Here is a 56531-nt window from a genome sequence, read left to right on the forward strand (position 1 = left end):
ACCCGCTCGGGAATGTCGTACTCCGCAAGCGCCGCGAAGTTCGCACCGAACGTGTTGGTCTCCACACAGTCCACACCGACCGCGAAGTACTCCTCATGCACCGACCGCACAATGTCCGGCCGCGTGACATTGAGGATCTCGTTACAGCCCTCCAGCTGCTGAAAGTCCTCCATGGACGGATCCTGCGCCTGCAGCATGGTGCCCATCGCCCCATCGGCGACCACCACCCGCGAGGCCAACGCCTCACGCAGCGATGCGACGCGAGACGTGTTGATGGATGTTGGCGTGTTCGAGGCCATGGAGATGCTCCCGTGGTTGCGACGGCTGTCGGCTTTGCACCCTCCTGGAGAGGGCGCACCCGGCCAGCGTAGCTGCCGGTCCGGTACAGGTGTTCCCCATTCCACGCCGTGGACAGCACTACTCCACCCCCCTGCCTGCACTCACCGTGATCGTTGGCACACTCCGTTCACTCAGCAAAAGGCTCCAGATCGCTGACTGCAGTCGACATGGACCGATATCGTTCAGCATTGTCGAACCGCTCACTTCGGAGGTTGCCCGATGGCACGCACCATCCAGTCGCTGGAGCGCGCCGCAGCGATGCTGCGGCTGCTCGCAGGAGGGGAACGGCGGCTGGGACTCTCCGACATCTCCTCCTCACTGGGACTGGCGAAGGGCACCGCCCACGGGATCCTGCGCACGCTGCAGCAGGAGGGCTTCGTCGAGCAGGACGTCGCCTCCGGCCGCTATCAGCTGGGCGCGGAACTGCTGCGGCTGGGCAACAGCTACCTGGACGTGCACGAGCTGCGCGCCCGCGCCCTCGTATGGACCGACGATCTGGCCCGCTCCAGCGGTGAGGCCGTCTACCTCGGCGTGCTGCACCTGCAGGGCGTGCTGATCGTCCACCACGTCTTCCGGCCGGACGACAGCCGGCAGGTGCTGGAGGTCGGCGCGATGCAGCCGCTGCACAGCACGGCGCTGGGCAAGGTGCTGTCGGCGTACGACCCGGTGGCACACAGCGAGATCGTCGAGTTGGACCGGAAGGCCTTCACCCCACGCACGGTGACCGGGCTGGGGGACTTCGAGGGGCTGCTGGACCTGACCCGGGCGCGGGGCTGGGCCGCCGACGTGGAGGAGACCTGGGAAGGCGTGGCGTCGGTGGCCGCGCCGATCCACGACCGGCGGCGGATGCCGGTGGGTGCGGTGGGTGTCACCGGAGCGGTGGAGCGGGTCTGCCAGGAGGGCGAACTGCGGCCGGAAATCATCGCCGCTGTGAGGGATTGCGCACGCGCTGTGTCCCGTGATCTTGGCGCAGGGCGATTCTGACCGTATTCACCCCATAAGTTCACCTAAGTTTTTGGCCACGGAGCCCTTGACGGGGTTCTACGGGTGAACAAAACTGCCGTTCGTCGGTCGGCATTGTCGAACACCTAACGGCAATATTCGCTATGGTGAGGCATTGCCGCGGGCCGACTACCGCCCTCTAGGAGGGCGCGGACCACCGGACGGGACCCGGGGTTCGTCTTCCCCTGGACCAAGGACAAAGGAGTCGCGGGTGTCCAGCTCCGACATCTTCATCAGCGAGACCATCGGTACCGCTGTGCTGATCCTGCTCGGCGGTGGCGTCTGCGCCGCCGTCACATTCAAGCGCTCCAAGGCGTTCAACGCCGGATGGGTCGCCATCGCCTTCGGGTGGGGCTTCGCCGTCCTCACGGGTGCCTACATCGCCGCGAAGTCCGGCGCCAACCTCAACCCTGCGGTCACCATCGGCCTCGCCATCAAGGGCGGGATCGAGTGGAGCCAGGTGCCGGTCTACTTCGCCGGCGAACTGCTCGGCGCCATGATCGGCGCGGTACTGGTGTGGATCACGTACTACGGACAGTTCCAGGCCCATCTGAGTGACCCCGAGGTGCTGGCCGACCACACCGGCGAGGAGGGACTGGTCGACCAGTCCGCCGCGCCGGCCGCCGGACCGGTCCTCGGCATCTTCTCCACCGGCCCGGAGATCCGGAACGCGGTGCAGAACCTGGCCACCGAGATCATCGCCACCGTCGTGCTCGTGCTGTCGATCCTCACGCTCGGTCTGAGCGACAACGGGAAGGGCGTCGGCACCATCGGCACCCTGCTGGTCGCGCTGGTCGTCACCGGAATCGGTCTGTCGCTGGGCGGTCCGACCGGGTACGCCATCAACCCGGTCCGCGACCTCGGCCCGCGCATCGTGCATGCGCTTCTGCCGCTGCGGAACAAGGGCGGTTCAGACTGGGGCTACGCCTGGATCCCGGTCGTCGGCCCGCTCATCGGCGGAGCCATCGCCGGGGGCATCTACCAGGTGGCGTTCGCCTGAGCCGCCTGACCGCCCCGACTCCGCCCGCACAGACTTCTTGGAGCACACCATGAGCGACACCCCGAGCACCTCCTCGCACGGGCACGGCCCGTTCATTGCGGCCATCGATCAGGGCACCACGTCCAGCCGCTGCATCGTCTTCGACAAGGACGGCCGGATCGTCTCGGTCGACCAGAAGGAGCACGAGCAGATCTTCCCGAAGCCGGGCTGGGTCGAGCACGATGCCACCGAGATCTGGACCAACGTCAAGCAGGTCGTCGACAGCGCCGTCCACAAGGCCGGGCTCACCGCCGCCGACGTCAAGGCGATCGGCATCACCAACCAGCGCGAGACCACCCTCCTGTGGGACCGCACCACCGGTGAGCCGGTCCACAACGCCATCGTCTGGCAGGACACCCGCACCGACGCGCTCTGCAAGGAGCTCGGCCGCAACGTCGGCCAGGACCGCTTCCGCCGCGAGACCGGCCTGCCGCTGGCCTCGTACTTCGCGGGCCCGAAGATCCGCTGGCTGCTGGACAACGTCGAGGGCCTGCGCGAGCGCGCCGAGCGCGGCGACATCCTCTTCGGCACCATGGATTCCTGGGTCATCTGGAACCTGACCGGCGGCGTCGACGGCGGAGTGCACGTCACCGACGTCACCAACGCCTCGCGCACCATGCTGATGAACCTCCACCGTCTCGAGTGGGACCCGAAGATCCTCACCTCGATGGAGATCCCGGCGGCCGTGCTGCCGGAGATCAAGTCCTCCGCCGAGGTCTACGGCCGCGCCGTCGGCGGTGTACTGGCCGGTGTCCCGGTCGCCTCGGCACTCGGTGACCAGCAGGCCGCGCTGTTCGGCCAGACCTGCTTCGAGCAGGGCGAGGCCAAGTCCACGTACGGCACCGGCACCTTCATGCTGATGAACACCGGCCACGAGCCGGTGAACTCCTACAACGGGCTGCTGACCACCGTCGGCTACCGCATCGGCGACCAGGAGCCGGTCTACGCCCTCGAAGGCTCCATCGCCGTCACCGGCTCGCTCGTCCAGTGGATGCGCGACCAGATGGGGCTCATCAACAGCGCGGCCGAAATCGAGACCCTGGCCAGCACGGTCGAGGACAACGGCGGCGCGTACTTCGTGCCGGCCTTCTCCGGCCTGTTCGCCCCCTACTGGCGCTCGGACGCGCGCGGTGTCATCGCGGGCCTGACCCGCTACGTCACCAAGGCGCACATCGCGCGCGCCGTGCTCGAGGCCACCGCCTGGCAGACCCGCGAGATCACCGACGCCATGACCAAGGACTCCGGCGTCGAGCTGACCGCGCTCAAGGTCGACGGCGGTATGACCTCCAACAACCTGCTGATGCAGACCATCTCGGACTTCCTGGACGCCCCCGTGGTGCGCCCGATGGTCGCCGAGACGACCTGCCTCGGCGCTGCCTACGCGGCCGGACTGGCCGTCGGCTTCTGGTCCAGCACCGACGAACTGCGCGCCAACTGGCGCCGGGCCGCCGAGTGGACCCCCCGGATGGAAGCGGCCACCCGTGACCGCGAGTACAAGAGCTGGCTCAAGGCTGTGGAACGTTCCATGGGCTGGCTCGATGACAGCACTGTCGAGGAGTAAACATGAGCACCCTGCAGAGCGTCCCGGCACTCGGGACGCACCCGGCCAGTGGTTCGCACGCGAGCCGCGCCGAGACTCGGGAGCAGCTTTCCAAGGCGACGTACGACCTCCTGGTGATCGGCGGCGGCATCCTGGGCATCTCCACCGCCTGGCACGCCGCACAGGCTGGACTGCGGGTGGCCCTGGTGGACGCCGGTGACTTCGCCGGCGCCACCTCCTCCGCCTCCTCCAAGCTGCTGCACGGTGGTCTGCGTTACCTGCAGACCGGTGCGGTCAAGCTGGTGGCGGAGAACCACTTCGAGCGGCGTGCGGTGTCCCGTCAGGTGGCACCGCACCTCGCCAACCCCCTGACCTTCTACCTGCCGGTCTACAAGGGCGGCCCGCACGGCGCGGCCAAGCTCGGCGCGGGCGTCTTCGCCTACTCCGCGCTGTCCGCGTTCGGCGACGGCGTCGGCCATGTCATATCCCCGGCCAAGGCACAGCGCGACGTGCCGGAGCTGCGGACGGACAACCTCAAGGCCGTGGCCGTGTACGGCGACGACCAGATGAACGACTCGCGGATGGCCCTGATGACCGTCCGTGCGGCGGTCGAGGCCGGCGCCACGGTCCTCAACCACGCCGAGGTCACCGGCCTGCGCTTCACCCAGGGCCGGGTCACCGGTGCGGAGCTCAAGGACCGGACGGAGGGCCGGGAATTCGGCGTCAACGCCCGCCTGGTGCTCAACGCCACCGGCCCATGGGTGGACCACCTGCGCAAGATGGAGGACTCGAACGCGGCCCCTTCCATCCGGCTGTCGAAGGGTGCGCACCTGGTCCTCAAGCGGACCGCGCCCTGGAAGGCGGCGCTGGCCACCCCGATCGACAAGTACCGCATCACCTTCGCCCTCCCCTGGGAGGACATGCTGCTGCTGGGCACCACGGACGAGGAGTTCGAGGGCGACCCGGCGGATGTCGCGGTCACCGAGAAGGACACCGCCCAGATCCTCGACGAGGCCGCCTTCTCCGTCCGCGACCAGCAGCTGTCGCGTGACCTGATCACGTACTCCTTCGCGGGCCTGCGGGTGCTGCCCGGCGGCCCCGGCAACACCTCCAAGGCCAAGCGCGAGACGGTCGTCACCGAGGGCAGCGGCGGCATGCTGTCGGTGGCCGGCGGCAAGTGGACGACCTTCCGGCACATCGGCCGTACGGTCATGAACAAGCTCGCCGCGCTGCCCGGCCACCCGCTGGCCGAGGACATGGAGCCGATCGCGCATCTGCCGAAGAAGCTCCCGCTGCCCGGCATCGCCAACCCGAACGCGGTCGCGCACCGGCTGCTCGTCGACGGCGGCACGCCCGGTCCGCGGATGGCCCCGGAGACCGCGCGGCACCTCGCCACCCACTACGGCTCGCTGTCCTTCGACATCGCCCGGCTGGCGAACGACAACCCGGCGCTGGCCGAGCGCATCCACCCGGATGCGCCGGAGATCTGGGCACAGGTCGCCTACGCCCGTGACAACGAGTGGGCCGAGACGGTCGACGATGTGCTGCGTCGCCGCACCACGTTGATGATCCGTGGCCTGGACACGGAGGACGTGCGGACCAAGGTCAAGGACATGCTGGCCGGCTGACGGCGGCGGACGGCCGCCGCGGACGGCGGCCGAGGGAGCTGACGGCACCTCACGGTGACGTGCAGTGCATGACGATGGGGCGGTCCACGGGGCCGCCCCATCGCCGGACCCGGGTGCGGGGCCCGGGGGGGGCGGCGGGCCGGGTCGACGAGATAACCGCGTACGGGAGCGGATCGGGACGGCGAGCCGGGTCATAATGAGCTCAGACATCGGATGTCTGTGAGATATCCGGGTGGCAGTATCCGGGTGGGTCCGAGCGGGGAGGTCGGCATGGCGGTCACCGACGAGGCCATCGAGAAGATCAAGGGAATGATCGTCTCCGGCGCGCTGCGGCCGGGCGACCGGCTGCCGAAGGAGAGCGAGCTGGCGTCGGAGCTGGGCCTGTCCCGCAACTCACTGCGCGAGGCGGTGCGCGCGCTCTCCCTCATCCGCATCCTGGACGTGCGCCAGGGTGACGGCACCTACGTCACCAGTCTCGATCCGCAACTCCTGCTGGAGGCCATGAGCTTCGTGGTGGACTTCCACCGCGATGACACCGTGCTGGAGTTCCTTGCCGTCCGCCGGATCCTGGAGCCGGCCGCCACGGCGATGGCGGCCGGCCGGATCGGCCTGGAGGAACTGGACGTCCTGGAGCTCCAGTTGAACGCGCTGGGGCCGAGCCCCTCGGTCGAGGATCTGGTCGCCTGCGATCTGGAGTTCCACCGCGGGATCGTCGCGGCGTCCGGCAACTCCGTACTCTGCTCGCTGCTGGACGGGCTGTCCGGGCCGACCACCCGGGCCAGGATCTGGCGGGGGCTGACGCAGAAGGACGCGGTGACCCGCACTCTCACCGAGCACCGCGCGATCCTCGGCGCGCTGCGCGACCGGGACGCGGAGGCGGCGCGGGCCTGGGCGACGGTGCATATCGCCAGCGTGGAGCAGTGGTTGCGCGCATCGCTGTGAGGCCCGCCGTCGCCCGCCGCGCTCCCGGTCAGGCCGCGAAGCCGCCGTCCACCGCGATCGAGGCGCCCGTGATGTACCGTCCGCCCTCGCCCGCCAGATGCGCCACGGTCGCCGCGACATCGGCGGCCCGGCCGTACGTCCCCAGGGCGGTGAGCCCGGCCTGCATCGCTGCGCTCTCGCCGTCGGCCGGGTTCATATCGGTGTCGATGGGGCCCGGGGTGATGAGGTTGGCGGTGATGCCGCGCGGTCCCAGTTCCTTGGCCAGGGTCCGGGTCAGGCCGCTGAGGGCGGCCTTGCTGGTGGCGTAGAGGGTGCCGCCGGGGAAGGCGACCCGCTCGGCCATGCAGCTGCCGATCGAGATGATCCGGCCGCCCTCGGCCAGATGCGCGGACGCGGCCTGCGCCGCCAGGAACGGGGCCCGGACGTTGGTCCGCAGCACCCGGTCGACATCGTCGAGGGAGATCCCCTCGAAGGGGCCGAGCACGCCGGTGCCCGCGTTGTTCACCAGGATGTCCAGCCGCCCGAACCGTTCGACGGTGCCGGCGACGGAGGCCCACACGGCCTCCGCGTCACCGCTGTCGGCCCGCACCGCCCAGGCCTGCCCGCCGGCCCGCTCGATCTCCTTGACGACCTGGTCAGCTTTGTCCTGTCGGCTCAGATAGGTCAGCGCCACCGCCGCACCGTCGGCGGCCAGCCGCAGCGCCGTCGCCTCGCCGATGCCCCGGCTGCCGCCGGTCACCAGGGCCACCTTGCCGGTGAGCGGCCGGGTGCCGTTCGCCGCCGTCGTCGCCGTCATCACGGTCTCCGTCATGTCATCACTTTCGCGTCGAGTCGTCCGTAGCCGTATGCAGACGTACGCAGCCCTGCCCAGACGCAGGCGGTCATACGCAGACGGACGGATCCGGCCGAATTACGTACGGGATACACCGCTTTGCCGGTGTATCTCCGCGGTACGACTCGATCCTCCGGTGTGGCGGGTTCCGGAGCTGGCGGAATCCGGACGCCGCATCGGACGCCACCTCAGCGGCCCGGAGACCCCTGCGTCGACGACGTCCCGACGCCGTACACCCGCCCGGCCGTTCCCCCGAAGACGTCCGATCGTTCCGCCGCCCCAAGGTGTCCGGTGGCCGACTCCGCGAGTGCCACGATGTCCTCGTAGCCGGCGGCCAGTGTGCACACCGGCCAGTCGGAGCCGAACATCACCCGGCCGGGGCCGAAGGCCTCCAGGACGTGCCGGGCGTAGGGCAGGATCTGCTGCGGCCGCCAGGCGTCCCAGTCGGCCTCGGTGACCAGCCCGGACAGCTTGCAGCTGACGTTCGGCAGCCCGGCGAGGGCGCTGAGGGCGTCCGCCCAGGGCTGCCAGTCCCCCGTCGCGACCGCCGGTTTCGCGGCGTGGTCCAGCACGAAGTCCAGCTGCGGCACAGCGCGTACAGCGGCGTGTGCGGCGGGCAGTTCGCGCGGGGTGACCAGCAGGTCGTAGGCCAGGCCGGAGTCGGCCAGGATGCCCAGCCCCCGGAGCACGTCCGGGCGGATGAGCCAGTCGGGGTCCGGTTCGTCCTGCACCTGGTGCCGGATGCCGACCAGTCCGGCGGGCAGCGACGCGAGGACCTCGGCGAGCGCCGGGTCGAGGAGGTCGGCCCAGCCGACGACACCGGCGACCGGCCCCTCCCCCGCCACGAGGGTCAGCAGCTCGGCGGTCTCCTCGTACGAGGACGACGACTGGACGACGAGCGTGCGGTCGACGCCGTGCTCGGTCAGATGCGGGGCGAGGTCGGTCAGCGCATAGCTGCGGCGGATCGGGTCGGCCCACGGCCCGTCCATCCACGGCTGCTCGCGCCGGCTCAGGTCCCATAGATGGTGATGGGCGTCGATACGCATCAGGGGCGCGCTCCGGGGTCGGGCTCAGTCGTGCAGGGGCAGCGGCAGATCGGGGTCGAGCAGGCCGCGGGCGACGAGCGTATGCCACAGCCCGTCCGGGATGTGACGGGTGAACAGCGCGGCGTTCTCGGCCATCTCCTCGGGGGTGGCGGCGCCGACCACGGCGGAGGCGACGGCGCGGTGCCCGAAGGGGAAGCGGAGCGCGGCGGCCTTGAGGGGGACGTCGAACTCCGCACAGACGGCGGCAAGTTGACGCGCCCGGTCGACGAGGGCGGCGGGCGCGGGTGCGTAGTTGTAGGGCGCGCCGGGTGACGGGTCGGCCAGCAGACCGGAGTTGTAGACGCCGCCGACGACCACGGAGGTGCCGCGGCGCGCGCACTCCGGCAGCAGATCGTCGAAGGCGGTGCGCTCCAGCAGGGTCCAGCGGCCGGCGCAGAGCACCACGTCCACGTCCAGGTCGGCGACCAGGCGGGCCAGCAGGTCGCTGTGGTTCATGCCGAAGCCGATGGCGCGCACCAGGTGCTGGGCGCGCAGCTCGGCGAGGGCCGGGAAGCCGGTCTCGTACACCTCGCGCAACTGGTCCTCGACGTCGTGGAGGTAGACGATGTCGACGGCGTCCACACCGAGCCGCTCCAGGGACGCGTCCAGCGTGGCGCGGATACCGTCGCGGGAGAGGTCCCGTACCCGGGCGCGGGCGGGGGTGTCCACGAAGCCCTCGCCGGCCGCCCGCTCCCCCGGCGCGAGCGGCCGCAGCCGGCGGCCGACCTTGGTGGAGAGGGTGTAGCCGGCCCGGTCGCGGCCGCGCAGCGCCCGGCCGAGGCGTTCCTCGGACAGGCCCACGCCGTAGTGCGGGGCGGTGTCGAAGTAGCCGGCGCCGGTGGCGAGGGCGGTGTGGACGACGCGTTGCGCCTGCTCCTCGGGGACGGCGCGGTAGAGGTTGCCGAGCGGTGCGCAGCCCAGGCCCAGGGGCGGGACGGTGACACCGGTCCGTCCCAGCTCCCTCGGCCCGTGCGGGGGAAGGTGCACGGCGGCCTCAGTCCTGCTTCTCGCCGCTGGTGAAGCGGGAGATGACCAGCGCGATGATGATGATCATGCCGTTGAGGAACTGGGTCCACAGCGGTGGCACGCCGCCCAGGGTCATCACGTTGATGACCAGCTGGAGCGTGAGGACGCCGGTGAGCGCGCCGAAGAGGGTGCCCCGGCCGCCCTTGAGGCTAATGCCGCCGATCACCGCGGCGGCGAAGACCTGGAAGATCCAGCCGTTGCCCTGGCTCGCGGAGACCGCGCCGTAGTGGCCGGTGTAGAGGATCCCCGCGAAAGCTGCCAGCAGTCCACCGACGGCCAGCACAATCCAGGTGATGCGGTCCACCCGTACGCCGGCCGCGCGGGCCGCCTCCGGGTTGCCGCCGATGGCGTACAGCGCCCGCCCGTGCCGGAGGTAGCCGAGGGCCGCGCCGCCGAGCGCGAACAGGGCGAGGCAGATCCAGACCGCGGCCGGGATGCCCAGCCAGTCGGCCTTGCCCAGGTAGGCGAAGGACTCCGGGACATTGCCGATGGACTGGCCCTCGGAGATGCCCACTTGCAGTCCGCGGAGCATGGTGAGCATGCCGAGGGTGGCGATGAAGCCGTTGACCCGCAGGGTGAGGATGAGGAAGCCGTTGGCGGCGCCGATCGCCGCGCCCACGGCCAGGCAGAGCGGGATCGCCGTCCAGGCGGGGAAGAGTTCCAGCCCGGCGAAGCGGGCGCCGTGTGCGGGCATCACCAGCCACAGGGCGACCACCGGGGCCAGGCCGATGGTGGACTCCAGCGACAGGTCCATCCGCCCGCTGATGAGGATGAGCGCCTCGCCGAGCACCAGCAGGCCCAGCTCCGTGGACTGCTGGATGACGCCGACGAGGTTGTCCTGGGTGAGGAAGGCGGGCGACACGATGAAGCCGATGACGCCCAGCACGAAGATCACCGGCACCAGGGAGAAGTCCCGCCAGCGGGCCGGATCGATCCGGGGCCGACGCGGCGGGCCGTCCACCGCGTCGGTGGCCGGCGGCGAAACGGTCTCGGTCATGGCGCGGTCCCTTCCGTTCCTTGCGTGTTCCGGGTGTCGGGTGCGGTGTCCCGGCGGATGCCGGGCGGGGCGTCCTCGCCGGCGGCGGCTGCCATGCCCTCCATCGCGGCGACCAGTTCGTGGTCGCGCCAGCCGGCCGCGAATTCGGCGGTCACCCGGCCGTGGAAGACCGCCAGCACCCGGTCGCAGACCCGCAGATCGTCCAGCTCGTCGGAGACGATCAGCGCGCCGCTGCCGCCGTCAGCGACCTCCCGTACGACGCCCAGCAGCGCGTCCTTGGACTTGACGTCGACGCCGTTGGTGGGCCGGACGGCGACCAGCACGGCGGGCTCGCGGGCCAGCGCACGGGCGATCACGACCTTCTGCTGATTGCCGCCGGAGAGCCCGGACACCGGCTGGCCCGGCCCGGTGGTCCGGATGTCCAGTGCCTCGATCATCCGCCGGGCGAACGCGCGGGTCCGGGAGGGCAGTACGGTGCCCATCGGCCCGAGCTGGTCGGCGACGGTGAGAGTGGCGTTCTCGGCGACGCTGCGGCCCAGGATGAGCCCTTCGCGGTGCCGGTCCTCGGGGACGTAGCCGATGCCCGCGGCGAGGGCGTGCGGCACGCTGCCCGTACGGACCGGCCGCCCCCGTACCGTGATCCGGCCGCCGTCGGGGGCGCGCAGTCCCACCAGCGTCTCGCCGACCGCGGTGTTGCCGCTGGCCGTGGCGCCGGCGAGCCCCACCACCTCACCGGCCCGCACGGTCAGGTCGAGCGGTGCGAAGTGCCCGTCGGCGGACAGCCCTTGGGTGCGCAGCACCGGCTCCCCCGCCGTGCGCGCGCCCGTGCGCGGCTGCCGCGCGGGGCCCGCCTCCTCGCCCGTCATCGCCGCCACCAGCGCGTCCTTCGCCAGCCCCGGGACGGGTGCGGTCAGCACATGCCGGGCGTCACGGAAGACGGTGACGGTGTCGCACAGCTCGTGGACCTCCTGGAGGTGGTGCGAGATGAACAGGAAGGCCACGCCCTGGGCGCGCAGCTCACGCAGCTTGCCGAAGAGCCGGTCGATGCCGCCGGCGTCCAGCCGGGCGGTGGGCTCGTCCAGGATGATCAGCCGGGCGCCGAACGACAGCGCGCGGGCGATCTCCACGAACTGCCGCTGTTCGACGCCGAGTTCCCTGATCCGGGCGGCCGGGTCGACCTCGACGCCGTATCCGGCGAGCAGCTCGCGGGCCCGTTCGCGCAGCGCCCGCCAGCGGATGGTGTGCCCGCCCTGGAAGCGGCCCAGGTAGAGGTTCTCCGCGACGGTCAGCTCCGGCACGGTCATCGACTTCTGGTAGACGCAGGCGACCTTGCGCTGCCAGGCGGCGGTGTCGCCCCAGCCGGGCGCGGGCGCGCCGCCGAAGGTGACCCGGCCGGCGTCCGGGCGCTCCATACCGGTCAGCACGGACACCAGGGTGGACTTGCCGGCGCCGTTGCGGCCGACGAGGGCGTGCGCCTCCCCGGGCCGTACGGTCAGCCGGGCGCCGTCGAGAGCGACGGTGGGGCCGTAGCGCTTGACGATGCCCTCGGCGTGCACCGCCGCCGTGCGGTCGTCCGTGCCCACCGCTACTTCTTCTTCTCTAGCTGGTTGGCCCACAGTTTCTTGTCGTCGACGGTGTCCTTGGTGACCAGGGGCGCCGGCAGCTGGTCCTCCAGACCGTTCTTGATCTTCACGATGGTCGAGCCGTGGTCGGTGGGTCCGGGCGCGAACTTTTTCCCCTTCAGGCCGGCCTCGGCGTAGTACAGCGCGTACTTGGCGTAGAGGTCGGCGGGCTGGGAGAGAGTGGCGTCGATCCTCCCGGCGCGTATCGCGTCCAGTTCGTCCGGGATGCCGTCGTTGGAGATGATGGTGATGTGCCCGTCGGAGCCGGCCGGCCGCAGGAGCTTCTTCTGCTCCAGGAGGGCGAGCGTCGGCTGCAGGAAGGCGCCGCCGGCCTGCAGGTAGATGCCGTTGACGTCCGGGTGCTGGGCGAGCAGGCTCTGCAGCTTGCCGGAGGCGACCTCGCCCTTCCAGTCGGTGGCCAGCTCATGCACGGTGATCTTCGGGAACTTCTTCTTCATGCACGCCGCGAACGCCTCGGAGCGGTCCCGCCCGTTGATCGAGCTGAGGTCGCCCTGGAGTTCGGCGACCCGGCCCTTGCCGCCCAGTTTCCTGCCGAGGTAGTCGCAGGACTTCTCGCCGTAGGCACGGTTGTCGGCGCGTACGACCATGTAGACCTTGCCCTCGTCGGGGCGGGTGTCGACGCTCACCACCGGGATCTTCTTCTCCGCCAGGCGCTGCAGCTCGGAGGCGATGGCGCCGGTGTCCTGCGGGGCCATCACGATCGCCTTGGCGCCCTGGTCGGTCAGCGCCTGCACATTGGAGACGACCTTGCCGATGTCGTTCTGCGAGTTGGACAGCGGCAGCGCGGCCGGTCCGCCGTGGTCCAGGTCCTTTTCGAGGTATTGCTGGTAGGAGTTCCAGAAGTCGGTGTCCGTACGGGGCATATCGATGCCGATCTTGCCGCCCGCGGTGTCGCTGCCGCGGTTGCAGCCGGCGAGCGCGGCGGTGGCGAGCACCGCGGCACAGGCCGCCGCGCCGGTCGTACGCAGTCTCATGGGTGATCCCTCGGTGGTGGTGTGCGGCTGGGTGCGGGGCGCGGTACGGGCGGGGCGGGTCAGGTGGCGGGCCGCAGGCGCAGCCCCTGCATCCCCCCGTCCACGGCGAGCGCCGTCCCGGTGATGCCGGAGGCGGCCGGGGACGCCAGGGAGGCGATGGCGGCGGCCACCTCGTCGGCGGTGACCATCCGGCCCATCGGCTGGCGGGCGTTGAGGGCGGCGCGTTCGGCGGCCGGGTCGTCGGCCCCGTCCAGCAGCCGGCCGACCCACGGGGTGTCGGCGGTGCCCGGATTGACGCAGTTGACGCGGATGCCCTCACGGAGGTGATCGGCGGCCATCGCGAGGGTCAGCGAGAGGACCGCGCCCTTGCTGGCGCTGTAGAGCGCGCGCTGCGGCAGGCCGGCGGTGGCGGCGATGGAGCAGGTGTGGGTGATGGAGACCCGGCCCGGGGCGTCGGCAGCGGCGCGGCGCAGCGCCGGGAGCGCGGCGCGGGCGGTGCGCACCAGGCCCAGCACATTCACGTCCAGGACCCGGCCCCACTCCGCGTCGTCGTTGTCCTCGACCGTGCCGACGGCGCCGATGCCGGCGTTGCCGACGAGGGTGTGCAGGGCGCCGCCCAGCTCCGCCACCGCTTCGCCGACGGCGGCGTGCACCGCGGCGTCGGTGGTGACATCGGCCTTGACCGGGATCGTCCCCGGGGGCGCGCCGGAGGGGTCCCGGTCCAGTACGGCGACCTTGGCGCCGCGCGCCAGCAGCAGGGCGGCGGTGGCCGCCCCGATGCCGGAGCCGCCGCCGGTGACGAGCGCGGCCATCCCCTCGAAGTCGGCCGGCGGCCGGCCGTGGTGCGGTGCGGAACTCATGCGGAGACCTCCTGTTCGCCGGGCCGGCGGTGTGCGGGCCGACGGGCGCGCCACACCGGCCCGTCGGGGAAGCGGTGGGCGGCGATCGATGCGGGCTTCATCCGGGCCGAGAAGCCGGGCGCGGTCGGGGCGCGGTAGCGGCCGCGCTCGACGACGACGGGGTCGCTGAAGTGGTCGTGCAGATGGTCGACGTACTCGATCACCCGGTCCTCCCAAGTCCCGGACACCGCCACGTAGTCGAACATCGCCAGATGCTGCACCAGCTCGCACAGCCCGACCCCGCCCGCGTGCGGGCACACCGGGACGCCGTACTTCGCGGCCAGCAGGAGGATCGCGAGGTTCTCGTTGACCCCGGCCACCCGCGCGGCGTCGATCTGGACGAAGTCCACGGCGCCGGCCTGCAGCAGCTGTTTGAAGACCACCCGGTTGGCGACATGCTCGCCGGTGGCAACCTTCACGGGCTGGCCGGAGCGCACCGCGGCATGCCCCAGGACGTCGTCCGGGCTGGTCGGTTCCTCGATCCAGTGGGGGGTGTACGGCGCGAGCGCGGTCATCCAGCGGACCGCCTCGGCCACGTCCCAGCGCTGGTTGGCGTCGACGGCGATCCGTACGCCGGGGCCGACCGCGTCCCTCGCCAGCCGCATCCGCCGCTTGTCGTCGTCGAGGTCGGCCCCCACCTTCAGCTTGATCTGGCCGAATCCGTCGGCCACCGCTTCCCTCGCCAGCCGCACCAGCTTGCTGTCGTCGTAGCCGAGCCAGCCGGGCGAGGTGGTGTACGCGGGGTAGCCCTCGGCCTTGAGGCGGGCGGCGCGCTCGGCCCGGCCGGGCGCCGCGGCACGCAGGATCGCCAGCGCCTCGTCCGGCGTCAGGGCGTCGGTCAGATAGCGGAAGTCGACGAGGGAGACCAGTTCCTCGGGCGTCAGCGCGGCGAGGAACTCCCACACCGGCAGGCCGGCCCGGGCGGCGGCCAGGTCCCAGGCGGCGTTGACCACGGCGCCGGCCGCCATCTGCATCACGCCTTTTTCGGGGCCGAGCCAGCGCAGCTGGGAGTCGTGGGTGAGGTCGTGGTGCACTGCGGCGAGGTCGGCGGCGGTGGCGGGCGCGGGGCGGCCGACGACGTACGGAGCGAGGGACCGGATCGCGGCGGCCATGACATCGTTGCCGCGCCCTATCGTGAAGCAGAGGCCGTGACCGCGCGGTCCGCCGTCGGTGTGCAGCACGACATAGGCGGCGGAGTAGTCGGGGTCCGGGTTCATGGCGTCCGAGCCGTCGAGCTGCTCCGAGGTGGGGAAGCGGACGTCGTGGACCTCGAGCTCGGTGACGGTGTCGGCCGCGGCCATGGGCATGCCCCCTGAGATGTTGCGGAAGAACATCGGACCTTTCCCGGTCATCCGATGTATAGACCCGCGCGTCAGGCAGCGTCCAGACCCTGTACGGAAGTTGACCGAACAGCGCTCGATACAGATCGGATGAATCGAGACCCCTTCGTGCAAAGGGGCTGCGGACCGGCACCTCGGACGCCGTAGTCTTGGGAACGCACGCAATGGAACTGCTGCCGGCGACCGCCCCAGGCGGCCGGACCGGTCGGAAGGAGGCGCTGGGTGATCGAGCTCGAGGGGGTGCCCGAGCTGATCGACCCGGTCATGGTGGCCGCGTTCGAAGGCTGGAACGACGCCGGCGACGCCGCCTCCGCCGCGGTCGCACATCTGGACCGGGAATGGAAGGGCGAGGTCTTCGCCGCGCTGGACGCGGAGGACTACTACGACTTCCAGGTGAACCGTCCCACCGTCTTCCTGGACGGCGGCGTACGCAAGATCACCTGGCCGACGACCCGGCTCTCCGTGGTCCGCGTCGGCGATACGAACGGCAAGGGACGGACCCGCGATCTCGTCCTGGTCCGCGGTATCGAGCCCAGCATGCGCTGGCGCTCGTTCTGCAACGAAATCCTCGGCTTCGCCCATGAGTTGGGCGTGGAGATGCTGGTGGTGCTGGGCTCGCTGCTCGGCGACACCCCGCACACCCGCCCGGTGCCGGTCAGCGGGGTCACCTCCGACGCGGATCTCGCCGGCCGGCTCGATCTGGAGGAATCGCGCTACGAAGGCCCGACGGGCATCGTCGGCATCCTCCAGGAAGCCTGCACCCACGCGGGTGTCCCCGCGGTGAGCCTGTGGGCGGCGGTTCCGCACTATGTCTCTCAGCCGCCCAACCCGAAGGCCAGCCTCGCGCTGCTCAACCGCCTGGAGGACCTCCTCGACGTCCGTATCCCGCTCGGTGAGCTGAGCGAGGACGCCCGCGCCTGGCAGCTGGGCGTGGACCAGCTGGCGGCGGAGGACAGCGAGGTCGCCGAGTACGTCCAGTCGCTGGAGGAAGCGCGGGACACCGCGGACCTGCCGGAGGCGTCCGGCGAGGCCATCGCCCGCGAGTTCGAGCGCTATCTGCGTCGCCGTGACCCGCAGTCCGGCCCCGGCGTGGCGACCGAGGGCGGGCTCACCGACGGCCGCGACAGCTCCTACCTCCGCGACACCACCAGCGGCCGCACCCGCCCGCCCCGCCCGGTGTCCAAGGAGCCGCGGGAGCCCAAGCCCGGCGACGACACGGGAACGGGGCCGAAGGACGCGGGCAAGGGCAAGGGCTCCGCGGACACTCCCGATCCGCCGGGAGGCGCGGACTCCGACTCCCCGCAGCCGGAGGACGGCCCGGAGGACGCCGGAAACTGAGCGCGAAGACCGCGCCGCAGCACGCCAGGGGCGCCGGACCGGCCGTCGAGCCGGTCCGGCGCCCGTGCGTTGCTCCCGCCGGGGCGGGGCCGCGTTCACCCCGAGCAGTGGAAGCGTGCCCCCGCCCAGTCGCCGTGATCGCCGGACTTCTTGCCGTCCGTATCGGTCACCTTGAGGCGTACGTGCCGGGCGCCGCCGAGCGGTACGTCCACCGCCACCGGCGCCGACTTTCCGGTCAGTTTCGGTGAGGTCCACAGCACCTTGCCGTCCGCCTCCACGGAGAAGGCGACCTCCCCGTAGTCGGCGATCTCGTCGTCGATCCCGGCGTCCGCCGTGAAGGACGTACAGCGCCCGCCGGCGAAGAACTCCAGGTCCGAGTCGGCGTGCGTCCCGATGCCCTTGTCGTAGGTCTTCCCGGCGAGGGCGAGCGGACGGCCGTCCGCCGCCCCCGATTCGCCGTTGCTGCGGTCCCGTTCGGCCGGCCCGTAGCCATTGGCCGCGCTCAGCCACTCCAGATCGCTCGCCCAGGTGTCCCCGGCGGGCGCCGGGGGTACGGCCCGTACCTCGAAGCGGTGCACCGCCGTCCGCGGCACCCCGGCCGAGCGGTAGCGGACGGTCGCGGTGACCGTGACCGGGTCCGCGCTCCGGGCGTCCTTGGGCGCGGTGAGCGTCAGCGCCTCGCGCCGGGTGGTTCCGGCCGCGATCCGCGCATGGCGCACCGGCGCCGAGACGGCCCAGCCCTTGGGCGCGGACAGCGACACCGACACGTCATGTGCGGTACGGGTGCCCGCGGTGACGGCCGTCCGTACGGTCGTCGGCGCGCCCTTGGTCACCTCCTGTCCGCCCGGTGTGGTCACCGCGGCCGCCGCGCCCGGGGTCCTGCCGCCGACCGCGCTCGCGCCCCTCAGCAGCAGGGTGAAGGCCCGGTCGGTGGGGCGGGAGGCGGTCTTGATCCGGACGACACCCGCGCGGTCGGCGGGGTCGTGGAACCAGCCCTCGTCCGCCGCCTCGAACGCGCCCGCCGACGGCAGCCGCTTCAGCGGCCGGCCGGCCAGTGTGACGCCGCGCGGGGCGTCCCCGGTGTGCACGGTGAAGCGGTACGGCCGGGCCGTCTGCTTGCCCCGGAACGAGCCCCGGGAGGCGCCGACGTCGATCCGTACGTCGCCGCCACCGGAGCGCGGCGCCGCCACCCGCACCCGCTGGGTGGCGCTGCTGCCGTCCCGGTGCGCACGGGTCACCCCGTCGTCCTCGTAGAGGGTGAACGAGGAGCGGCCCTGCGGATAGATGTCCCAGGCGAGCGGCGAGTGTGCCGTCCGGTCCTGGTACGACCTGATGCCCGGCCACATGGGAACGGCGGCACCGGCCTTGACGAAGAGCGGAAGGGTGTCCAGCGGGGCGCTGTAGCCGTTGACCGTCGTCGGGCCCTGGTAGGTGCGCCCGGACCAGTAGTCGACCCAGGTGCCCTTGGGCAGGTAGATGCCGTCGCGGGTGTCACTGTCCCGGTAGACGGGCGCGACGAGGAAGTCCTGGCCGGTCAGGAACTCGTACTTGGCGGCGTCGGTGCCGGCCTTCGGGTCGTCGGGGTATTCGAGCGACAGCGGGCGCACCGGGCCGACGCCGGTCCGGGTCGCCTGCGCCGCGTAGGAGTACATGTACGGCAGCAGCGACTCCTTGAGCTTCAGATACTTCCGGCTGATGGAGGTGTAGGGCTCACCGCGGCGGTAGGGCTGCTTGTCGCTGTCGGCCCAGCCGTCCATCGTCATCATCGCCGGGAGAAAGGACTTCCACTCCAGGTCGCGGACGTAGGTCTTGGGGCTGCCGCCGAAGATGCCGTCCACATCGCCGGTCGTGTAGGCGAGTCCGGACAGCGTCGCGCCCGCGTAGGTCGGTATCTGCCAGCGGATGTAGTCCCAGGTGCCGCTCTGGTCACCGGACCACTGGACGCCGCAGCGCTGCGCCCCCGACCAGCTCTCCGGGGCCCAGGTGAAGCCCCGGGCGTCGCTGTTGTCCTCGATGCCCCGGTAGGCGTCCTTGCAGCCGTCCAGCGCGAATTTGTAGCCGTCGCCGACCCAGGCGACATCCAGTTTGGCGATCCGCTGGCCCGCCTTGACCTGGTCGGCGAGCTTGCCGATGCCGTCCTCGGTCCACAGTCCGAGCTTCATCTTCCGCTCGCCCAGGCCCTTCGAGGTCTCGGCGAGGTTTTCGTAGCCGCATCCGTAGCCGTCGTTGACCAGCATCCAGCCGTTGGGCAGGTCGTGCTCGGCGTAGCCGTCGGCGACCTTCAAGGCGTCCAGGGTGTGCCGCTCTCCGCGGTTCGCGTTGTGCAGGTAGCAGTCCGAATCGCCGATCTCCAGGCCGTACAGCGGCGGCAGGAAGGGCTTTCCGGTCAGCGAGGTGTACTGGCCGATGACGTCCTTGGCGCTCGGCCCGGCGAAGTAGTAGGCGTCGAACCGCCGTTCCTTCGCACGCGTCGTCACCGGCTCGTCGAAGGCGTAGGTGTTGGGCGCATACGTGTTGCGGAAGACGCCGTACCCCGCGGAGGAAAGGTAGAACGGGACGGAGTTGGGGTGTCCGCCGTCGTCCCAGTGATAGTCGACGCCGACCTCGACGGTGTGCCCGCGGTGGGAGGTGTTGCCGCGCCCGTTCTGCATGCCGGCGCCGTAGAACTGCTCGTCGGCGCCGCGCGCCAGGGTCTGGGTGGTGGTCTTGTCGTCCCAGCTCAGCCCCTTCGCCTCGGACCACACCAACGAGCCGTCGGCCCGCCGCAGTTCGAACCGCAGCGGCGCCTTGAAGGCCTTCAGGGTGACCTGCGAGGTGCTGAGTTCGTAGGCGTCGCCGGCGTCCCGCCAGTGGGTGGCGGGCGGCGCGCCCTGGGGCAGCACGATGTCCTTGCCGGTGGGGTCGGAGAAGGCGCCGTCCGGGGCGAGTTCGACGCGGAAGGTACGGTCCGTCACGAAGCTCACCCGCGCCTCGGCCCGGCCGGCGTGCAGGTGGTAGACGGGCCCGTCCGCCGCGAAGCCGGTGATGTCGCCGACGGTCTGTGCGGGTGCGGGGCCGTCGGCCCGTACGCTGCCCACCGGTCCAGCGACGGCCGCCGCGAGACCGAGCAGCGCGGCAATGACCGCCGCCCGCAGTCCTGTTGGTTTCCTCATGCCCGCAGCTCTAGTCCGCTGCCGTGGCGCGCCACCATGGACTCTCGGTCCGGGTTGCTGGATTTCCGCACACCGGCCGGCCGTCGCGTCGCGGCGAGCGGCAAAAGGAGGGGCGCCTCCGCCGGTCGGCGGAAGCGCCCCTGAGGACGGGTGCGGCGGTGCTTACAGAGCTACGCCGAGCAGGGCGTCGACCGCGCGGGAGACGAGGCCGGGAGTGCCCTCGTCGGTGCCGCCGGCGGACTCCTGCGCCGCGGCCCAGCGGTCCACGGCCGCGAGGGCGGCCGGGGAGTCCAGGTCGTCGGCCAGTGCCGTACGGATCTCCTCCAGGAGCGCGTCGGCGGGCGGGCCGTCGGGACGGGAGACCGCGGCTCGCCAGCGCGCCAGCCGCTCCACGGCCTCCTCCAGCACCGCGTCGGTCCACTCCCAGTCGGCCCGGTAGTGGTGCGCGAGCAGCGCCAGACGGATCGCGGCCGGGTCGGTGCCCTCGCGCCGCACCGTGGAGACGAAGACGAGGTTGCCCTTGGACTTGGACATCTTCTGGCCGTTCAGGGCCACCATCCCGGCGTGCACATACGCCTTGGCGAACGGGTACTCGCCGGTGAGCGCCTGGGCGTGCGAGGCGCCCATCTCGTGGTGCGGGAAGGCGAGGTCGGAGCCGCCGCCCTGGACGTCGAAGCCCATACCGAGGTGGTCCAGGGCGATGGCGACACACTCGATGTGCCAGCCGGGCCGGCCGCGGCCCAGCGAGCCGCCGTCCCAGCTCGGCTCGCCGTCACGGGCGGCCATCCACAGCATCGGGTCGAGCGGGTTCTTCTTGCCTTCGCGCTCCGGGTCGCCGCCGCGCTCGGCGGACAGCAGCCGCATCGCCTCGGCGTCCAGGCCGGAGACCTCGCCGAAGTGCGGGTCGGACTCGACGGAGAAGTAGGTGTCACCGTCCAGCTCGTAGGCGGCGCCGGCGTCGCGCAGCCGCTCCACCAGCGGGACGATGCCGGGTATCGCTTCGACGGCGCCTATGTACTGGCGGGGCGGCAGCATCCGCAGGGCCGTCATGTCCTCGCGGAAGAGGGCGGTCTCACGCTCGGCGAGCGCCGTCCAGTCGTCGCCGGTGGCCACGGCCCGCTCCAGCAGCGGATCGTCGACATCGGTGACGTTCTGCACGTAGTGAACCTGGCGCTTCGTGTCGAGCCACACGCGTTGAACCAGGTCGAACGCGTTGTAGGTCGCCGCGTGCCCCATGTGGGTGGCGTCGTACGGCGTGATGCCGCAGACATAGATACGGGCGACGGGACCGGGGTCGAGGGTTACCCGTCCGCCGGTCGCGGTGTCGTGGATCCTCAGGTCGCGGCCCTGGCCAGGCAGGGCGGGGACCTCAGAAGCGGGCCATGCATGCATGCCCTGAGCCTAACCGGACGCATGTTCCGCATACGAACCGGACCGGAGGTCTGGCCGGAAAGGCGGTCTTGCGTTCGGCGGCCCACCATGCAAGGCAGATCCGGCGATCGACACCGTGGCTGTGGCGGATGTCAGACCGGCGGCCAAGGGATGGCGGGCCATTCGCCGCTCGGCTCCGGGTGCCGGCCGCTGCGCAGCAGCCCGGCCACCCGCGCCCGCAGCGCCTCGATCTCGTCATCCGTGATCAGTTCGGCCAGTCGGGCGGCGAGCGGCCCGGCACCCTCCAGCGCCTGCCGGAGGCCCCGCAGCACCTCCAGCGCCTCGTCGGTCAGCGGCTCCCCCGCCCACCCCCACAGCAGCGTGCGCAGCTTGTCCTCGGCGTTGAACGTCACGCCGTGGTCGATGGCGTAGAACTCTCCGTCGGGGCCGGGCAGCAGATGGCCGCCCTTGCGGTCACCGTTGTTGATCACGGCGTCGAGCAGCGCGAGCCGTCGCAGCCGCGGATGGTCGGCGTGCACCAGCAGCGCGGTGCGGCCCTCGCCGATCTGCGCGAAGCCGACCGCCTTCCAGCCGGGCCCCGGCTCCTCGTCCTCCACCAGCGCCAGCAGTTCGGGGACCTCGTCGCTGTGCTCCGGCGGCTCGATCCACTCCTGGACCATGCCGGTGCCATACGGGCCGTCGCGCAGCACCGTCGGGGGGATCAGGTCCCAGCCGCAGGCGCGGGAGATCTCGTACGCGGCGACCTCGCGCTGGGCGAGCGTGCCGTCGGGGAAGTCCCACAGCGGGCGCTCGCCGGCGACCGGCTTGTAGACACAGGCGGCGGTGCGGCCGTCCTGCGCGACCGTGCAGTAGAGCACGGCGTTGGACGCCTCCTGGATGCGGCCGCGTACGGTCAGCTCACCGTCGGTGAGAAGGGCGTCCGGCAGCCCCCCGGAGGGCTCCGGCGCGGCCGGCGGCGGGTCCTGCGGTTCGACGGGACCGGGCAGCGGCGCGGTCTGCTCGGCTGCGGGCTCCATGGCGCTCAGACGTCCCGTCGGTATCCGTTCTGGCGCGGGCATACGTGTCCCTCCGGGTCGAGCGGCAGGCTGCACAGCGGGCACGGCGGGCGGCCGGCGTTGACCACTTCGAGCGCCCGCTTGGCGAACGCCCTGGCCATGGTTCCGGTGAGGCGCACCCGGAGCATCGGCGGGCCGTTCTCGTCGTCCTGGAGCAGCCGCTCCTCGGCGTCGGCGAGGTCCTCGTCACTGTCCGCGTCCAGCTCGACCAGGGCCTGTGCCTCGACGATCATCCGCTCGTCCTCGCCGTCCCAGGCGAGCGCCATCGTGCCGACCCGGAACTCTTCCTCGACGGGCGATTCCAGCGGGGCGGCGTCGGACAGCTCGGTGGGCGAGACGGCGGGCACCGGGGCGTTGCCGCCGCTGCGCCGCACGACCTCGTCCAGCAACTCGTCGATCCGCTCGGCGAGGGCCGCGACCTGGGTCTTCTCCAGGGCGACGCTGGTGGTGCGACCGGAGGCGGTGGCCTGGAGGTAGAAGCTACGGCGGCCAGGCAGCCCGACCGTACCGGCCACGAAGCGGTCCGGCGCGTCGTAGAAGAACACCTGACGGGACAACGTCCTGCTCCGATTGCTCGACTGCGGGGTCAATGCGGTCGCTGCACGTCCTGCGGTCACTGCGCGGATCGCAGGTGCGTGGCGGGCAGCGCCGTCGCACCACCCTACTGCGCCGACTGATCACGCTGCTCCCGCACCACCGCCGACGGCCGCGTCCCGGTCGGCCGCCGCGCCGCCGCCGTCCTCCCGGGGCGCGAGCGATCCGAAGTCACCGGTGTCCCCGAGCCGTACGAGGTAGGGACGCAGCCGGGTGTAGCGGATCGCGGTGACCGAACAGGGCTCGACGGAGATCCGCTGGAAGAGGTCGAGGTGCATGCCCAGTGCGTCGGCGACCAGGGCTTTGATGATGTCGCCGTGCGAGCACATGGCGTAGGTCGCCTCGGGGCCGTGCGCCTCCTCGATGCGGGCGTTCCAGTCGCGTACCGCGTCCACCGCCCGGGCCTGCATCGCGCGCATCGACTCACCGCCGGGGAAGGCGGCCGCCGACGGGTGCTGCTGGACGACCTCCATCAGCGGCTCGTCGCTCAGTTCGGCGAGTTTGCGGCCCGACCACTCGCCGTAGTCGCATTCGCTGATCCGGTCCTCGATGTGCAGCGTGAGCCACGGCCGGGCGTCCAGCAGCGGCTGCAGGGTCTCCCGGCAGCGCTGCAGCGGGCTGGAGACGACGGCGGTCAGCGGCACCTGGGACAGCCGTGCGGGCAGCGCGGCGGACTGGGCACCGCCGCGCTCGTCGAGGGCGACTCCGGGCGCCCGCCCGGCGAGCACTCCGGCGGTGTTGGCGGTGGAGCGGCCGTGCCGCACCAGGATCAGCGTGGGCATGAGCGCCACCCTACGTTCCCGGTCCGCTTTCCTGGCAGGTCGTGGGGTGACGAGCGAGAATGCCAGGTGTGATCGTGGACTGCGCCATCTACCGGGACGGCCGCCGCACCGACTGTGCGACCGACTTCTCCCGTGCGCTGGAGGAGGCGCGGGCCAAGGGGGACGCCTTCCTGTGGCTGGGGATGTACGAGCCGACGGAGAAGGAGTTCGAGCGCGTCAGCAGCGAATTCGGGCTGCACCCGCTGGCCGTCGAGGACGCGCTCAAGGCGCATCAGCGGCCCAAGCTGGAGGTCTATGACGACTCGCTGTTCATGGTGCTGAAGCCGATCACCTACGACGACGAGGCCTCAACGGTGACCGCGTCTGAGGTGATGGTCTTCCTGGGCAACGCGTTCGTGGTCACCGTCCGGCACGGTGCGGCCAGCCCGCTGGCGGTGGTGCGCCGGCGGCTGGAGGAGCACCCGGAGATCCTGCGGCACGGCCCGGGGGCGGTGCTGTACGCGGTCTGTGACGCGGTGGTCGACCACTACATCGACGTGGCCGCCGAACTCCAGCTGGATCTGGAGGAGTTGGAGGCGGAGGTGTTCGCGCCGGTGCGCAGGGACACCAAGAACACCGCGGCCGAGATCTATGCGTTCAAGCGCGAGGTGCTGGAATTCCGGCGGTCGACCGGTCCCCTGGCCGGGCCGATGACGCTGCTGCAGAACCCCGGGGTGCCGTTCGTGCACGACCACGCCCGGCCCTTCTTCCGCGATGTCGACGACCACCTCACCCGCGCCAACGAGTCGGTGGAGAGTCTGGACCGGCTGCTCTCGGACATCCTCGCCGCCCATCTGGCGCAGATGGGCGTACGGCAGAACGACGACATGCGAAAGATCTCGGCCTGGGCGGCCCTGGCGGCCGTACCGACCCTGATCGCCGGCATCTACGGCATGAACTTCGAGCACATGCCGGAGCTGAAGTGGCCTCTGGGCTATCCGGCGGTCCTGCTGGTGATGGTCGTCATCGAGGTGTCGCTGTACCGGCTGTTCAAGCGCCGCGGCTGGCTGTGACCCGGCGGTCCCGGCGGCCGTACGCACCAAGGGCTCAGACGAACTCCGGCGCCGAGGTGGCCGGGCCGCCCAGCGCGTTCCGGCGCTCGGGCATCCGGAGGCTGACCATCCGCCGCCAGCCGCTCAGCCGCTCATAGCCGTACATCGCCCGGATCCCGGCGGTGAGCCCGCCGGATTTCGTCTTCGGCCACTTCAGGATGCGGCCCATGTGGTCCATCACGGCCAGGCTGACGTCCCGGTAGACGACGATCTCGGCATGGGCGCTGTCGTGCAGGATCCGCTGGATGGTCCGGCCGTGGCCGAGGCGGGCCAGCCGCAGCAGCTCCTCGTGGCAGTACGCCAGGTGATTGTCCTCGTCGTGGGAGATGATCCGGATCGCCTTGCCCACCTCGGGGTGGTCGCCGAAGTGCTTGTTGAGCATCACCATCTGGTCGGCGGCGCGCTGTTCGGTGACCCGGCTGTGGGCGAGGTAGGTGATGATGTCGAGCTCGGTGAGCGGCTGTTCGCGGCGCAGCTTGTCGTGCGCCAGGCCGATGCCCTGCCGCTCCAGCAGCGCGGTGTAGTCGGTCTCTTCGGGGACTTCGGCGGGTGTCAGGCCGCGCTTGCGCATCAGGGCGTGGAAGATCCGGCCGTGCTTGTCCTCGTCGGCGGCGTGCCGGGTGACCTTGGGCGCCAGCTCGCGCAGCGAGGCGGGCATGAGTGCGGCGATCCGGCCGTTCTCCCAGCCGCCCTGTGCCTCGCCGCTGGCCGCGATGGAGCAGAACAGGCGGTAGGAGTCGTCGTTGTCGACGATCTCCTCGAACAGGCTTCGAGCCGAGAACATCTGCGCCACCTCCGAACGGACACACCCGTAAAGGACAAGTCAAATGGGGTGTTCCGTGCGAGGCAACCGGAGCCTTCGGCCGTACGGCCGTCCGGGCGATGTCTGTCCTGGCGGCAGGCGTAACCCGGGCGCTCGCCGCCGCGTTGTGCTGCGTGACGGCCGTGGCGGGGAGGGTCCCCCGAGCCCCCACCACGGCCGCGGGCTCGGCCGGCCCGGCGCTGCGGGCGCCGGGCCGTGTGCGGGACTTCCCGACGGGCTCCGCCGCGAGCCGTCGCCTCCGCGAACTACGCCAGACCGGCCCGCTCCAGGGCCTCGGTGCCGGCCCGCAGCGACGCCAGGCGGTCCTCCAGAGTGAAGCCCGCCGGAGCCAGCGTCAGGGTGGTCACTCCGGCCGCCGCGTAGGCCTGCATCCGTTCGGCGATCCGCTCGACGGAACCGAGCAGCGTGGTCTGGTCGATCAGCCGCTCCGGGATCGCGGCGGCGGCACCGTCCTTGTCGCCGGACAGGTACTTGTCCTGGATCTCGGCGGCTTCCTTCTCGTAGCCCATCCTCTGGGCCAGCTGGTTGTAGAAGTTCTGCTTACGGCTGCCCATCCCGCCGACGTACAGGGCGGTGTACGGGCGGAACATGTCGGCCAACGCGCTGACGTCGCCGTCCGCGCCCAGGGCCAGCGGCAGCGTCGGACAGACGTCGAAGCCGTCCAGCGTCTTGCCCGCCTTCTCGCGCCCGGCCCGGATGTGCGAGATCGCGGTCTCCTCCAGGTGGTCGGCGGAGGGGAAGATCAGCAGTGCGCCGTCGGCGATCTCACCGGTCTGCTGCAGGTTCTTCGGGCCGATCGCGGCGATGTAGAGCGGGATGTGCTCGCGCTGCGGGTGGACGGTGAGCTTCAGCGGCTTGCCGGGGCCGTCGGGCAGCGGCAGCGTCCAGTGCTCGCCCTGGTAGGACAGCCGCTCGCGCGACATGGCCTTGCGGACGATGTCCACGTACTCGCGGGTGCGCGCCAGCGGCTTGTCGAACTTGACGCCGTACCAGCCCTCGGAGACCTGCGGCCCCGAGACGCCCAGACCCAGCCGGAAGCGGCCGCCGGAGAGCGAGTCCAGGGTCGCGGCCGTCATCGCCGTCATCGCCGGCGTACGCGCCGGGATCTGGAGGATCGCCGAGCCGATGTCGATGCGCTCGGTCTGGGCGGCGACCCAGGAGAGCACCGAGGGGGCGTCGGAGCCGTAGGCCTCGGCGGCCCAACAGACGGAGTAGCCCAGGCGGTCGGCCTCCTTTGCGACCGCGAGATTGTCGGAGTCCATCCCGGCGCCCCAGTAGCCGAGGTTGATGCCAAGCCTCATGCCGCTCCCCTTACCGATCAGTAACGTCGCTGTTCCGGGGACTGTAGCGCGCGCCCCCGCCGGCCGTCATCGGCGGGTTGTCCACAGGTCCCCTGTTCCCGGCTCCCGGCCAGTAATCTCAAGGCCCATGGAGCAAAGGCACCTCGGCCGTACGGGCCTTCGCGTGTCCCGTCTCGGGCTCGGCACCCTGAACTGGGCCCGCGACACGGACGAGCAGGAAGCCGCCGACCAGCTCAAGGCGTTCTGGGAGGCCGGCGGCACCCTCGTGGACACCGCCGACATCTACGCCGACGGCGGCGCCGAGTACCTCCTGGGCCGGCTGACGGAAGGGCTCGTTCCGCGCGAGGACCTGGTCATCGCGACCAAGGCCGGCAGCGTCCTGGAGGCGGACCGCCGCGTCGACGGCTCCCGGCGCCATCTCCTCGCCGCCCTGGACGCCTCCCTGGAGCGGCTGGACACCGACTACGTCGACCTGTGGCAGCTGCACGCCTTCGATCCGCACACGCCGCTGGAGGAGACCCTGCACGCCCTCGACATGGCCGTCACCAGCGGCCGGGCGCGCTATGTGGGGCTCTCGAACTTCTCCGGCTGGCAGCTCGCCAAGGCGGCCACCTGGCAGCTCGCGGCGCCCGGTGTGCGCAACCGGCTGGCGAGCACACAGATGGAGTACTCCCTGCTCCAGCGCGGCATCGAGCGGGAAGTGCTGCCCGCGGCCCTCGATCTCGGCATCGGCCTGCTGCCCTCGTCGCCGCTCGGGCGGGGCGTGCTGACCGGCAAGTACCGCCATGCGACCCCGGCCGACTCGCGTGGCGCCTCGGAGCATCTGGCGCCGTTCGTCGCGCCCTATCTCGACGAGACCGCGGGCCGGGTCGTCGAAGCGGTCAGCACCGCCGCCGACGGACTGGCCGTCACCCCGCTCCAGGTCGCGCTCTCCTGGGTACGCGACCGCCCCGGAGTGACCGCGCCGATCCTGGGCGCGCGCACGGAGCAGCAGCTCAGAGCCGCATTGTCAGTGGAGACCCTTAGTCTTCCTGACGAGATCCGCCGGGCGCTGGACGATGTTTCGGCTCCGGTGCACCACTACCCCGATCACGACTGGAGCACGCTGTGAGCACCGACCGCCTGGCCGGCGAAACCCCGCCCGAGCCGGAGGCCGCGCCCGGGACTGCGGATGCCCAGACACCCGATGACGCCGCGGCGCCGGACTCCTCGGCGCCGGGCGCGGACCCGGCGGCTCCGGAGGACTCCGCCGCACCGGGCGAGGACGCGTCGGGCGAGGACGCGTCGGGCGAGGACGCGTCGGAGAGCGGGCCGGCGCCCGCGGCACCCGGCGCCGAGGAACGGACTCCGGACTCCGGTGCGGGGCAGGACGCTCCCGTGTCCGCGTCGGCCAAGTCGACCGCGGACGCGCTGGCCGCGGCGGTACGGGCGGTGGAGAGCGGCGAGCGCTCGGCCGCTTCGTTCTTCAACGAAGCCCCCCGCCCCGCCAAGCCGGCCACGCCCGCCGCCCGGCCCGCCGAGGGCGCCCCGGACACCGGCAGTCGCGCCCCGCAGACCGGATCCCCCGGCCCCGCCCCGGAGTCCGCCCGTCCGCATACCGCACACGAGGCCGACGGCCCGGCCCGTCCGCCCGTCGCGGACGCCGGCACCACGAGCCCCGCCGACGCACCGGCTCCGGCCGGCCCGGCCCCCGCCCCCCGTCCCGCCGTGGCCACGGCCCCCGGGATCGAGGGCGTGCGGCAGGTCCTCGCGGCGGGCGGCGCCCCGGAGACGCTGGCGGAGCCGGCCACGGAGGTGCTCGGGGAACGGGCGGCCGAGGCGCTGAGCGAAGACCCCTGGCAGCTGCTGGGCGTGCCCGGAGTGCGCCCCGAGCAGGCCGACGGCTTTGCGCGGGCGCTGCTCGGCCCCGCCTGCGGGCCGGGCGACGAGCGGCGCGCACAGGCACTGGTCGGCTGGCTGCTGGAACAGGCCGCCGTCGCGGGGCACTCCGCCCTGGAGGCCGCCGCGCTGCGCGCCGCGCTCGCCCAGCGCTCGGTGCCCGACCCCGATGACGCCCTGCAGACCGCCATCGCGGACGGTGCCGTGCTGGTCTTCCAGGACGCGGTCGAGGAACCGGGCCGGGCGCGTTCCGCCACGGGCACCGACGAGGAGGAGCAGCCGGTCCGGATCCTGCTCGGCCTGGACCGGTTCGCGATGGCCGAGGAGAGCGTCGCCGACGGTCTGGCGCGGCTGCTGAACACCTTCGAAGCGGTGGCGGAGCCTGAGCAGGAGACCGCGGCGGACGCCGAGGGAGCCCGCGGCGAAGCGGCGGACGAGGAGCCGGCGGGCGCCGACGGGAGCCCGGCCGCGGAGAGTGCCGCCGCCCCGGCCCCCGACACCGAAAGCACGGGTACGCCCGCCGACGCCGACGCCATCACCGCTCCCGTGCCCGTACGCCCCTCCGCCGCCGAGTGGGAGGCCGCGGCGGCCGCCGCACCATCGCCGTCGGCCGCTGAGCTCATCCGCTCCGCCGCACACAGCGGCCTGGTGGCTCACACCGGCGCCGAGGCGGCCCGCGCCGAGCCGGCCGCGCTGATCGCCGCGGCCCGCTCGCTGGGGCTGCGGGCGTTCGGCGCCACGCACACCGAGAACGGCCGCCGGCGCCTGGCCGCGCACCTCACCGAGACCGCACCGGACGCCGCCGGCGCCGGATCCATGGACCCCGGCGCGGCCGCGGTGACCGTGTCCGGCCTGCTGTCCGGACAGCAGGGCCCGGGCCGGGACGCCGACGGCGCCCTCGCGCTCGATCTGCTGGTGGTGCTGGACGCCCCGCAGCTGGATCTGGAGACCGCCGCGCTGCTCGTCGAGTCGCTGACCGACGGGACCCGCCTGGTGCTCAGCGGCGACCCTGGCGTGCTGTGGTCCGCCGGACCCGGCCGGTTGTTCGCCGACGTGCTCGCGGCCGGTTTCTGCCCTCAGATCGCCTCCCGTACCCCGGACTTCGGCCCGATCGGCGAGCTGGTGTCGGGCATCGGCATCGGCGAGCTGAGCCAGGTCGAGGCGCCCGGCAAGGAAGTGGTGATCGTCCCGGTGCGGGATGCCGGGGAGGCGGTGCACCGCACCGTCCAGCTGGTCGCCGACTCCGTGCCCCGGGCGCTCGGCGTCCCCGCGGAGCAGACTCAGGTCATCACCGTCGGCCACGGGGGCGCGGCCGGCACCCGCGCGCTGAACACCGCCCTCAAGGAGCGGCTCAACCCCGGCCCCGGCCGGTTCGGCGGTTTCGACCCCGGCGACCGCGTCGCCTACGCCCCGGCACCCGGCCGCACGGTCCCCGGCACGGTCACCGGCGCGGACGCGTCCGGGCTGCATCTCGACTGCGACGGCGCAGCGGCCGTGGTGCCGCGCGAGCAGGTCGCTGCGGGAGCCGTACGCCACGGCTGGGCGCTCACCGCACATCAGGCGGCCGGGACGCGCTGGCCCGCCGCGGTGGTCGTACTGCCCGGCGACGCCGCCGGCGGGCTGACCCGCGCCTGGGTCTACACCGCCTTCAGCCGCGGCGAGCGGCATCTGTCGGTCGTCCAGGGCGTCGACCAGGCGCTTCCCCAAGCGGTCACCGACGTCCCCGTCAAGGAACGCACGACCCGGCTGCGCACCCTGCTGCAGCACAGTGTGCAGAGCGCCGAGGAGCCGTCGGCGGCCGGCTGAGCCGGTATCCACCCACTCCCCCGCGGGCGTCCCACCGCCGCTGCCCCGGTCCGTCAGCAGAATCGTGCCGACGGACCGGGGCAGCGGTCCCTGCGGGTCAGGGTGCGGCGGCGAGGCAGCGGGCACCCCGGCGCGGCCTCACCTTTCGTTGTCGAGCGACTCCAGACCGTCGTCGCTCAGTTCCTCGTCGAAGACCGCGCTGACGTCGAAGCGGCACACCACCCGTTGCGGGTCTGCCTGATCGAACGGCGCGGACAGCCACTCCCCCGGCTCGGCCGGGTCGTCGGCGGCCGCCACCCAGAGGGTGGAATCGCCCTCCTCCAGGCCGAACTCCTTGTGCCGGGAGGCGATCTCGTCCGGTTCGAACTCCCCGAAGAGCACGCCGAGCGCCGCATGCACGCTGGTGCCGACGACCGCGGCGGCGTCGGCACCGCTGCCCGCCTCGTCGGCGGCGTCCGGATCGAGATCGGCGATGCGCTGGGCCTGATGCAGCAGCCGCTGCGGTTCGGCGACGGTGTAATCGCGCCGGATCAGCAGACTCAGCGCACTCGGCTCCTCCGGACCCGCGTAGGCGGGCAACGCGTCACTCCCGGGGATCTCGAAGGGGGTGACCTCGTCATAGGTGTCGTACAGCAGCTCGTCATAGACCTCAGCCGCCGCGGCGAGCTCGTCGAACGCGGCGTAGACAGCCGGATCATCCTGCCCCGAGCGGCGTTCGACCGCGTCGAGGTGACGGTCCAGCGCGGCTTTGACCGCCTCGGCGGCGGCACGTACCTCGGCAGCGGAAGGCTGCGCAGCATCAGACATAGTGCAGACGCTATCCGTACCAGGGCCGGTCCCGCACAATAGATGCGATGCCGGAATACGAATTCTGCGATGTGTATGTGCCTCGGGGCGTGTCCCGGAAGGCCGCCACACGCCTGCTGACCGACCATGCCGAGTACGGACACTGGGAGTTGGACCGACTGCGCCTGAACCCGGACGGAAGCCGCAAGGTGCGGCTGCGCCGCCGGATCATCCGCCAGCTCCACGCCACATGGTGAGCGCCACCAGCGCCTGAACACGGCAGAGCGGGCCCCGCTCGGCAGGGCCCGCTCCGTGAAGCGCCAGTGCGCTATCCGCTACTGCTCACCGGCGGGCGGTGCGCGTCTTGCGGTAGAGCAAGGCGCCCCCGAGCAGCATCCCGGCGCTGACCGGAATCGCATAGCCGACCGCTCCGGCACCCGTCTGCGCGAGGTGCCCGACAGGCTTGGGAGGCGTCACGATCTGGCTGTGCCCCCCGGTCTGCGGATGCGTCACCGGGGAGTGCGGCATCTGCTGGCTGGGCTTGCCCGGCTGATGGGGCTTGCCGGGGTGGTGCGGCTTGCCCGGCTGATGCGGCTTGCCGGGGTGGTGGGGCTTGCCGGGGTGATGCGGCTTCCCCGGGTGGTGCGGCCGTCCCGGGACGTGCGACGACCCATTGGCGCAGTGGTTGCCGAAGGCCGGGTTCAGCAGCCCGGCCGCCGAGACATTGTTGCCACAGGCATTCACCGGTACGTCGACCGGAGCCTGAACATTGTTGCCCGACCCGACACCGGGCGAGTGCGCGGCGCCGCCGGCGGCACTCGCACCGCCCTGGTGACCGCCCTGGTTGTGGTGGCCACCGCGGCCACCGACACCGTTGGCGCAGTGGTTGCCGAACGCGGGGTTCAGCAGCCCGACGACATTGACGGTGTTACCGCAGGCGTTCACCGGAACGTGCACCGGTACCTGAACGTTGTTGCCGGATCCCACGCCGGGAGAGTGCGCCGCGCCTCCGGCGGCTCCCGCGTCGGCCTGTGCATAGCCGGCGGCCATGGCGAGTACGCCACTGGCGGCCGCCATGGTGATCAGGCCCTTTCGCGCGACGTGTCTCATAGGTTGTTCCCCTGCCTAGTGCCTTACAGGAATACGGACAAGCGATCCTTGAAGAGATCCACCGGTCCGCCGAAATACCCAGCGGCTCCGGAATGCGTGGCACGCCTTCCGGAGCCTGGCCGAGTCAGACCCTTACGGGTGCAAATACAACGCCAAAGGACGCCAGAAGGTCACTTGTTGACGCAGCCCGCACCGAACGCGGGGTTCAGCAGCCCGATCACGGAGACCGTGTTGCCGCAAGCGTTCACCGGAACGTGCACCGGCACCTGGATGGTGTTACCGGAAATCACACCAGGAGAGTTCAGGGACGCACCCTGGGCACCCGAGTCGGCAACGGCCAGGCCCGCACCGGCGAGCACGACACCACCGGCAACTGCTGCAGCGGCGACGACCTTCTTGATCATTATTCCTCCTTGTAGGCAAGTACGATCCCAGCCGCGGACCGCACTCACTGCAACGAAGAAAATGCTGTTGAAGCTACGAACACATCGGCGCTTTCACTCTTTTCAGCGAAGCCGGCGCGAAAGGCAGGTAATCCGCGCCGAATTCAGCTCTGGCCGATGAACCGATCGAGCACCCGCACCCCGAACTTCAGTCCGTCCACCGGCACTCGCTCGTCCACGCCGTGGAACATTCCTGCGAAGTCCAGCTCCGGCGGCAGCTTCAGCGGGGCGAAGCCGAATCCGCGGATCCCGAGATCGTCGAAGGACTTGGCGTCCGTACCGGCGGAGAGCATGTACGGCACGGCCCGCGCGATCGGGTCCTCGGCCTGCAGCGCCGACTGCATCGCGTCGACCAGCGCACCGTCGAAGGTGGTCTCCAGCGCCTTGTCGGCGTGGACGTCCTCCCGCTTGACGCGCGGGCCCAGGATCCGGTCCAGGTCGGCCAGGAACTCCTCCTCGTGGCCCGGCAGGAACCGGCCGTCGACATGAGCGGTGGCCTGTCCCGGGATGACATTGACCTTGTAGCCGGCGCCCAGCTGCGTCGGGTTGGCGGTGTTCTTGAGCGAGGCGCCGATCAGCTTGGCGATACCGCCGAGCTTGGCCAGCGTGGCGTCCATGTTCTCGGGGTCGAGCTCGGTGCCCAGCGCGTCCCCGAGCTGGTCGAGGAAGGAGCGCAGCGTCTTGGTCACCCGCACCGGGAACTCGTGACGGCCCAACCGGCCGACCGCCTCGGACAGTTCGGTGATGGCATTGTCCTTGTGGATCATCGAACCGTGACCGGCGTTGCCGTCCACGGTCAGCTTCATCCAGTGCATGCCCTTCTGGGCCGTCTCGATGAGGTAGAGCCGCACCTGCTCGTTGACGGTGAAGGAGAAGCCGCCGACCTCGCTGATCGCCTCGGTGACGCCCTCGAACAGATGCGGGTGGTGGTCGACGAGGTAGCGCGCGCCGTAGGTGCCGCCCGCCTCCTCGTCCGCGAGGAACGCCAGCACGATGTCGCGCGGGGGCTTGCGCCCGGTGCGCAGCCGGTCACGGACGACGGCCAGCGTCATCGCGTCCATGTCCTTCATGTCGACGGCGCCCCGGCCCCAGAGGCAGCCGTCGGCGATCTCGCCGGAGAAGGGGTGGTGGGTCCAGTCGTCGGCGTTGGCCGGCACGACGTCGGTGTGCCCGTGGATCAGCAGCCCGGGCCGCGAGCGGTCCTCGCCCTCGATCCGGGCGACGGTCGAGGCGCGGCCCTTGTGGGACTCGAAGATCTGCGGTTCGAGGCCGACCTCGGCAAGCTTCTCCGCCACATACTCGGCGGCGGCCCGCTCTCCCGGTCCCGAGTGGTCGCCGTAGTTGCTGGTGTCCATCCTGATCAGATCCCGGCACAGGTCGACGACCTCGTCCTCGCCGGTGACCGTACGGGCCGGTTGCGACTCGCTCATGCCGAAACCTCGCTTCGCCCGGCCCCGCACTCGCAGGGCACGCACCCTTCGACCGTTCGCTCGCGGAGCTCGCTCATGCCGAAACCTCGCTTCGCTCGGCCCCGCATTCGCGGGGCTCGCACCTCTCGATCGTTCGCTCGCGGAGCTCGCTCACAATGCCTCCTCTGGCTTCACGGCCGCGTCGCGCGCCCGGAGGAGGGCGGCCCGCGGCGGGGTCCACCGCCATCCTCCACCCGGCACCCGCTCCGCCCAAGGCCGCAATACTCCCGACATGCCCTGGTCACAGGGGCGCATCAGGCCGAATGCGGGGGTGATCGACCACCCGCGAACGTTTGCTATTGTTTTCCACGTCGGAACGGCCCAGGCCGCACCGGCAGACACCTTGTCCGGGTGGCGGAATGGCAGACGCGCTAGCTTGAGGTGCTAGTGCCCTTTATCGGGCGTGGGGGTTCAAGTCCCCCCTCGGACACCATCGTGCACAGAGGTGCCGGCTGATCTTCAGTCGGCACCTTTTGCGTTTCCTGGGCGCGGGCCGCCGTGCGACCCGGGGGGCGGGCCGTCGGGAACGGTCCCGGCCGGCGCTTTGCCTTGCGGGCCCGGCTGGGGTTCTCTTGCCGGGTGAGACGCAGATCCCCGGTTCCGCCAGCCCCGCTCCCCCAGCGTGCCGGTATCGATCCCGTACGGGTGCGGCTGCCCGCCGATCCGGACGGGGTGTGGGGCACGGTCCGGGATCATCTGCTCCACCGGTTCCAGGGGGCGATCGGGGCACGGCGGGTGGACGCGATGCTGGGTGCCGGGCGGTTCGTCGGGGTCGGCGGGGCGCTGAGCGGGGGCGAGCCGTACGAGCCCGGCCGGTATGTCTGGTTCCACCGGGACTTTGCGCCGGAGGTGCCGGTGCCGTTCGAGGTGCGGATCGTCCACCGCGACGAGCGGATCGTGATCGCCGACAAACCGCACTTCCTCGCCACGACGCCGCGCGGGCGGCACATCACCGAGACCGCACTGGCACGGCTGCGGCGCGATCTGGCGCTGCCCGCGCTGCAGCCCGCGCACCGGCTCGACCGGCTGACGGCGGGGCTGGCGCTGTTCGTCGTACGGCCCGAGGACCGGGGCGCGTACCAGAATCTGTTCAGCGGGCGGCGGGTGCGCAAGGAGTACGAGGCGGTGGCGCCGTACGACGGGACGGTGGCGCTGCCGGTGACCGTGCGCAGCCGGATCGTGAAGGAGCGCGGGGTGATGGCCGCGCGGGAGGAGGCCGGTGCGGCCAATGCGGAGAGCCGGATCGAGCTGGCCGAACGGCGGGGCGGGCTCGGGCGGTACCGGCTGCTGCCCGCGACCGGCCGTACCCATCAGCTGCGGGTCCATATGAACGGCCTCGGGCTGGCGATCCTCAACGATCCGGTCTATCCGGTCGTCGGGGACCCGGACCCGGACGACTTCACCGCGCCGCTCCAACTGCTGGCGAAGGCGCTGGAGTTCACCGACCCGGTGGACGGCCGGACGCGGCGGTTCGAGAGCGGGCGGCGGCTGGCGGTGTGGGACTCCGCCCCGATGGCGTGATCGTGGGACCTGGGTGCGGGACGCCACTTATGCTGGCCGCTCGGACGGGGTTCACGGACGGCGGCGGGGGCGGCGGTGCGCGTACGGATCGGGATCGAGCGGGACACGGAGACCGGAGAGGCGGCGCAGTCGCTCTACACGTGGCTGAGCGGTGATCCCGAGGTGCTTGCCGGGGCCGGGCTGTCGCCGGTGCGGCGGGCCGAGGCGCCGGGGCCGATGGGGCCGGTGCTGGAGGCCGTCGAGGCGGTGTTCGACAGCGGGGTGCAGCTGGCCTCGCTGGTGGTGGCGGTGGCGAGTTGGCGCAGCACCCGGCCGCGCGCCGACCGTGTCCACATCGAGCGCGCGGGTGTCAGGGTGACGGTCGACAGCGGGGACCCCGAGGCCGTCGCGCGGGTGCTGCGGGCACTCGGCGCGGAGGGTGCCCCGGAGGCCGGGGACGGCGAGGGCGGCGCGGCGCCGGCGGACCGGCAGGGTTAGCGCGTTGGCGGGAGCACTGTCGGACCCGTCCCGTTCGCGCGCCGTCCTGATCGGTACCCATGCATACACGGAGCTGGACGACATCCCGGCGGTGGCGAACAACATCGGCCGGCTGCGGGAGTTGCTGGCCGATCCGGCGGTCTGGGGGCTGGCGGACGAGCGGTGCAGCGTACTGCGGCAGCCGTCGCGGCAGACGGTCCTGGACACGGTGTACGACGCCGCCGCCGAGGCGTCCGACACGATGGTGCTGTATTACGCCGGGCACGGCCTGGTCCACCCGCAGTCGGGCGAGCTCCACCTCGCGCTGCCCGGCTCGCATCCGGACCGGCCGCACACGGCGCTGCGTTACGAGGAGCTGCGGTCGATCCTGCTCTCCCCGGCGGGCGGGCGTCCCGCGGCCCGGCGCAAGGTGGTCATTCTGGACTGCTGCTGGAGCGGTCTGGCGCTGGGCGGTCTGATGCACGGCGGGGACCTGGTGCCCGGGATCGCCGTCGAGGGTGCCTTCGTGCTGACCGCCACCGCGGCGACGCGTCAGGCGCTGGCCCCGCCGGACGAGACATACACCGCGTTCACCGGTGAGTTGATCCGTCTCCTCGACGCCGGGGTGCCGGGACGGCCCGCCCTACTGAGCATGGCGGCGGTCTTCGAGGAGCTGACCGCGGCGCTCGCCGCGAAGTCCCGGCCGCGGCCCCAGCAGAGCAACCGCAACTCCGCCGGGCAGATCTGTCTGTTCCGCAATCGTGCCGGGGAGACGGCGGTGGGGGCAGCAGGGGAAGCGGACGCATCGCAGACCCGTGAGGGCGGCCCGCCGGAGGGTACGGAGCCGCCGCCCGAGGGGGACCGGGCTCCGGCACGTCCGGCGCCCCCGTTGCCGCCCGAGGGACTGCCGGCTGAGGAGCGGGCGGCTTCCTGGCCGGAGCTGGTAGCGGTGGCACTGACGGACGCGAGGACGGTGCGGCTGGGCCGGTATCCGGTGACGCACGCACAGTTCCGTGCCTTCCTCTGCGATCCGGAGAACGCACGCTGGCGCCCGGCGGCCGCGCGGGCGGCGGGAGAGCACGTGGACGACAACTATCTGCGGGGCTGGACCGGCCTGGAGTTTCCGGCGGGGCTCGGCGATCATCCCGTGGTCGCGGTGAGTTTTCCGGCCGCCGGGGCCTACGCGGCCTGGGCGGGCCGCCGGCTCGGGGTGCCGCTGCGGCTGCCGGCCGCGGCGGAGTGGGCGCTGGCGGCACGGGCCGGGCGGACCGGGGAGTGGTGGCGCGAGGACCTCGCGGCGGGCCGGGTCAACTTCCGGGGCAGCCATGCCGCGTTGGCCCCGATCGGGGAATTCCCACCGAACCCGTACAACATCGGCGATCTGCTCGGTAACGTCTGGGACATCTGCGTGGACGACACGGGTGCGCCGGTGTTGCGCGGCGGGGCCTTTGACACCCCCGCGGCGCGGCTGCGGGAGGAGCTGTCGCCACGGTCACCGGTCGAGTGCCGCCGGAACGTCGGGTTCCGGTGTGCCGGAGACAGGTGACGACGAGAGGAGATCCATGCGGGGGGACGCCGTCGACGAGGTGCTGGAGCGGTTGCCGCACACCTGGAGCGCGGATGAGGCCGAACGGGTCGCGCAGCGGTTCCGGGACAGCCGGCCGGCCGTGCCGAAGCGCCTGGTGAGCAGGTTGTGGCAGTACTGGCTCCAGCAGTGCCCGGACGAGCTGTTGTTCGGCGACACCGAGGACGATCTCGCGCTGGTGCTGCACGCCCGGGCGCTCGGGCTGCAGGTCCCCGTCGGCGACCTGGGGGCCGATGACAGCCCCGTCGCGCGGTGTGCCCGGCGGGCCCGGGAGTCCGCGGAGTGCGGGCCGCTGTTCCCCGCGCCGCCGGTGTGGGGGCCGAAGGCCGCGCTGGCGCCGCAGGTGCGTGCGGCGCTCCCGTCGTCGCTGCTGCGGGCGTGGGTGGCCGGCGACGAGCAGGGGCCCGTGGAAGTGCTGGTGGTCGGTGCGGGCATTCCCGAGATCCGGCAGCAGGTGGTGCAGGCGGCGCTCACGACCTGTCTGCGGGTCAACGGCCTGAGCGACCCGGACAGCGGTGACTTCGTCGGGGACCATCTCGGCGTCGGGCTGATCCGGGTGACGGCCGGGCTGTCCGGCAAACAGGCCTCGCTCGACATCCCGTCGGTGTTCCGCGCGCGGTCGGTGACGGTGGCGGACGGCGCGTCGTCGACGGCCCGCGGTGCGCTGCGCGACTTCGTCGGGCTGCTGCGGTCGCTGGCGCACGAGACCAGTCTGGTGGAGGTCGCGGACATCGCGTATGCGGACCTGGTGACGTACGCCCAGGGGCTGCGGGCGCTCGCGGACCGGGCGGCGGGCGAGACGGACCGGGCCTTTCTGCGGGCGCCCCGGCCGGCGGACGACGGTCTGGTGTCGCTGCAGCCGTATCTCCGTACGGCCAAGGGGCACGGAGCCACCGTGGGGCTGGAGTTCAGCCCGGATCTGTTCACCACGGATGCCTATCTGGGCGTCGAGCAGGCCCATCAGCGGGTGCTGTCGCAGCGGCTGACCATGGACGCACGGCTGCGTCTGGACCAGCTGGAGGCGGAGATCAAGCAGCTGACGGCCGATCTGGCGGCCTTCGACCGGGCGAATGCGGAGGAGCGGCGGGCGTTGTGGCCGGCGACGGTGCTGCTGGTCGAGCGGTTCGACGAGCCGACCGGCCGGACGATCCGGCTGACCGAGCCCGAGGAGCGGGAGACCGAGCAGTATTACGAGGTCAATGTCCCGCAGCTGATCTCGATGCGGGAGAAGTGGGCCCGGCGCATGAGCGAGCTGGTCGAGCAGCTGGAGACGGCGGTGCACCGGCCGTACGCTCCGGCGCGGCAGGTGGCCGCCGGGCGGTTCCTCGATGCCGCGTTACGGGGCGTCGCACCGGACGAGAGCCCCTCCACCGAACGGGCCTTCCTCGCCTGGTGCACGGAGGCCGCGCCGATGCTGTGGTTCGAGTGGCGGTGCGCACTGCGCCGGTACGGCATCGCGCCGTCGGATGTGTTCACCCCGCACACGGTGCTGATCAGCCGCTATCTGCCGCCGACCGCCGAGGACTCGGCGCTGCTGTTCAGCCACCCGTACACCGTGGTGGACACCGCCCGGTCCACGGTGCTCGCCGACGCCGAGCGCGCCGTGATGGTGGTGCGGGACGCCACCGACCACGCCGAGCCGGCCCCGTCCGACGCCGCCGGGCCCACCGCGCAGGCGCTCTGGGACGACCTCGCCCGGCTGGCCGAGGAGCCCCGGGTCGAGGAGGAGTTCAGCCGTCGCTTCCTCGAAGCGCTGCGGGCGCAGCCGCACGGTGTCACCCGCCGGATGATCGAGGCCCTGCAGCCGTCCGGGCCCACCGCCGCTGAGGCGGACGAGATCGGGACGGCGCTGCGGACCGCGGAACGCCACACCTCCCTGGGCGAGGGGATGGACCGGGCGCTGATGGCGATGCGCTGCGAGGCGTTTCTCACCGCCGTGGAGTGCCTGGACGGGATCCGTACGGAGCCGCAGTGGCAGGCCCGGGTCTGGCTGCTGCGGGCGATCGTGGAGTGCCGTGCCGCGCGGCTGGAGTCCCGCGAGATCCCCGGTCTGCTCGGCCACCAGATGCCCGGACTTCCCGATGTGGCGTTGCGGGCCCTGGACGAAGCGGGCAGCGCCGACGAGGAGTTCACCCGGGTCTGGCTGGAGACCCTGCCGGAGGCCGGTCTGGACAAGGGCATCCGGCGGCTGTTCCAGGGCCTGCCGCGAGCCCGGGCCGACTGCAAGGGGGATCCGCAGCACAAGGTGAGCCCCGAGCGGGAGTACGCGGTGTGGCTGTTCCGGCGGGCGGTGGAGAACGCTCGGCTGGCACGGCAGCTGGACGAGGCCGGCGAGGAGCTGGCCGAGCATCAGGAGGCCGTCGATACGGCGCTGGCCAAGCTGGGCCGGGCGCTGGAGGAGATTCTTGTGGGGCCGTACGTGGGTGGTTCGCGGGGTGAGGCCGAGGAGCTCTTCGAGGTGCTCTCCGGGCAGGAACCCCCGCGCTACGGCCGGGTGGCGGGGAGATGAGGCATGGACAACGAGCTGTATGTCGTATGGATGGTGCGGACCTCGGAGCGCGCGATGGCGGCGGCCGAGGAGGCGCTGGGGAACTTCGCCGCGCATGATCTGCTGCACCGGATCGGCCGGTTCAGCGAGGCGGAGAGCCGGCTGGCGGAGCTGGCCGCCCGTATCCGGACCGCCTTCACGCCACCGGAGCTGCCGGCCGTGTTCACCGGGCGGCATCTGCATCTGCTGGTCGGCCCCACCGCGCAGCCGCTGCTCGCGGAGATCCTCGGGTGCCCGGAGTCCGATGTGTTCGCCACGCTCTTCGACGCGCATCAGCTCGCCCAGGCGCTGCGTGAGACGGGGCATCATCAAGACGGCATCGATGACGCCGAGTTGCTGCTGCTGGCGCTGCTGGCCCGGCTGCCCCGGCTGGCCGCCCGGCACGGCCTGGAGTCCCGTGACTGGGGCGGCTTCGTCGAGGGCCGGGCCTGGCTGACCCCGTACGCCCTGGACCGGCTCACGGAGCTGGCCCGGCGGCGCGGGTGGTCGGCGGACGCCGCACCCACCCAGATCCTCGCGGGCGTGCTGGAAGGCGTCGGCGGGCGGCAGGACGCCGACCGGGCGGCGCAGTTCGACGCGCTGGCGCTGATCGAACTCCGCCGGCGGATCGGTCTGCTCGGCGAGCAGCTGCGCGGCGACGCGCTGGTACACGCGGAGGAGGCCGCGCGGCTGGCGCCCGATCTCAGCAGCGTCAGCCGGCTGCCCGCGTGGCTGGAGCTGTACGAGCACCATGCGGTGGCCGTGGGCATGCGGCGGCTGTTCACCGGCTCCGTGACGGTCGCCGAGCAGCTCCAGGGCCTGCACAGCCAGCCGCCCCCGGAGACCGGCAGACCGAAGCCGGACGAGAATCTGCAGGTGATCAACGAGGTCCGCTACGGCTTTCTGAAGCGGCGGATGTCGTTCGACATCGCCTGCGAGGTGGAGGGGACCTCGCACCCCCTGGTCGTCCTGCGCTGCCGCGGGGTGCTGCCGGAGCAGTACTCCGCCCTCCGCGACACCGTCCACCAGCTGCGCGGCAGTGACCTCTCCACCCAGGGTGAGAGCCTGGGCGAGCGGCTGCTCAACACGGCGGTGCCGCAACGCCTGGGGCTGCCGGGCCGGCTGCGGTCCGCGTTGCACGACCACGACGCCGAGGCGGTGCAGTGCGTGGTGCTGACCGGAATCCGTCAGCCGGTCGCCGTGCCCGCGCCATGGCGCGATCATCTGGGCACGGCGCTGCCGTACGCCTCACCGCCCGCCGGGGACACCGTGTTCGCGGCGCCGGAGGAGGTGACCCGTGCGCTGCGGGAGAGCGTGCCGCGGGAACGGCGGGTCGTGGAGGTGGAGTGAGCGGATCCGGGGCGGACTGACACCCTCCGCAACTATGCTGTCACTACGAGGAGTTGCGCATCGGCACGGCATTCGTTCCGGTGGCGCACCCGCCGTCGGCCACACCCCTCGCCACCCACTCCGTGACATCCGATCCTCCGGGAGGGCCGGTGCCCACCACGAGCAACCCTGCGATCCGTAACCTGCTGACGCTGGACGGTGCGGTCGCGCCGGTCGGCCCGAGCACGACCGGCGGTGCGGCCGGGGCGACGACCACGGACCGTCCGATCACGCTCGACGACATCGTCATCAAGACGCTGGTCGTCTTCGGCGTCCTCACGGCGAGCGCGTTCCTCACCGTCTTCCTGGAACTCGGGTTCCTGGCCCTGCCCGCCCTGCTGGCCGGACTGGGCATCGGGATCTACCTGGCCTTCCGGCCGCGGCCCAGCGCCGCCCTGGCGCTGCTGTACGCGGCGGCCCAGGGGGTGGTGCTCGGAGAGGCGACGCAGTTCTTCGACGCGCTGCAGCCGGGTGTCGGCACCCAGGCCGTCATCGGCACCGGCTGCATCTTCGCGGGCGCGCTGGCGGCCTACCACACGCGGGTGGTGCGGGTCAGTGCGAAGGCGACCCGCTGGGCGGTCGGTACGGCGTGCGGGCTGGTGGTGCTGTTCCTGGCGGACCTGCTCGCGTCGTGGGTGTTCGGGGCCGACCTCGGGCTGCAGGACGGCGGCGTCCCGGCGATCGCCGTGAGCGTGGTGGCGATCGCCGCCGCGTCCTACTTCTTCCTGGTGGAGTTCGAGACCGCCAACCGCTTTCTGCAGTCCGGCGCCTCGCACCGGTGGGCCTGGTACGTCGCATTCGGACTGGCGATGACCCTGGTCTGGCTCTACTTGGAGATCCTGCGGCTGCTGTCGTACCTCCGCTGGTGGTGACGGTGCGGCCGTGCCGTCCTCCCCCACTGAATTTCCGGTGCGGACGGCCGCCGGACGTGCCTAAGGTGCGCCGGTCGGTGGAGTGGTGAGAGGGGCTGGCGGACGGATGCTGATCTTCGATGCGGATGACACGTTGTGGGAGAACAATGTGGTCTTCGAGCGGGTCATCGACGAGTTCCTGGAGTGGATGACCCGCCCCGGACTCGACCGGGCCGGGGTGCGGGCCGTGCTCGACGGGATCGAGGCGGCGAACGCGGTGACCCTCGGCTACGGCAGCAAGGTGTTTCTGCACAGCCTCGGGGAGTGCGTGGCGCGGCTGCGGGGGCGGGCCGCGACGGCCGAGGAGTCGGCGCGGATCTCCGGATGGGCGGCGGCCTTCGACCGCGACAGCGTGGAGCTGATGCCGGGGGTGGCCGAGACCCTGGCTGAGCTGTCCCGGCGGCACGAGCTGTTGCTGTTGACGAAGGGCGACACCGAGGAGCAGGAGCGGAAGGTGGCGGCCTCCGGGCTGACCCGGCACTTCCGGGGCGTCCACATCGTGGCGGAGAAGAACACCGCCACCTACGAGGAGCTGACCCGCGCCTACGGCCTGGCGCCGGCCTCGGCATGGATGATCGGCAACTCCCCGAAGTCGGACATCCTGCCGGCCCGTTCCGCCGGTCTGAACGCGGTGTTCATCCCGCACGACCACACCTGGGTCCTGGAGCACAGCGAGCTCGACCCCGCCGACGAGAAGGTACTGCGGCTGTCGGCGTTCGGTGAGTTGCTGCGGCACTTCTGAGAGGGGTGAGGGACGTGACGGTGGTGGGACCCAAGGTGTCCTGTGTCTTCGTGTGCCATGACGGCGCCGGGCGGGTGTTGCTGGCCCGGCGGAGCGCGGGGGCCAGGGACGAGCCGGGGACCTGGGACTGCGGCGCGGGGGCGCTGGAGTTCGGTGAGTCCTTCGAGACGGCCGTGGCGCGGGAGGTGCACGAGGAGTACGGCGTGCGGCCGCTCGGCATCGAGCAGATCGGGGTGCGCAATGTGCTGCGCGGTGATCCGGTCGACTCGCACTGGGTCGCGGTGGTCTTCGCCGTACGGGTGGAGCCGGACGAGGTGACGCTCGGCGAACCGCACAAGTTCGATGCGCTCGCGTGGTTCGCCCCGCATGCGCTGCCGGTGCCGCTGCATTCGCAGTGCGGGGAGACGCTGGAGCTGTACGGCGCGGGGGCCCGTGCCCGCCGGCCCGGTCGCCCGCAGGGCTGACCGCCGCCGGCGCGGGCGGCGGGGCGGGGGCGTCCCCCCGCCCTCGCCCCGATGCGTCTACAGCGGTGCGATGTCGGTCAGTTCACCGTCCTCCAGGGCGAGCCACCGGGTGATGCCGATGTCCCGGAGGAACGTCAGATCGTGGCTGACGACGAGGAGCGCGCCCTCGTAGGACTCCAGGGCCGTGACGAGCCGGTGGACCGACGCGAGGTCGAGGTTGTTGGTCGGCTCGTCGAGCATCAGCAACTGCGGGGCCGGCTCGGCCAGCATCAGGGCGGCGAGCGAGGCGCGGAAGCGTTCGCCGCCGGAGAGCGTGCCGGCCTGCTGGTCGGCACGGGCACCCTTGAACAGGAAGCGGGCGAGTCGGGCCCGGATGCGGTTGTTGGTGGCGTCCGGGGCGAAGCGGGCGACGTTCTCGGCCACGGTCAGCGCAGGGTCGAGGACTTCCAGCCGCTGCGGCAGGAAGCGGTAGGGGACATGGGTCTGCGCCAGACCGTCCTGCGGTGGGATCTCGCCGGCGACGGTCCGCAGCAGCGTGGTCTTGCCGGAGCCGTTGCGGCCGGTCAGCGCGATCCGTTCGGGGCCGCGTACCTCCAGATCGGCGTGGGCGCCGTAACGGGCCCGCAGGGCCTGCAGGGTGAGCACCGTGCGGCCCGGCGGCACGGCGGTGTGCGGCAGGTCGATGCGGATCTCGTCGTCGTCCCGGACCGCCTCGGACGCCTCGTCGAGGCGTTCCTTGGCCTCCTTGAGGCGTTCGGTGTGCATGATGCGGTGCTTGCCCGCGGATACCTGGGCCTCCCTCTTGCGCTCGTTCATGACGATCTTCGGCTCGCGCTTGTTGGCGTTCATCTTGTTGCCGTAGCGGACCCGGCGGGCCAACTTGATGTGTGCGTCGGCCAGTTCGCGCTTCTGGCGCTGTACGTCGGCCTCGGCGGCGCGCACCGTCCGCTCGGCCGCTTCCTGTTCGACGGCCAGGGCCTGTTCGTATGCGCTGAAGTTGCCGCCGTACCAGTGGATCTCCCCGTCGCGGAGGTCGGCGATCCGGTCGACGAGTTCGAGGAGTTCACGGTCGTGGCTGACCACGACGAGCACCCCGGACCAGCCGGCGACCGCGGCATGGAGCCGCTTCCGGGCCGCCCGGTCGAGGTTGTTGGTGGGCTCGTCGAGCAGCAGGACGTCCGGCCGGCGCAGCAGCAGGGCCGCCAGCCGCAGCAGGACCGACTCGCCGCCGGACACCTCGCCGATGGTGCGATCGAGGTCGAGGCCGGGCAGCCCGAGCTGGTCGAGGGTGGCGCGGGCGCGCTCCTCGACGTCCCAGTCGTCGCCGATGGCGGTGAAGTGCTCCTCGCCGGCGTCGCCGCCCTCGATGGCGTGCAGGGCGGCGCGCGCCCCGGCGATGCCGAGCGTCTCGTCGACCCGCAGCCGGGTGTCGAGCGGGGCGTGTTGCGGGAGGTAGCCGATCTCGCCGGCGACCTTGACGCTGCCCGCGGTCGGGGTCAGCTCGCCCGCGATCAGCTTCAACAGGGTGGACTTTCCCGCCCCGTTGAGGCCGACGAGGCCCGTTCGGCCGGGGCCGACGGCCAGCGGGAGGTTCTCCAGGACGGGACTGCCGTCGGGCCAGCCGAAGCCGAGGCCGGTGCAGACGATGGCCGCGGAGGACGCAGAGGTGGATGACATGGACAAGGGGTCTCCTGAGCGCGAGAGGGGGTGCGGGAAATGCGCTGGGAGACACCGCGTCATCGGAACGCCGGGGTGCGTCGGGTACGCCGTACGTACGCCGAGGTCGCGGACGGGCCGCGCGAGGCATGATTCGCCGCTCCGGATACCGGGAGCGTAGGGCGAATCACCGTCGCGGGCGCGGTGTCTCAGGACCTCAGACGAGCAACGGCCTTCTCCGATCGGCGGCAATGGGAACGAGATCGACGATACGGGGGACGCCGCCAAAACGCAAACGCTATTTTCGTTGCGTTTGCGTTTCCCGCCGTGGGCGGTGCGGCGTCCCCGGCCCTGCTACTCCCCGGCTCCGTCGCGCGGACGCAGGCGCACGCGGGCCGGCCCGGTCGCCTGGAGGGTGATACCGGCGGCGACCGGCACCTCCTGGTCCACGGCTTCGAGTTCGTACGTACGGAGCAGCATGGCCAGCGCCAGCACGGACTCCAGCATCGAGAAGTGCTGCCCGATGCAGGCGCGCGGCCCGCCGCCGAACGGGAACCAGGCGTAGCGGTGCCGTTCGGCCTCCCTCTCGGGCGCGAAGCGCCGCGGATCGAAGCGTTCCGGGTCCTCCCACAGATCCGGGCTGCGGTGGGTGACCCAGGGCGCGACGACCACATCGGCGCCGGCCGGGATGCGGAATCCGCCGATCTCCGTGGCGGCCACGGCCCGGCGGCTGACGACCGGTGCCGCCGGATACAGCCGCATGGACTCCTTGAGCGCCTGCGTCAGATACGGCAGACGGTCCAGGTCGGCGGCCGTGGGGGTGCGCCCGCCCAGCACCCGGTCGATCTCCTCGCGGACCCTCGTCTGCTCCTCGGGGTGCCGGGCGAGGAGGTGGAGGGTGAAGGCCAGGGAGGTCGCGGTGGTCTCGTGGCCCGCCAGCAGGAAGATCAGCACCTGTTCGCGGACCTCGGTCGCGTCGAGCGAGCCGTCCTCGTCATTGCCGGCCGCGGCCAGCAGCGACAGCAGGTCGTTGCCCTCGTCCGGCGCTTCTCCGGCCGTCCCGCGCGCCGCCCGCCGGTCCGCGATGATCCGGTCGCACAGCGCGTTCAGCTCGTCGGTGGCGGCGCGGGCCCGCAGGTTCCCTGGGGTGGGCCACTCGCGCGGGACCTTCACGGGTACGTAGGCGCGCCGTACGACATAGGCGTTGATGACCGGGGCACACCGGTGGAAGGCGTCCTCGGCCGCCGCCGCGTCCAGGCCGAACAGGATCCGGGCGACGGTGCGCAGCGCCAGCCGGTTCATCTCGGGGACCAGGTCGACGGTGTGCCCCTCGGCGGTGCGCCAGCGGTCGGCGAGGGCGTCGGCCTCGGTCGTGACGGCCGAGGCGTAGCTGTCGACCCGGCGCTTGGTGAACAGCGGCTGCACCAGCCGCCGCTGCCTGAGGTAGTCGGTGTCCTGGCTGGTGAGCAGACCGTTGCCGAACGCCTGCCGGACCTCCTCGTAGAGCGGGTGGTCCTTGCGGAAGTTGGCGGCCTGGGAGGCGAGGATCTGCTGCACGCCCTCGGGCGCGAAGACCGCATGGAACACACTGCGCAGACCGGGCGGGCCGGCCTCCAGACGCACCACATCGCCGTGCGCGCGTCGGGCGTTCAAGAACGTGCCGAGGGAGTCGCGCCGGAGGTCGAGCATCGAGCCGAGCACGGGAAGGCCGGCCGGGCCGGGTATCTCGCTCTCCGGTGCGGGACCGGGATGGGGCTGGGAATCGGTGAGGGACATGCCGGATGTCTATCCCGCGGGCCCGGGTTCCTACCCCGCACACCCGGATTGCTCGCCCCGTGGTGCCCCGGCCGCCCTCCCCGCGTCCTGCCCGGCGCGGGCCCCGTAGCATGAACCGGATGATCAACAAGCCTGCCGGGAAGGCAGCCACCTCGACCCCGTGCCGGGTCACCGTGTGCCGCGGCTGCTGCTGCGGCGATGCGGCCAAGATCCCGGGCGTCGACCACGCCGGGCAGATACCGCGGTTGCGCGCGGCGCTCGACGGCGCGGCACCGGTGCGGGCCTCGGAGTGCCTGGACGTGTGCGACCAGGCGAACGTGGTCGTGGTCCAGCCGTCGCCCGCGGGCCGGGCGGCCGGCGGGCGCCCCGTCTGGCTGGGGCTGGTCAACGACGACGACGCGCTGGCGGACATCGCCGCGTGGATCCGCGCCGGCGGGCCCGGCCTCGCCGAGCCGCCGGGCGTGCTCGATCTGTATGCGATCACGGTGTCGCGACGCGTACGGGAGGGGCTGGAGGGCTGAGGCCCCGAACGCCGCCGCGCCCCGGCCTCGACCGCCCGCCGCTGCCTCCGACGGCACCACCGCCGGTTACCGGAGTCTTACGGCCGCGGACCGGACCGCCCGCCACCGCGCGTACTGGTGTTGGCTGGAACCATGACCCATCTCCCGGGAAGGGCACGCTGACCCCGTGCACCGAGCAACGCCACCCTCCCTACCCCCGCCCGCCCCGCTGAACGGGCCACCGCGCCGTGTCCTGGTCGTCGAGGACGATCCGACCGTCGCCGAGGTCGTCACCGGCTATCTCTCCCGCGCCGGCTACAGCACCCAGCACGCCGCCGACGGTTTCGCCGCCCTCGACCGGGCCGCGGCGTTCCGTCCGCATCTCGTGGTGCTCGATCTGATGCTGCCGGGCATCGACGGTCTGGAGGTGTGCCGCCGGCTGCGCCGTGCCGACGACGGCCCGGCGGTCCCGGTGGTGATGCTGACCGCCCGCGGCGAGGAGGCGGACCGCATCCTCGGCCTGGAGCTGGGCGCGGACGACTATGTGACCAAGCCGTTCAGTCCCCGGGAGCTGGTGCTGCGGATCGGCTCGGTGCTGCGCCGCGCGGAGTCCGCGCCGCCGGCCGCGGCGCCCTCCGCCGTCCTGCGGGCCGGGGATCTCCGTGCCGACCCCGGCGGCCGGCGTGCCGACCGCGACGGGCGGGAACTCTCCCTCACCGCCCGCGAGTTCGACCTCCTGGTCTTCCTGATGCGCCACCCCGGGCAGGTCTTCTCCCGGGAGGAGCTGCTGCACCGGGTCTGGGGCTGGGAGTTCGGCGATCTGTCCACCGTGACCGTGCATGTGCGGCGGCTGCGCGAGAAGATCGAGGAGGATCCGGCCGTGCCCCGGCTGGTGACGACGGTCTGGGGCGCGGGCTACCGCTTCGACCCCCTGGGGGACGAGCCGCGGCCGGACCCCTGGCCCCTGCTGGGAGGCGAGCCGCAGTCATGACGGACTTCCTGGTCATCGTGGCGCTGGCGGCACTGGGCGCGGCGCTGGCGGGGGTGCTCGCCGCGCCCGCGGTACGGGTGCTGCGGCGGCGCTCGGTCGCGCTGTCGCTGTTCGCGGTGGCGGTGCTGGCGGTGGCCGCGATGGCGGCCGGGACGGTGGCGGTCGCCCAGGCGATGTTTCTGTCCGGGCACGACCTGGGCGTGGTGATGGCCGTCGTGGCCGTCTCCGGGGTGGTGTCGCTGGCGGCCGCGCTGCTCTTCGGACGGCGGATCGCGGCGGGCAGCCGGGAGCTGGCGCGCTCGGCCCGTACGGTCGGCAGCGAGGGCGGCTTCGTGGCGCCCGCCGAGCCGCCCACCGCCGAACTGGCCGCGCTGTCCCGGGCGTTGGAGGAGACCAGCGGACGGCTCGCCGAGGCACGGGAGCGGGAGCGGGCGCTGGATGCCTCCCGGCGCGATCTGATCGCCGGGATCTCACACGACCTGCGCACCCCGCTCGCCGGGCTGCGGGCGATGGCCGAGGCGCTGGAGGACGGGGTCGCCGAGGACACCGCGCGCTACCACGCCCGGATGCGGATCGAGGTCGACCGGCTAGCCGCAATGGTCGACGACCTCTTCGAACTGTCCCGTATCCAGGCCGGGGCGCTGGCCCTGACGCTGTCGCGGGTGTCGGTGTACGACCTGGTGGACGATGCGCTCGCCGGAGCCGGGCCGCTGGCGCGGGCGAGCGGGGTGCGGCTGGTGGACGGCGGGGTGGTACCGCTGCCGGTGCGGGTGGACGCCCAGCAGATCACCCGCGTACTGGGCAATCTGCTGGTGAATGCGATCCGTGCGACACCGGAGGACGGCACCGTCGCGGTCAGCGCGCGGCACGAGCAGGGCCGGGTGGTACTCGCGGTCGAGGACGGCTGCGGCGGCATTCCGCCGGAGGATCTGGCGCGGGTCTTCGACACCGGCTGGCGCGGCGGTGCGGCACGCACCCCGCGCGCGGACGGCAAGGGCGGCGCCGGGCTGGGGCTGGCGATCGTCCGCGGGATCGTGGAGGCCCATGAGGGCCGGACGACGGTACGGAACGCCGGGTCGGGCTGCCGCTTCGAGGTCGAACTGCCGTCGGCGGAGCAGCAGGTGGAGCCGCAGACGGAGCAGCGGACGGACCCGCAGGCGGAGCCGCCCACGGCATGAGCGTACGGCCGCCCGGTGCGCCTCAGCGCCGCGCCGCCGCCCCGCCCCGGCCCTCCGTCCCGTGGCCGGGCTCGTCGCGCTCCCCGCCTTGCCCCGCCGTCCCACGGCCCGGCTCGTCGCGCTCCCCCCGTTGCGCCTCGGCGGGGCGTACCGGCAGGTCGCGGACGGTCCGGATCGGCGAGAAGAGGAGAATCAGGGCGGCCAGCGGGACGCCCGCCGTCATGATCCACATGGCGGTGCGGACGCCCAGGGCGGAGCCGAGCGCACCGCCGAGCAGCGCACCGAGGGGCAGCGTGCCGTAGTTGAGGAACGAGGTGCTGGCGATGATCCGGCCGAGCAGCGCCGGCGGGCAGTAACGCTGCTGGAAGCCCGCCTTGAGGATGTTGCCGCCCACCACGCCCGCGGACACGGCGAAGCTGCCCGCGACGTACAGCACCGCTCCGGCGCCATGCGTGGTGAGCGGGATGAGCAACACGGCACTGGGCAGGCCCAGTTCGTACAGCAGCATGGCGCGGGCGGTGCCGAACCGGTCGGCGACCGTACGGACCGCAAAGGCACCCGCGATCCCGCCCGTACCGGCCAGCGCCAGCAGCCCGCCGACCGCGCCGGGCGACAGACCGACCTCGCGGACCAGGAAGACCGTCAGGAGGGACTGGTAGCCCATGAGCGCGAGGTTGGAGGCGGCGCCGAAGAGCGTCAGCGTACGGAACCACACATCGCCGGCGGCCAGCCGCAGCCCCTCGGCGACCTCCGCGGTCAGGGCCCGCGGGACGCGGTCGCGGGGGTCCGGGCGCGGCTCCCGGTGCCGGATGCCGAGCAGGCACAGCAGCGCGACGAGGAAGGTGACGGCGTTGGCGGACAAACCGCCTACGGCTCCCGCCAGTTGGGTGAGGAGGCCGCCCGCCCCCTGCCCGGCGATCTGCGCCGCGGAGGCGCTGCCGTGCAGCGTGGCATTGCCCTCGGCCTGGTCGGCCGGTGCGAGCAGGGTGGGCAGATAGGCGCTGTACGCGGTCTGGAAGACCACCGCCGCCGCACCGGCCGACAGGGCCAAGGCGATCAGCAGTCCGAGGCTCAGCCCGCCGGCCGCGGCGAGGACCGGGACGGCGCCGAACAGCACCAGCGAGAGCCCCGCGGCGGCCAGCATCAGGGGGCGGCGGCGCAGCCGGTCCACCCAGACGCCCACCGGCAGGCCGATGAGCAGCCAGGGCAGCCAGACGCAGGCGCTGAGCAGCGCGACCGCGAAGGTGGGGGCGTGCAGCGTGGCGATCGCCACCAGCGGCATCGCCACATTGGTGACCGCCGCCCCGAACTTCCCCGCCGTCTCGCCGCACCACAACAGCCGGAAGTCACGGTGGCGGCGCAGCAGTCCGCTCACTGCTCGTGCCGCTCCTTGCGCGGGAAGGACTGCAACTGGACGACGACCGGCCGCTCCTCCGCGGCGGCCCCACCGGATCCGCGCTGCGCCACATCCCGGTGCCGGGCGACCACCTCCGCCAACTCTTCGTTCAGCGCCGCGAGTTGTTCATGAGTCAGCCGCAGATCGTGCCACTGGGTGAGGGTGCCGGCATCCCGCCACTCCCGCTCCCAGTCCTCGGTCAGATAGGTGACGACCCGGTTGAAGTGCTGCTGGACGATTTCGTGCACATAGAGCGACAGCGCGCCCCGGGTGTCCGGATCGTCGCGGAATTCGGCGGTGTCGAGCCGGTGGGTGACATGGGCCGCCCGCCACCAGCGCTCGCGCTTGGTGCCGCGGCCGGTCTCCTCCTCGATGAAGCCGTGGTCGGCGAGGTGACGCAGATGCCAGCTGACCGTTCCGGTGTTCTCACCGAGGCGGCGCCCGAGCCCGGTTGCGGTATCCGGCCCGTCGAGCCGCAGCAGTTCCAGGATGCGCATCCGCAAGGGGTGAGCCACACCGCGCAGACTGCGGGCGTCCATCCGGCGGGTCGGGGGCGCGGCGGACGGTGTCGGCCGGGACGGGTGCTGGTGCTGGTGCTGGTGCTCCGGGGCGTCGGTCATGGACGGCAGCCTAGAGTCGCAGAGACTTCTCTGCACAGGATTCTCTGCAGAGAAGTGTCTGCAATGAGCGGGACCGGCCACACGGTCGAAGACCGGGACGTGTCTTTCGGTCAGCCGCGACCCCGGGGGCGATCCGAAAGACATGCCCTAGGCATCGCCCTTGCCCTGGCCCTGGCCCCCGCTCCCGTCCCCGTCGTCCTTCCCGTGCACCCACAACGGATGCTCGCGTCGGGCCCATTGCGGGTCGACGGAGCCGGTGCGCAGGCCACGGCGGGACTCGGGGTCGCCGTACGCCTTCCAGACATGGCCGGCGATCACGAGGATCACGGCGAGCGCGAGCCAGTCGTGGACGAAGGTGGCGCCGGTGCGCCAGACGAGCGGCGCAAGGTGGGTGAACCACATCAGCAGGCCGGTGCCGAGCATCACCAGGACGGCGCCGGCGATCCACGCGGCGTAGAGCTTCTGGCCGGCGTTGAACTTGCCGGCCGGGCGGCCCCCTCGGCGACGCAGTGCGGCGCGCAGCCACTGGCGGTCGTGCGGGCCGTAGCGGTTGAGGCGGGTGAGGTCGGCGCGCAGGGCGCGGGAGCCGAGGCCCAGCAGCAGGGGGACGGGCAGCAGGATGCCGGACCACTCGTGGACGGTGACCATCAGGGCGCGGCGGCCGACGAGTTCGGCGAGGAAGGGGAGGTAGAGGCAGCCCGCGGTGAGGACACAGACGGCCATCAGGGTGGCGGTGGCGCGGTGCACCCGGTGCTCGGCGGGGGTGAAGCGGAGGACGCGGGGGCGCGCCGTGGTGGGCTCGGACCGGGCCTCAGGTGGTCGGGGCATCGTCGCGTCCGTTCGACCGGCCGACCCAGGCGTCGACGTCATATCCGAGGTTCTCCCAGTATCCGGGCTGTACATGGTCGGTGACGGTGATCCCGGAGAGCCACTTCGCCGACTTGTAGAAGTACATGGGCGCGGCATAGAGGCGCACCGGACCGCCGTGCGCATGGGCGAGCGGCTTGTCCTGCATCCGCAGGGCGACCAGGACGTCGTCGCGGCGGGCCTGTTCGAGGGTGAGGGATTCGCTGTAGGCGCCGTCGAAGCAGGTGAAGCGGACGGCCTTGGCCTCGGGGCGGACACCCGCGGCGTCGAGCAGGACGGAGAGGCGTACGCCCTCGAAGGGGGTGCCGGGCACCCGCCAGCCGGTGACGCACTGGACATCGCGGACGAGCCGGGTCTGCGGCAGCCGGCGCAGATCGGCGAGGCGGTAGCCGGCGCGGTGGCGGACCAGGCCGTCGACCGTGAGGCGGTAGGTGTGTTCGTCCTTGGCCGGTACGGAGCCGGTCACGGAGTAGTAGCGGAAGCCGCCGCCACCCGGGAGCAGACCGGTCAGGCCGGTGGGGTCCTGCTGTGCGGCGGCGCCGAGGGTGCTGTCGTAGGCGCTCTGCAGGAAGGGGGCCGCGGCGACACCGGCGGCACCGGCGGCGAGCATGCCGAGCACCACACGGCGGCCCACGGGGGTGCCGTGGCCGTCCTCGCCGCTGCCCGCCGCACGGGCCGGATTCGCGTCCTTGGTCACCCTCCGATTCGAACACCCTGCGGGCCCCGGGGCCAGTGTCCGGGCCCCGGCGTCAGACTTTCGTCATCAGCGCCGCGGGGTCACGGGGCGGCGGCGTCCCGGGCGCGGCACAGTGCGGTGGCCCGTGCGGCCCGGAACGCGCCTTCGCCGTCGCGGCCCGGGTACGACCACGGTGCGCGTGTGGAGTGCGGGCCGATCCGCTGGAACAGCGCGGCGGCCTCGGCCATCCTCCCTTGGTGGAACGTGGCATGGGCGAGGAAGTTGAGATCGATCTTGCGGCGCGGGTGCTCCTCGCCCTCCCACTCCAGCCACCAGTCGACGGCGGCCTGCAGGACGTGCCGGGCGCGCCGGGTGGACCAGTGACCCCAGTCCGCGGGGTCGGGGGGTGCCAGGCCCGCGGCGGCAAGGACGCGGTAGCGCTCGGCGTGCGCCACGACGGGCAGGAGGGCGAGCGGGGAGTCGGCGGGGGCGCGTTCCGCGGCGCGGGCCGCGAAGGTGTGGGCCGGGTGCCGCGGGTCGTCGCTGCCGCCGGCCCGCTGTTCGGCCAGGCAGGCCGTCATCAGGTGGTGAGCGTGGTGGTGGTCGCGGTGGCGGGCGCGCACCTGATGGAAGGCGTGGGCCCGTTCGCCCGGGGTGCCGGTGCGACGGGCGAGGATCAGCGCGCCGAGCCAGGGGGTGGGGTCGTCGGGCAGCATCCGGGCGGCCGTGGCACAGGCTTCGGCGGCGGCCCCGGTGCTGCTCTGGCCGCGCAGGGCGAGATGGACGGTGGCGAGGGCCAGGAGGGTGGCCGCGTCGCCGCTGTCCGGTTCGGCGAGCTGCCAGTCGCCGGCCCAGGCGGCGCTGCCGGGGCAGGTGGCCAGGACGGTTAATCGGTGGCCGCGCAGATCCCAGTCCGCACCGGTCCCGGCGAGCAGGGTACGCACCCGGGCCCACTGGCCGAGCGCCAACGCATCGGCCGCGATGGCCAGTTGGGCGTCGTCCAGGGCCGGGGTGAGCACCGGGGCACCCGGGCAGCGGGCGCGTTCGAGGGGCGGCGGCGTCGAGGGCGAAGGGGAAATCGAAATCACGGGTCAGGGACTCCATGGCGCGCCGCACCGGCCGCCTCACCGCACCGAGTCGTCCTCGGGGGGAGGGGGCCAAATCCGCGCACCTCTACAGAGGGTGATGACTTGGTCCGCACCAGTCATCACGCACAGCAAAGCGGCACGCAGAGCTCCGCGTCAAGACGGGAAGGGGAATGGCCGGATCCGCCAACCCCTCTTTCCGCATCACGGAATTGAGCGCCGCGCCACCGGAACTCGGCCGGGTGCGACGCCCCCCACGCCCCTCCTGCCCCTCCCGACCCTTCAGTACCGGCCCCTCCCCGCACCGCCCCGCGCGCCCCGCCCCCTCCCGCCCGTCAGGACACCGCCCGCGCCGCCGCCCGCCCCGCCGTCCGCCCGGAGAAGAGGCAGCCGCCGAGGAACGTGCCCTCCAGCGAGCGGTAGCCGTGCACCCCGCCACCGCCGAACCCGGCCGCCTCGCCCGCCGCGTAGACGCCGGGCAGCGGCGCACCCCCGTCGGTCAGCACCCGCGAGGAGAGGTCGGTCTCCAGGCCGCCGAGCGTCTTCCGGGTGAGGATGTTCAGCCGTACGGCGACCAGCGGGCCGGCCTTGGGGTCGAGCAGCCGGTGCGGGGCGGCGGTGCGGATCAGGCGGTCACCGAGGTAGCTGCGGGTCCCGCGCAGCGCCATCACCTGGAGGTCCTTGGTGAAGGGGTGGGCGATCTCCCGGTCCCGCGCCACGATCTCGCCGCGCAGCGCGTCCTCCGCTATCAGCGGCTCCTTGGTGACCTCGTTCATCCGCCGCACCAGATCGGTCAGCGAACGCTCGACGATGAAGTCCGCGCCCTGGTCCATGAACGCCCGGACCGGTCCCGGTGCGCCGGCCCTGGCCCGGCCCAGCACGCCACGGACGCTCTTGCCGGTCAGATCGGGGTTCTGCTCGGAGCCGGAGAGGGTGAACTCCTTCTCGATGATCTTCTGGGTGAGCACGAACCAGGTGTGGTCATGGCCGGTCCGCATGATGTGCTCCAGCGTGCCCAGGGTGTCGAAGCCCGGGAACAGCGGCACCGGCAGCCGCCTGCCGCGGGCGTCGAGCCACAGCGGGGACGGGCCGGACAGGATCCGGATGCCGTGCAGCGGCCAGATGGGGTTCCAGTTGTCGATGCCCTCCGTGTAGTGCCACATCCGGTCGCGGTTGATGATCCGGCCGCCGGCCGCCTCGGCGATGCCCAGCATCTTGCCGTCCACATGCGCGGGCACCCCGGACAGCATCCGCCGCGGGGGCTTGCCGAGCCGCTCGGGCCAGTTGGCGCGCACCAGTTCGTGATTGCCGCCGATACCGCCCGAGGTGACGATCACGGCCTGCGCCTTGAGCTCGAAGGCACCGGCCACCTCACGGCTGCTGGGCCTGCCGCGCTCGGCGTCCGAGGGCTCCAGGATCTCGCCGCTGACGGTGTCCACGCTCCCCCCGGTGCGCGACAGCCCCGTCACCCGGTGGCGGAAGCGCAGCTCCACCAGCCCGCGGGCGGCCCCGGCCCGCACCCGGCGCGCGAACGGGGCGACCAGACCGGGCCCGGTGCCCCAGGTGATGTGGAAGCGGGGGACGGAGTTGCCGTGCCCGGTCGCGTCATAGCCACCGCGCTCGGCCCAGCCGACGACGGGGAAGAGCCGTACGCCCTGCCGGTGCAGCCAGGAGCGCTTCTCGCCGGCCGCGAAATCGACATAGGCCTCGGCCCACTTGCGCGGCCAGTGGTCCTCGGGCCGGTCGAAGCCTGCCGTACCCAGCCAGTCCTGCCAGGCCAGCTCGTGGCTGTCGCGGATCCGCAGCCGGCGCTGTTCGGGGGAGTCCACCAGGAAGAGGCCGCCGAAGGACCAGTGGGCCTGCCCGCCGAAGGACTGCTCGGGCT

General features: G+C 72.2%; 49 protein-coding genes and 1 tRNA gene (1 of these 50 running past the window's edge). 22 read left to right on the plus strand and 28 right to left on the minus strand.

Annotated features, from left to right (window positions below; translation table 11 throughout):
- Positions 1–299, minus strand: a 299-nt coding sequence (locus ACGFWI_RS17960; RefSeq protein ID WP_393906922.1) for a homocysteine S-methyltransferase family protein, incomplete at its 3' end; no start/stop codon positions are given.
- Between the two features lie 259 nt (positions 300–558).
- Here ACGFWI_RS17960 and ACGFWI_RS17965 point away from each other — a divergent pair.
- The 5 genes from ACGFWI_RS17965 to ACGFWI_RS17985 all read left to right on the plus strand — a co-directional run bounded on the left by ACGFWI_RS17965 (position 559) and on the right by ACGFWI_RS17985 (position 6490).
- The gene (locus ACGFWI_RS17965; protein ID WP_393906923.1) at positions 559–1323 is read left to right on the plus strand and encodes an IclR family transcriptional regulator; all 765 of its coding nucleotides are present in this window, start codon (positions 559–561) and stop codon (positions 1321–1323) included.
- 229 nt (positions 1324–1552) lie between these two features.
- Positions 1553–2341, plus strand: a complete 789-nt coding sequence (locus tag ACGFWI_RS17970) for an MIP/aquaporin family protein (protein WP_393906924.1) — start codon at positions 1553–1555, stop codon at positions 2339–2341.
- A gap of 49 nt (positions 2342–2390) precedes the next feature.
- Entirely contained in the window at positions 2391–3941 is a 1551-nt protein-coding gene (gene glpK, locus ACGFWI_RS17975) for a glycerol kinase GlpK (RefSeq protein WP_393906925.1), read from the plus strand.
- A gap of 2 nt (positions 3942–3943) precedes the next feature.
- A complete protein-coding gene (locus tag ACGFWI_RS17980; protein ID WP_393906926.1) occupies positions 3944–5548 on the plus strand; it encodes an FAD-dependent oxidoreductase in 1605 nt (534 codons plus the stop codon).
- Between the two features lie 270 nt (positions 5549–5818).
- Positions 5819–6490: a FadR/GntR family transcriptional regulator gene (locus ACGFWI_RS17985; RefSeq protein ID WP_393906927.1), complete on the plus strand. Its 672-nt coding sequence runs from the start codon at positions 5819–5821 to the stop codon at positions 6488–6490.
- A gap of 28 nt (positions 6491–6518) precedes the next feature.
- On the opposite strand, the gene ACGFWI_RS17990 is transcribed toward ACGFWI_RS17985, so the two are convergent.
- From ACGFWI_RS17990 to ACGFWI_RS18025, 8 genes are all read right to left on the minus strand, one after another.
- Positions 6519–7301: an SDR family NAD(P)-dependent oxidoreductase gene (locus tag ACGFWI_RS17990; RefSeq protein WP_393906928.1), complete on the minus strand. Its 783-nt coding sequence runs from the start codon at positions 7299–7301 to the stop codon at positions 6519–6521.
- Between the two features lie 209 nt (positions 7302–7510).
- Entirely contained in the window at positions 7511–8368 is an 858-nt protein-coding gene (locus ACGFWI_RS17995; protein ID WP_393906929.1) for an amidohydrolase family protein, read from the minus strand.
- Between the two features lie 24 nt (positions 8369–8392).
- Positions 8393–9394 carry an aldo/keto reductase gene (locus ACGFWI_RS18000; RefSeq protein ID WP_393906930.1) on the minus strand — a complete coding sequence of 334 codons (1002 nt, stop codon included), beginning with the start codon at positions 9392–9394 and terminating at the stop codon, positions 8393–8395.
- Positions 9395–9401: 7 nt separating this feature from the next.
- Positions 9402–10430: an ABC transporter permease gene (locus tag ACGFWI_RS18005; protein WP_393906931.1), complete on the minus strand. Its 1029-nt coding sequence runs from the start codon at positions 10428–10430 to the stop codon at positions 9402–9404.
- The gene (locus tag ACGFWI_RS18010) at positions 10427–12013 is read right to left on the minus strand and encodes a sugar ABC transporter ATP-binding protein (protein WP_393906932.1); all 1587 of its coding nucleotides are present in this window, start codon (positions 12011–12013) and stop codon (positions 10427–10429) included. The genes ACGFWI_RS18005 and ACGFWI_RS18010 overlap by 4 nt, the downstream gene beginning before the upstream one ends.
- 2 nt (positions 12014–12015) lie before the next feature.
- The gene (locus ACGFWI_RS18015) at positions 12016–13047 is read right to left on the minus strand and encodes a sugar ABC transporter substrate-binding protein (RefSeq protein ID WP_393906933.1); all 1032 of its coding nucleotides are present in this window, start codon (positions 13045–13047) and stop codon (positions 12016–12018) included.
- Positions 13048–13106: 59 nt separating this feature from the next.
- Positions 13107–13907, minus strand: coding sequence for an SDR family NAD(P)-dependent oxidoreductase (locus tag ACGFWI_RS18020; protein ID WP_393906934.1), 801 nt, complete (start codon positions 13905–13907; stop codon positions 13107–13109).
- On the minus strand, positions 13904–15247 hold the full coding sequence (locus ACGFWI_RS18025) for an enolase C-terminal domain-like protein (protein WP_393907095.1): 1344 nt from the start codon (positions 15245–15247) through the stop codon (positions 13904–13906). The genes ACGFWI_RS18020 and ACGFWI_RS18025 overlap by 4 nt, the downstream gene beginning before the upstream one ends.
- A gap of 261 nt (positions 15248–15508) precedes the next feature.
- Here ACGFWI_RS18025 and ACGFWI_RS18030 point away from each other — a divergent pair, with 261 nt between their 5' ends.
- The gene (locus tag ACGFWI_RS18030) at positions 15509–16624 is read left to right on the plus strand and encodes a PAC2 family protein (protein ID WP_393906935.1); all 1116 of its coding nucleotides are present in this window, start codon (positions 15509–15511) and stop codon (positions 16622–16624) included.
- 95 nt (positions 16625–16719) lie between these two features.
- Here the strand turns inward: ACGFWI_RS18030 and ACGFWI_RS18035 are convergent, their stop codons facing one another.
- The 5 genes from ACGFWI_RS18035 to ACGFWI_RS18055 all read right to left on the minus strand — a co-directional run bounded on the left by ACGFWI_RS18035 (position 16720) and on the right by ACGFWI_RS18055 (position 23599).
- Complete coding sequence (locus ACGFWI_RS18035) at positions 16720–19776, minus strand: NPCBM/NEW2 domain-containing protein (RefSeq protein WP_393906936.1); 3057 nt, start codon at positions 19774–19776, stop codon at positions 16720–16722.
- A gap of 162 nt (positions 19777–19938) precedes the next feature.
- Positions 19939–21168, minus strand: a complete 1230-nt coding sequence (gene mshC, locus ACGFWI_RS18040) for a cysteine--1-D-myo-inosityl 2-amino-2-deoxy-alpha-D-glucopyranoside ligase (RefSeq protein ID WP_393906937.1) — start codon at positions 21166–21168, stop codon at positions 19939–19941.
- Between the two features lie 131 nt (positions 21169–21299).
- Positions 21300–22184 carry an SCO1664 family protein gene (locus ACGFWI_RS18045; protein ID WP_393906938.1) on the minus strand — a complete coding sequence of 295 codons (885 nt, stop codon included), beginning with the start codon at positions 22182–22184 and terminating at the stop codon, positions 21300–21302.
- A gap of 5 nt (positions 22185–22189) precedes the next feature.
- Positions 22190–22780 carry a DUF3090 domain-containing protein gene (locus ACGFWI_RS18050; protein WP_393906939.1) on the minus strand — a complete coding sequence of 197 codons (591 nt, stop codon included), beginning with the start codon at positions 22778–22780 and terminating at the stop codon, positions 22190–22192.
- Between the two features lie 120 nt (positions 22781–22900).
- Entirely contained in the window at positions 22901–23599 is a 699-nt protein-coding gene (locus ACGFWI_RS18055; protein WP_393906940.1) for a histidine phosphatase family protein, read from the minus strand.
- A gap of 59 nt (positions 23600–23658) precedes the next feature.
- Here ACGFWI_RS18055 and corA point away from each other — a divergent pair, with 59 nt between their 5' ends.
- On the plus strand, positions 23659–24651 hold the full coding sequence (gene corA / locus ACGFWI_RS18060) for a magnesium/cobalt transporter CorA (RefSeq protein ID WP_393906941.1): 993 nt from the start codon (positions 23659–23661) through the stop codon (positions 24649–24651).
- Positions 24652–24685: 34 nt separating this feature from the next.
- Here the strand turns inward: corA and ACGFWI_RS18065 are convergent, their stop codons facing one another.
- Positions 24686–25474 (minus strand): ferritin-like domain-containing protein, encoded by a 789-nt coding sequence (locus ACGFWI_RS18065; protein ID WP_393906942.1) that lies wholly within the window; start codon positions 25472–25474, stop codon positions 24686–24688.
- 284 nt (positions 25475–25758) lie between these two features.
- Positions 25759–26814: an LLM class F420-dependent oxidoreductase gene (locus tag ACGFWI_RS18070; RefSeq protein WP_393906943.1), complete on the minus strand. Its 1056-nt coding sequence runs from the start codon at positions 26812–26814 to the stop codon at positions 25759–25761.
- 127 nt (positions 26815–26941) lie between these two features.
- On the opposite strand from ACGFWI_RS18070, the gene ACGFWI_RS18075 reads away from it, so the two are divergent.
- The gene (locus ACGFWI_RS18075; RefSeq protein WP_393906944.1) at positions 26942–27925 is read left to right on the plus strand and encodes an aldo/keto reductase; all 984 of its coding nucleotides are present in this window, start codon (positions 26942–26944) and stop codon (positions 27923–27925) included.
- Positions 27922–30498, plus strand: a complete 2577-nt coding sequence (locus ACGFWI_RS18080; protein WP_393906945.1) for a helix-hairpin-helix domain-containing protein — start codon at positions 27922–27924, stop codon at positions 30496–30498. The genes ACGFWI_RS18075 and ACGFWI_RS18080 overlap by 4 nt, the downstream gene beginning before the upstream one ends.
- Before the next feature lie 138 nt (positions 30499–30636).
- On the opposite strand, the gene ACGFWI_RS18085 is transcribed toward ACGFWI_RS18080, so the two are convergent.
- Positions 30637–31305: a hypothetical protein gene (locus ACGFWI_RS18085; RefSeq protein ID WP_393906946.1), complete on the minus strand. Its 669-nt coding sequence runs from the start codon at positions 31303–31305 to the stop codon at positions 30637–30639.
- 47 nt (positions 31306–31352) lie between these two features.
- Between ACGFWI_RS18085 and ACGFWI_RS18090 the strand changes: the two genes are divergently transcribed.
- Positions 31353–31541, plus strand: coding sequence for a DUF5703 family protein (locus tag ACGFWI_RS18090; protein WP_393906947.1), 189 nt, complete (start codon positions 31353–31355; stop codon positions 31539–31541).
- An 85-nt stretch (positions 31542–31626) separates the two neighbouring features.
- Here the strand turns inward: ACGFWI_RS18090 and ACGFWI_RS18095 are convergent, their stop codons facing one another.
- From ACGFWI_RS18095 to ACGFWI_RS18105, 3 genes are all read right to left on the minus strand, one after another.
- Positions 31627–32394 (minus strand): chaplin, encoded by a 768-nt coding sequence (locus ACGFWI_RS18095; protein ID WP_393906948.1) that lies wholly within the window; start codon positions 32392–32394, stop codon positions 31627–31629.
- Positions 32395–32564: 170 nt separating this feature from the next.
- Positions 32565–32798 (minus strand): chaplin, encoded by a 234-nt coding sequence (locus tag ACGFWI_RS18100; protein ID WP_393906949.1) that lies wholly within the window; start codon positions 32796–32798, stop codon positions 32565–32567.
- A gap of 143 nt (positions 32799–32941) precedes the next feature.
- A complete protein-coding gene (locus tag ACGFWI_RS18105; protein ID WP_393906950.1) occupies positions 32942–34267 on the minus strand; it encodes a M20/M25/M40 family metallo-hydrolase in 1326 nt (441 codons plus the stop codon).
- 384 nt (positions 34268–34651) lie between these two features.
- Here ACGFWI_RS18105 and ACGFWI_RS18110 point away from each other — a divergent pair.
- The 9 genes from ACGFWI_RS18110 to ACGFWI_RS18150 all read left to right on the plus strand — a co-directional run bounded on the left by ACGFWI_RS18110 (position 34652) and on the right by ACGFWI_RS18150 (position 43901).
- Positions 34652–34739 (plus strand) — tRNA-Leu (locus ACGFWI_RS18110).
- Between the two features lie 146 nt (positions 34740–34885).
- Positions 34886–35827, plus strand: a complete 942-nt coding sequence (locus ACGFWI_RS18115) for a pseudouridine synthase (protein WP_393906951.1) — start codon at positions 34886–34888, stop codon at positions 35825–35827.
- A gap of 75 nt (positions 35828–35902) precedes the next feature.
- Positions 35903–36304 (plus strand): hypothetical protein, encoded by a 402-nt coding sequence (locus ACGFWI_RS18120; protein WP_393906952.1) that lies wholly within the window; start codon positions 35903–35905, stop codon positions 36302–36304.
- 4 nt (positions 36305–36308) lie between these two features.
- Entirely contained in the window at positions 36309–37829 is a 1521-nt protein-coding gene (locus ACGFWI_RS18125; protein WP_393906953.1) for an SUMF1/EgtB/PvdO family nonheme iron enzyme, read from the plus strand.
- A 16-nt stretch (positions 37830–37845) separates the two neighbouring features.
- Positions 37846–40377, plus strand: coding sequence for a hypothetical protein (locus tag ACGFWI_RS18130; protein ID WP_393906954.1), 2532 nt, complete (start codon positions 37846–37848; stop codon positions 40375–40377).
- A gap of 3 nt (positions 40378–40380) precedes the next feature.
- Complete coding sequence (locus tag ACGFWI_RS18135) at positions 40381–41745, plus strand: hypothetical protein (RefSeq protein WP_393906955.1); 1365 nt, start codon at positions 40381–40383, stop codon at positions 41743–41745.
- 149 nt (positions 41746–41894) lie between these two features.
- Entirely contained in the window at positions 41895–42656 is a 762-nt protein-coding gene (locus ACGFWI_RS18140) for a Bax inhibitor-1/YccA family protein (protein WP_393906956.1), read from the plus strand.
- Between the two features lie 106 nt (positions 42657–42762).
- Complete coding sequence (locus ACGFWI_RS18145; RefSeq protein WP_393906957.1) at positions 42763–43437, plus strand: HAD family hydrolase; 675 nt, start codon at positions 42763–42765, stop codon at positions 43435–43437.
- 14 nt (positions 43438–43451) lie between these two features.
- Positions 43452–43901 carry an NUDIX hydrolase gene (locus ACGFWI_RS18150; protein WP_393906958.1) on the plus strand — a complete coding sequence of 150 codons (450 nt, stop codon included), beginning with the start codon at positions 43452–43454 and terminating at the stop codon, positions 43899–43901.
- Between the two features lie 57 nt (positions 43902–43958).
- Here ACGFWI_RS18150 and ACGFWI_RS18155 read toward each other — a convergent pair whose 3' ends face one another.
- Positions 43959–45578 (minus strand): ABC-F family ATP-binding cassette domain-containing protein, encoded by a 1620-nt coding sequence (locus ACGFWI_RS18155; protein ID WP_393906959.1) that lies wholly within the window; start codon positions 45576–45578, stop codon positions 43959–43961.
- Between the two features lie 333 nt (positions 45579–45911).
- A complete protein-coding gene (locus tag ACGFWI_RS18160; RefSeq protein ID WP_393906960.1) occupies positions 45912–47333 on the minus strand; it encodes a cytochrome P450 in 1422 nt (473 codons plus the stop codon).
- 119 nt (positions 47334–47452) lie between these two features.
- Between ACGFWI_RS18160 and ACGFWI_RS18165 the strand changes: the two genes are divergently transcribed.
- The 3 genes from ACGFWI_RS18165 (at position 47453) to ACGFWI_RS18175 (ending at position 50002) form a co-directional block, all read left to right on the plus strand.
- Entirely contained in the window at positions 47453–47854 is a 402-nt protein-coding gene (locus tag ACGFWI_RS18165; protein ID WP_393906961.1) for a (2Fe-2S) ferredoxin domain-containing protein, read from the plus strand.
- A gap of 166 nt (positions 47855–48020) precedes the next feature.
- Positions 48021–48824 carry a response regulator transcription factor gene (locus tag ACGFWI_RS18170; RefSeq protein WP_393906962.1) on the plus strand — a complete coding sequence of 268 codons (804 nt, stop codon included), beginning with the start codon at positions 48021–48023 and terminating at the stop codon, positions 48822–48824.
- Positions 48821–50002 carry a sensor histidine kinase gene (locus ACGFWI_RS18175; protein ID WP_393906963.1) on the plus strand — a complete coding sequence of 394 codons (1182 nt, stop codon included), beginning with the start codon at positions 48821–48823 and terminating at the stop codon, positions 50000–50002. The genes ACGFWI_RS18170 and ACGFWI_RS18175 overlap by 4 nt, the downstream gene beginning before the upstream one ends.
- 22 nt (positions 50003–50024) lie before the next feature.
- Here ACGFWI_RS18175 and ACGFWI_RS18180 read toward each other — a convergent pair whose 3' ends face one another.
- The 6 genes from ACGFWI_RS18180 to ACGFWI_RS18205 form a co-directional block, all read right to left on the minus strand.
- A complete protein-coding gene (locus tag ACGFWI_RS18180; protein ID WP_393906964.1) occupies positions 50025–51377 on the minus strand; it encodes an MFS transporter in 1353 nt (450 codons plus the stop codon).
- A complete protein-coding gene (locus ACGFWI_RS18185; protein WP_393906965.1) occupies positions 51374–52018 on the minus strand; it encodes a helix-turn-helix domain-containing protein in 645 nt (214 codons plus the stop codon). The genes ACGFWI_RS18180 and ACGFWI_RS18185 overlap by 4 nt, the downstream gene beginning before the upstream one ends.
- A 147-nt stretch (positions 52019–52165) precedes the next feature.
- Positions 52166–52846 carry a cytochrome b/b6 domain-containing protein gene (locus tag ACGFWI_RS18190; RefSeq protein ID WP_393906966.1) on the minus strand — a complete coding sequence of 227 codons (681 nt, stop codon included), beginning with the start codon at positions 52844–52846 and terminating at the stop codon, positions 52166–52168.
- A complete protein-coding gene (locus tag ACGFWI_RS18195; RefSeq protein WP_393906967.1) occupies positions 52830–53582 on the minus strand; it encodes a molybdopterin-dependent oxidoreductase in 753 nt (250 codons plus the stop codon). The genes ACGFWI_RS18190 and ACGFWI_RS18195 overlap by 17 nt, the downstream gene beginning before the upstream one ends.
- An 80-nt stretch (positions 53583–53662) precedes the next feature.
- On the minus strand, positions 53663–54649 hold the full coding sequence (locus ACGFWI_RS18200; protein WP_393906968.1) for a hypothetical protein: 987 nt from the start codon (positions 54647–54649) through the stop codon (positions 53663–53665).
- Between the two features lie 332 nt (positions 54650–54981).
- Positions 54982–56531 carry the 3' portion of an FAD-binding dehydrogenase gene (locus ACGFWI_RS18205; protein WP_393906969.1) on the minus strand. The gene runs 106 nt beyond the window's last position, so the window shows 1550 of its 1656 coding nt (coding positions 107–1656); its start codon lies beyond the right edge, outside the window — the gene reads right to left on this strand; the stop codon is at positions 54982–54984.

It is taken from the genome of Streptomyces sp. NPDC048434 (genome assembly GCF_043200375.1).
In the GTDB taxonomy this organism is placed as follows: domain Bacteria; phylum Actinomycetota; class Actinomycetes; order Streptomycetales; family Streptomycetaceae; genus Streptomyces.

What these genes read in the sequence shown, in the direction of transcription:
- ACGFWI_RS18095 (WP_393906948.1), bottom strand. Translation starts at nt 32,394, where the DNA reads ATGAGACACGTCGCGCGAAAGGGCCTGATCACCATGGCGGCCGCCAGT.
- ACGFWI_RS18075 (WP_393906944.1), top strand. Translation starts at nt 26,942, where the DNA reads ATGGAGCAAAGGCACCTCGGCCGTACGGGCCTTCGCGTGTCCCGTCTC.
- corA (WP_393906941.1), top strand. Translation starts at nt 23,659, where the DNA reads ATGCCAGGTGTGATCGTGGACTGCGCCATCTACCGGGACGGCCGCCGC.
- mshC (WP_393906937.1), bottom strand. Translation starts at nt 21,168, where the DNA reads ATGCATGCATGGCCCGCTTCTGAGGTCCCCGCCCTGCCTGGCCAGGGC.
- ACGFWI_RS18005 (WP_393906931.1), bottom strand. Translation starts at nt 10,430, where the DNA reads ATGACCGAGACCGTTTCGCCGCCGGCCACCGACGCGGTGGACGGCCCG.
- ACGFWI_RS18090 (WP_393906947.1), top strand. Translation starts at nt 31,353, where the DNA reads ATGCCGGAATACGAATTCTGCGATGTGTATGTGCCTCGGGGCGTGTCC.
- ACGFWI_RS18020 (WP_393906934.1), bottom strand. Translation starts at nt 13,907, where the DNA reads ATGAGTTCCGCACCGCACCACGGCCGGCCGCCGGCCGACTTCGAGGGG.
- ACGFWI_RS17965 (WP_393906923.1), top strand. Translation starts at nt 559, where the DNA reads ATGGCACGCACCATCCAGTCGCTGGAGCGCGCCGCAGCGATGCTGCGG.
- ACGFWI_RS18100 (WP_393906949.1), bottom strand. Translation starts at nt 32,798, where the DNA reads ATGATCAAGAAGGTCGTCGCCGCTGCAGCAGTTGCCGGTGGTGTCGTG.
- ACGFWI_RS18045 (WP_393906938.1), bottom strand. Translation starts at nt 22,184, where the DNA reads ATGGAGCCCGCAGCCGAGCAGACCGCGCCGCTGCCCGGTCCCGTCGAA.
- ACGFWI_RS18070 (WP_393906943.1), bottom strand. Translation starts at nt 26,814, where the DNA reads ATGAGGCTTGGCATCAACCTCGGCTACTGGGGCGCCGGGATGGACTCC.
- ACGFWI_RS18190 (WP_393906966.1), bottom strand. Translation starts at nt 52,846, where the DNA reads ATGCCCCGACCACCTGAGGCCCGGTCCGAGCCCACCACGGCGCGCCCC.
- ACGFWI_RS18155 (WP_393906959.1), bottom strand. Translation starts at nt 45,578, where the DNA reads ATGTCATCCACCTCTGCGTCCTCCGCGGCCATCGTCTGCACCGGCCTC.
- ACGFWI_RS18185 (WP_393906965.1), bottom strand. Translation starts at nt 52,018, where the DNA reads ATGACCGACGCCCCGGAGCACCAGCACCAGCACCAGCACCCGTCCCGG.
- ACGFWI_RS17980 (WP_393906926.1), top strand. Translation starts at nt 3,944, where the DNA reads ATGAGCACCCTGCAGAGCGTCCCGGCACTCGGGACGCACCCGGCCAGT.
- ACGFWI_RS18065 (WP_393906942.1), bottom strand. Translation starts at nt 25,474, where the DNA reads ATGTTCTCGGCTCGAAGCCTGTTCGAGGAGATCGTCGACAACGACGAC.
- ACGFWI_RS17990 (WP_393906928.1), bottom strand. Translation starts at nt 7,301, where the DNA reads ATGACGGAGACCGTGATGACGGCGACGACGGCGGCGAACGGCACCCGG.
- ACGFWI_RS18160 (WP_393906960.1), bottom strand. Translation starts at nt 47,333, where the DNA reads ATGTCCCTCACCGATTCCCAGCCCCATCCCGGTCCCGCACCGGAGAGC.
- ACGFWI_RS18085 (WP_393906946.1), bottom strand. Translation starts at nt 31,305, where the DNA reads ATGTCTGATGCTGCGCAGCCTTCCGCTGCCGAGGTACGTGCCGCCGCC.
- glpK (WP_393906925.1), top strand. Translation starts at nt 2,391, where the DNA reads ATGAGCGACACCCCGAGCACCTCCTCGCACGGGCACGGCCCGTTCATT.
- ACGFWI_RS18175 (WP_393906963.1), top strand. Translation starts at nt 48,821, where the DNA reads ATGACGGACTTCCTGGTCATCGTGGCGCTGGCGGCACTGGGCGCGGCG.
- ACGFWI_RS18025 (WP_393907095.1), bottom strand. Translation starts at nt 15,247, where the DNA reads ATGGCCGCGGCCGACACCGTCACCGAGCTCGAGGTCCACGACGTCCGC.
- ACGFWI_RS18105 (WP_393906950.1), bottom strand. Translation starts at nt 34,267, where the DNA reads ATGAGCGAGTCGCAACCGGCCCGTACGGTCACCGGCGAGGACGAGGTC.
- ACGFWI_RS18055 (WP_393906940.1), bottom strand. Translation starts at nt 23,599, where the DNA reads ATGCCCACGCTGATCCTGGTGCGGCACGGCCGCTCCACCGCCAACACC.
- ACGFWI_RS18165 (WP_393906961.1), top strand. Translation starts at nt 47,453, where the DNA reads ATGATCAACAAGCCTGCCGGGAAGGCAGCCACCTCGACCCCGTGCCGG.
- ACGFWI_RS17985 (WP_393906927.1), top strand. Translation starts at nt 5,819, where the DNA reads ATGGCGGTCACCGACGAGGCCATCGAGAAGATCAAGGGAATGATCGTC.
- ACGFWI_RS18130 (WP_393906954.1), top strand. Translation starts at nt 37,846, where the DNA reads ATGCGGGGGGACGCCGTCGACGAGGTGCTGGAGCGGTTGCCGCACACC.
- ACGFWI_RS18135 (WP_393906955.1), top strand. Translation starts at nt 40,381, where the DNA reads ATGGACAACGAGCTGTATGTCGTATGGATGGTGCGGACCTCGGAGCGC.
- ACGFWI_RS18035 (WP_393906936.1), bottom strand. Translation starts at nt 19,776, where the DNA reads ATGAGGAAACCAACAGGACTGCGGGCGGCGGTCATTGCCGCGCTGCTC.
- ACGFWI_RS17995 (WP_393906929.1), bottom strand. Translation starts at nt 8,368, where the DNA reads ATGCGTATCGACGCCCATCACCATCTATGGGACCTGAGCCGGCGCGAG.
- ACGFWI_RS18145 (WP_393906957.1), top strand. Translation starts at nt 42,763, where the DNA reads ATGCTGATCTTCGATGCGGATGACACGTTGTGGGAGAACAATGTGGTC.
- ACGFWI_RS18015 (WP_393906933.1), bottom strand. Translation starts at nt 13,047, where the DNA reads ATGAGACTGCGTACGACCGGCGCGGCGGCCTGTGCCGCGGTGCTCGCC.